The organism is Zunongwangia atlantica 22II14-10F7, assembly GCF_002094855.1.
GTDB classification, from domain to species: Bacteria; Bacteroidota; Bacteroidia; order Flavobacteriales; family Flavobacteriaceae; genus Zunongwangia; species Zunongwangia atlantica.
This window is the reverse complement of the sequence record NZ_ARYN01000008.1, coordinates 115,343-173,013: the sequence shown is the minus strand read 5'-3', so window position 1 is coordinate 173,013 and position 57,671 is coordinate 115,343. Positions and strand designations below refer to the sequence as shown.

At 35.8% G+C, this 57,671-nt stretch carries 43 protein-coding genes (2 of these 43 running past the window's edge); 29 read left to right on the top strand and 14 right to left on the bottom strand.

Translation table 11 applies throughout. The annotated features are described in order from the left end of the window. On the bottom strand, positions 1 to 118 hold the 5' portion of the coding sequence (locus tag IIF7_RS20835; protein ID WP_176218933.1) for a hypothetical protein. 56 nt of this gene lie to the left of the window's left edge; only the first 118 of its 174 coding nucleotides appear in the window; it begins with the start codon at positions 116 to 118; its stop codon lies off the left edge, out of view. Positions 119 to 678: 560 nt separating this feature from the next. Continuing rightward, entirely contained in the window at positions 679 to 1,281 is a 603-nt protein-coding gene (locus IIF7_RS10335) for a DUF4136 domain-containing protein (RefSeq protein WP_084841608.1), read from the bottom strand. A 237-nt stretch (positions 1,282 to 1,518) separates the two neighbouring features. Here IIF7_RS10335 and IIF7_RS10330 point away from each other — a divergent pair, with 237 nt between their 5' ends. The 6 genes from IIF7_RS10330 (at position 1,519) to IIF7_RS10305 (ending at position 9,960) form a co-directional block, all read left to right on the top strand. After that, the gene (locus tag IIF7_RS10330; protein WP_084841607.1) at positions 1,519 to 3,300 is read left to right on the top strand and encodes an AMP-dependent synthetase/ligase; all 1,782 of its coding nucleotides are present in this window, start codon (positions 1,519 to 1,521) and stop codon (positions 3,298 to 3,300) included. Between the two features lie 222 nt (positions 3,301 to 3,522). Then, positions 3,523 to 3,981 (top strand): MarR family winged helix-turn-helix transcriptional regulator, encoded by a 459-nt coding sequence (locus IIF7_RS10325; RefSeq protein WP_084841606.1) that lies wholly within the window; start codon positions 3,523 to 3,525, stop codon positions 3,979 to 3,981. 54 nt (positions 3,982 to 4,035) lie between these two features. Further along, on the top strand, positions 4,036 to 6,441 hold the full coding sequence (locus IIF7_RS10320; RefSeq protein WP_084841605.1) for a 3-hydroxyacyl-CoA dehydrogenase/enoyl-CoA hydratase family protein: 2,406 nt from the start codon (positions 4,036 to 4,038) through the stop codon (positions 6,439 to 6,441). Between the two features lie 71 nt (positions 6,442 to 6,512). Next, a complete protein-coding gene (locus IIF7_RS10315; protein ID WP_084841604.1) occupies positions 6,513 to 7,703 on the top strand; it encodes an acetyl-CoA C-acyltransferase in 1,191 nt (396 codons plus the stop codon). Between the two features lie 45 nt (positions 7,704 to 7,748). Further along, on the top strand, positions 7,749 to 8,099 hold the full coding sequence (locus IIF7_RS10310; RefSeq protein WP_027883689.1) for a four helix bundle protein: 351 nt from the start codon (positions 7,749 to 7,751) through the stop codon (positions 8,097 to 8,099). Positions 8,100 to 8,154: 55 nt separating this feature from the next. Further along, positions 8,155 to 9,960 (top strand): acyl-CoA dehydrogenase family protein, encoded by a 1,806-nt coding sequence (locus tag IIF7_RS10305; RefSeq protein ID WP_084841603.1) that lies wholly within the window; start codon positions 8,155 to 8,157, stop codon positions 9,958 to 9,960. A gap of 56 nt (positions 9,961 to 10,016) precedes the next feature. Here the strand turns inward: IIF7_RS10305 and IIF7_RS10300 are convergent, their stop codons facing one another. Beyond that, a complete protein-coding gene (locus tag IIF7_RS10300; RefSeq protein WP_084841602.1) occupies positions 10,017 to 10,925 on the bottom strand; it encodes an SMP-30/gluconolactonase/LRE family protein in 909 nt (302 codons plus the stop codon). Between the two features lie 267 nt (positions 10,926 to 11,192). On the opposite strand from IIF7_RS10300, the gene IIF7_RS10295 reads away from it, so the two are divergent. After that, positions 11,193 to 12,899: a mechanosensitive ion channel family protein gene (locus IIF7_RS10295; protein WP_245801612.1), complete on the top strand. Its 1,707-nt coding sequence runs from the start codon at positions 11,193 to 11,195 to the stop codon at positions 12,897 to 12,899. A gap of 122 nt (positions 12,900 to 13,021) precedes the next feature. After that, entirely contained in the window at positions 13,022 to 14,131 is a 1,110-nt protein-coding gene (locus IIF7_RS10290; protein WP_084841600.1) for a mechanosensitive ion channel family protein, read from the top strand. Positions 14,132 to 14,234: 103 nt separating this feature from the next. Here the strand turns inward: IIF7_RS10290 and IIF7_RS10285 are convergent, their stop codons facing one another. Then, a complete protein-coding gene (locus IIF7_RS10285) occupies positions 14,235 to 16,034 on the bottom strand; it encodes a glycoside hydrolase family 15 protein (RefSeq protein WP_084841599.1) in 1,800 nt (599 codons plus the stop codon). A gap of 95 nt (positions 16,035 to 16,129) precedes the next feature. Here IIF7_RS10285 and IIF7_RS10280 point away from each other — a divergent pair, with 95 nt between their 5' ends. From IIF7_RS10280 to IIF7_RS10255, 6 genes are all read left to right on the top strand, one after another. Then, the gene (locus IIF7_RS10280; protein WP_084841598.1) at positions 16,130 to 18,337 is read left to right on the top strand and encodes a bifunctional alpha,alpha-trehalose-phosphate synthase (UDP-forming)/trehalose-phosphatase; all 2,208 of its coding nucleotides are present in this window, start codon (positions 16,130 to 16,132) and stop codon (positions 18,335 to 18,337) included. A 168-nt stretch (positions 18,338 to 18,505) separates the two neighbouring features. Continuing rightward, the gene (locus IIF7_RS10275; protein WP_084841597.1) at positions 18,506 to 18,796 is read left to right on the top strand and encodes a YtxH domain-containing protein; all 291 of its coding nucleotides are present in this window, start codon (positions 18,506 to 18,508) and stop codon (positions 18,794 to 18,796) included. Positions 18,797 to 19,011: 215 nt separating this feature from the next. Continuing rightward, positions 19,012 to 19,566 (top strand): fasciclin domain-containing protein, encoded by a 555-nt coding sequence (locus IIF7_RS10270; protein WP_084841596.1) that lies wholly within the window; start codon positions 19,012 to 19,014, stop codon positions 19,564 to 19,566. A gap of 126 nt (positions 19,567 to 19,692) precedes the next feature. After that, positions 19,693 to 21,042, top strand: coding sequence for a M28 family metallopeptidase (locus IIF7_RS10265; RefSeq protein WP_084841595.1), 1,350 nt, complete (start codon positions 19,693 to 19,695; stop codon positions 21,040 to 21,042). 176 nt (positions 21,043 to 21,218) lie between these two features. Beyond that, the gene (locus tag IIF7_RS10260; protein ID WP_084841594.1) at positions 21,219 to 21,422 is read left to right on the top strand and encodes a hypothetical protein; all 204 of its coding nucleotides are present in this window, start codon (positions 21,219 to 21,221) and stop codon (positions 21,420 to 21,422) included. A 28-nt stretch (positions 21,423 to 21,450) separates the two neighbouring features. Continuing rightward, a complete protein-coding gene (locus tag IIF7_RS10255; RefSeq protein WP_084841593.1) occupies positions 21,451 to 22,311 on the top strand; it encodes a PRC-barrel domain-containing protein in 861 nt (286 codons plus the stop codon). Between the two features lie 45 nt (positions 22,312 to 22,356). On the opposite strand, the gene IIF7_RS10250 is transcribed toward IIF7_RS10255, so the two are convergent. Both IIF7_RS10250 and IIF7_RS10245 read right to left on the bottom strand, forming a co-directional pair. Beyond that, a complete protein-coding gene (locus IIF7_RS10250; protein WP_386275097.1) occupies positions 22,357 to 24,483 on the bottom strand; it encodes a Tex family protein in 2,127 nt (708 codons plus the stop codon). Between the two features lie 160 nt (positions 24,484 to 24,643). Then, complete coding sequence (locus IIF7_RS10245; RefSeq protein WP_084841592.1) at positions 24,644 to 25,612, bottom strand: App1 family protein; 969 nt, start codon at positions 25,610 to 25,612, stop codon at positions 24,644 to 24,646. A gap of 68 nt (positions 25,613 to 25,680) precedes the next feature. On the opposite strand from IIF7_RS10245, the gene IIF7_RS10240 reads away from it, so the two are divergent. From IIF7_RS10240 to IIF7_RS10210, 7 genes are all read left to right on the top strand, one after another. Further along, a complete protein-coding gene (locus tag IIF7_RS10240) occupies positions 25,681 to 26,556 on the top strand; it encodes a diacylglycerol/lipid kinase family protein (RefSeq protein WP_084841591.1) in 876 nt (291 codons plus the stop codon). Between the two features lie 287 nt (positions 26,557 to 26,843). Next, positions 26,844 to 29,927, top strand: a complete 3,084-nt coding sequence (locus tag IIF7_RS10235) for a SusC/RagA family TonB-linked outer membrane protein (protein ID WP_084841590.1) — start codon at positions 26,844 to 26,846, stop codon at positions 29,925 to 29,927. 9 nt (positions 29,928 to 29,936) lie between these two features. Further along, positions 29,937 to 31,478 carry a RagB/SusD family nutrient uptake outer membrane protein gene (locus IIF7_RS10230; RefSeq protein WP_084841589.1) on the top strand — a complete coding sequence of 514 codons (1,542 nt, stop codon included), beginning with the start codon at positions 29,937 to 29,939 and terminating at the stop codon, positions 31,476 to 31,478. A 109-nt stretch (positions 31,479 to 31,587) separates the two neighbouring features. Next, positions 31,588 to 34,932 (top strand): VCBS repeat-containing protein, encoded by a 3,345-nt coding sequence (locus IIF7_RS10225; RefSeq protein WP_084841588.1) that lies wholly within the window; start codon positions 31,588 to 31,590, stop codon positions 34,930 to 34,932. Beyond that, positions 34,932 to 38,201, top strand: coding sequence for a VCBS repeat-containing protein (locus tag IIF7_RS10220; RefSeq protein ID WP_084841587.1), 3,270 nt, complete (start codon positions 34,932 to 34,934; stop codon positions 38,199 to 38,201). Before IIF7_RS10225 ends, IIF7_RS10220 begins: the two co-directional genes overlap by 1 nt. 2 nt (positions 38,202 to 38,203) lie before the next feature. Continuing rightward, complete coding sequence (locus IIF7_RS10215; RefSeq protein ID WP_084841586.1) at positions 38,204 to 39,544, top strand: vanadium-dependent haloperoxidase; 1,341 nt, start codon at positions 38,204 to 38,206, stop codon at positions 39,542 to 39,544. A 3-nt stretch (positions 39,545 to 39,547) separates the two neighbouring features. Continuing rightward, positions 39,548 to 40,441, top strand: a complete 894-nt coding sequence (locus IIF7_RS10210; RefSeq protein ID WP_084841585.1) for a hypothetical protein — start codon at positions 39,548 to 39,550, stop codon at positions 40,439 to 40,441. 268 nt (positions 40,442 to 40,709) lie between these two features. Here IIF7_RS10210 and IIF7_RS10205 read toward each other — a convergent pair whose 3' ends face one another. Beyond that, the gene (locus IIF7_RS10205; protein WP_084841584.1) at positions 40,710 to 41,363 is read right to left on the bottom strand and encodes a gluconate 2-dehydrogenase subunit 3 family protein; all 654 of its coding nucleotides are present in this window, start codon (positions 41,361 to 41,363) and stop codon (positions 40,710 to 40,712) included. A gap of 9 nt (positions 41,364 to 41,372) precedes the next feature. Continuing rightward, positions 41,373 to 43,079 (bottom strand): GMC oxidoreductase, encoded by a 1,707-nt coding sequence (locus tag IIF7_RS10200; protein WP_084841583.1) that lies wholly within the window; start codon positions 43,077 to 43,079, stop codon positions 41,373 to 41,375. 148 nt (positions 43,080 to 43,227) lie between these two features. Between IIF7_RS10200 and IIF7_RS10195 the strand changes: the two genes are divergently transcribed. The 8 genes from IIF7_RS10195 to IIF7_RS10160 all read left to right on the top strand — a co-directional run bounded on the left by IIF7_RS10195 (position 43,228) and on the right by IIF7_RS10160 (position 50,991). Continuing rightward, positions 43,228 to 44,229: a sugar phosphate isomerase/epimerase family protein gene (locus IIF7_RS10195; RefSeq protein ID WP_084841582.1), complete on the top strand. Its 1,002-nt coding sequence runs from the start codon at positions 43,228 to 43,230 to the stop codon at positions 44,227 to 44,229. 15 nt (positions 44,230 to 44,244) lie between these two features. Then, positions 44,245 to 45,471, top strand: a complete 1,227-nt coding sequence (locus IIF7_RS10190; protein WP_084841581.1) for a nucleoside permease — start codon at positions 44,245 to 44,247, stop codon at positions 45,469 to 45,471. Between the two features lie 15 nt (positions 45,472 to 45,486). Continuing rightward, complete coding sequence (locus IIF7_RS10185; protein WP_084841580.1) at positions 45,487 to 46,626, top strand: Gfo/Idh/MocA family protein; 1,140 nt, start codon at positions 45,487 to 45,489, stop codon at positions 46,624 to 46,626. 19 nt (positions 46,627 to 46,645) lie between these two features. Further along, complete coding sequence (locus IIF7_RS10180; RefSeq protein WP_084841579.1) at positions 46,646 to 47,701, top strand: sugar phosphate isomerase/epimerase family protein; 1,056 nt, start codon at positions 46,646 to 46,648, stop codon at positions 47,699 to 47,701. Positions 47,702 to 47,861: 160 nt separating this feature from the next. Beyond that, positions 47,862 to 48,617 carry a 3-keto-disaccharide hydrolase gene (locus tag IIF7_RS10175; protein WP_084841578.1) on the top strand — a complete coding sequence of 252 codons (756 nt, stop codon included), beginning with the start codon at positions 47,862 to 47,864 and terminating at the stop codon, positions 48,615 to 48,617. Positions 48,618 to 48,947: 330 nt separating this feature from the next. Beyond that, the gene (locus IIF7_RS10170; protein WP_084841577.1) at positions 48,948 to 49,556 is read left to right on the top strand and encodes a superoxide dismutase family protein; all 609 of its coding nucleotides are present in this window, start codon (positions 48,948 to 48,950) and stop codon (positions 49,554 to 49,556) included. Between the two features lie 98 nt (positions 49,557 to 49,654). Next, positions 49,655 to 50,185, top strand: a complete 531-nt coding sequence (locus IIF7_RS10165) for an RNA polymerase sigma factor (protein WP_084841576.1) — start codon at positions 49,655 to 49,657, stop codon at positions 50,183 to 50,185. Further along, positions 50,185 to 50,991, top strand: coding sequence for an anti-sigma factor (locus IIF7_RS10160; protein ID WP_084841575.1), 807 nt, complete (start codon positions 50,185 to 50,187; stop codon positions 50,989 to 50,991). The genes IIF7_RS10165 and IIF7_RS10160 overlap by 1 nt, the downstream gene beginning before the upstream one ends. Before the next feature lie 283 nt (positions 50,992 to 51,274). Here IIF7_RS10160 and IIF7_RS10155 read toward each other — a convergent pair whose 3' ends face one another. The 6 genes from IIF7_RS10155 to IIF7_RS10130 form a co-directional block, all read right to left on the bottom strand. Continuing rightward, the gene (locus tag IIF7_RS10155; protein WP_084841574.1) at positions 51,275 to 52,027 is read right to left on the bottom strand and encodes a LytR/AlgR family response regulator transcription factor; all 753 of its coding nucleotides are present in this window, start codon (positions 52,025 to 52,027) and stop codon (positions 51,275 to 51,277) included. Between the two features lie 9 nt (positions 52,028 to 52,036). Beyond that, positions 52,037 to 52,339, bottom strand: a complete 303-nt coding sequence (locus IIF7_RS10150; RefSeq protein WP_084841573.1) for a 2TM domain-containing protein — start codon at positions 52,337 to 52,339, stop codon at positions 52,037 to 52,039. A gap of 10 nt (positions 52,340 to 52,349) precedes the next feature. Continuing rightward, positions 52,350 to 53,681 carry a 2TM domain-containing protein gene (locus IIF7_RS10145; RefSeq protein ID WP_084841572.1) on the bottom strand — a complete coding sequence of 444 codons (1,332 nt, stop codon included), beginning with the start codon at positions 53,679 to 53,681 and terminating at the stop codon, positions 52,350 to 52,352. A gap of 54 nt (positions 53,682 to 53,735) precedes the next feature. Further along, positions 53,736 to 54,356 carry a hypothetical protein gene (locus IIF7_RS10140; RefSeq protein WP_084841571.1) on the bottom strand — a complete coding sequence of 207 codons (621 nt, stop codon included), beginning with the start codon at positions 54,354 to 54,356 and terminating at the stop codon, positions 53,736 to 53,738. Positions 54,357 to 54,546: 190 nt separating this feature from the next. Further along, positions 54,547 to 56,709 (bottom strand): TonB-dependent receptor, encoded by a 2,163-nt coding sequence (locus IIF7_RS10135; RefSeq protein ID WP_084841570.1) that lies wholly within the window; start codon positions 56,707 to 56,709, stop codon positions 54,547 to 54,549. 159 nt (positions 56,710 to 56,868) lie between these two features. Continuing rightward, on the bottom strand, positions 56,869 to 57,671 hold the 3' portion of the coding sequence (locus tag IIF7_RS10130; protein WP_084841569.1) for an NAD(P)/FAD-dependent oxidoreductase. It continues 505 nt past the right edge of the window; the window shows 803 of its 1,308 coding nt (coding positions 506-1,308); its start codon lies beyond the right edge, outside the window; it ends in the stop codon at positions 56,869 to 56,871.

Here is a 57,671-nt window from a genome sequence, read left to right as displayed (position 1 = left end):
GTTCAGTATAAAACGCTATATCATCCGGACTGGTTTCCCATTCAAATTCGGTTAATCCTTTTTTCATTTCCCAAACGATCATCATATCGTAAGAGCCAGTAAATGATCTTAAGATCATTTTAGGCAATTGTCCACCATATGCCTTAGACGTTTTAAAATAATAATCATTCAAGATTTCTTTAGCCCGGTTATAATGGCCGCTTTTAAACTTGATTTTGGAAACTTAATACCATTCGGGATTATCCAATTTCTTAGGTTTCATTTCCTCAGATTCTTCTTGCGCTTGCAGCGAAAAACATAAAAAACTAAAAATAATGGCAAAAGTAATGCTGAGATTTCTCATATCTATATGGATTTTAATTGGTTACAAAAAGAAGATGATATGAGGCCTAATAAATGTAGGTTTAAAAGCAGCAAAAAACATTTAAAACATTGAAAATCAGTTATTTTTGTAGAATTTTAATCAGAAACATATAAAGTCTGGATAAAATTAAAGTAAAACGACTAAAAATTAAATTCTAGATAAATTTTTGGGCTACAATAAACATTTAAACACTGAAAATCAGTAATTTACAAATGTTATTATGAATAAAATGGTACATTTTCGATTGAATTTCAATGATTTATAATAAAAAAAGGGCTGAAAAAATCAGCCCCAATTTTATCGAATATTGATTTCTATTTTTTTGAATTTTCCTGAAATGCCGGAAATTCACTAAAAATTTGATTGATCAATTCCTCCTGCGCTTCAAGATTAGCCGCGTTCACTATCGCTCCTGAAGTTTGGCCACTCCAAACCAATTCTTTGGTTTTACCGTCCACAAGATTAATATCTACAGCTCCTTCTTGATACTGATAAGTATTTACGTCATATCCGGTTATTGGTCCAAAATTGGCAAAACCTGAATAAAAATAGTTACTGTAAAGCGGACTTACGGCCGTTACACCGGGATCATAAGGGTATGAAGCATATTCAGCTTCAGTTTTTTGATTTTCTTCAATATTTGTGGTCGAATTAATTAGAACCAGTAGATCTGGTTGCTCTGTATCTAAAGAATATCCTGCATTTTCCATATTCATATTAACGGTTTCCAGAACAATTTTGTTGATGTTCTGGTCGTTTTCCATCTTAGCTGTATTAAATCCTGAATTGGGTAAATAAGCGTAGGTTTGATAATTGTTTAGATCTTTGTCTTTACTGCTAGTAGTCTTAACCTGGCTTCCGCAGGAAATAAATAAAAGACTAAAAATAAATAAACTTAAAAATTGGTTGGTATTCATCGTTTTTTTAAGCAATCTAGTCAACTAACCAATCGCAAAGAAAAAATAGCAGTCTTTTAAATCGAATTTAACTGATTTTATAATTTATTAATATAAATTGTCGTTGAACACCAATATAAATTAACTAAAATTAAAAATTATATAATTTAACCCTTATTTTTAGTTTCTTTTTTATTAATTTCATTTGAAATACTCCGCTATTTTGCTATTTTGCAAGGTATGCTAATGTTTACATAGATGAACGAGATAAAACGTCTTTTTGATTTTCCATATTATCAGCAGAAAAACTTTCCGCTGAAAACTTCCCTTGCTACTAAGAAAAATGGCAAATGGGAAAAATTATCTACAAACGAATATTTGGATCAGGCCAATAAAATTAGTCGAGGTCTTTTAAGATTAGGAATTCAGCCAAATGATAAGATCGCTGTTATTTCCTCAAACAATAGAAACGAGTGGAACATTCTTGATATTGGAGTTTTACAAACTGGAGCTCAAAACGTTCCTGTGTATCCAACCATTTCTGAACAGGAGTACGAATACGTTATAAATCATAGTGAATCGATCTACTGTTTTGTTTCAGATAAAGAAGTGCTGGACAAAGTAAATGCGATAAAGGCAAATACACAGCTTAAAGAAGTATATAGCTTTGATGATATTGAAGGTTGTAAGAACTGGAAAGAAGTAATGGATCTTGGTGAAGATCTTAGCAACCAGGACGAAGTGCAGCAACGTATGGATGCCGTAACTTCTAAAGATCTGGCTACCTTAATTTATACTTCTGGAACTACAGGAAGACCTAAAGGTGTAATGCTTTCTCACGAAAATATTGTGAGCAATGTAATGGGAAGTGCTCCTCGTGTTCCTTTCGATTTTGGAACTTATACGGCATTAAGCTTCTTACCAATCTGCCATGTTTTTGAACGAATGATTTTGTATTTGTATCAATACTATGCAGTATCGATCTATTTTGCTGAATCTATAGATATGCTAAGTGAAAACCTGAAAGAGGTTAAACCAAATGTGATTACAGCAGTACCTAGATTACTTGAGAAGGTTTACGATAAGATCGTAGCAAAAGGATCTTCAGCTGGTGGGATTAAGACAGCTTTATTTAATTGGTCTTTAGGATTAGGACACCAATATGAACCATACGGAGCTAATGGATCATGGTATGAATTTAAATTAGGTTTAGCCAGAAAGATCGTTTTTTCTAAATGGAAAGAAGGTTTAGGCGGAAATATTGAGTTAATTGTTTCCGGTAGTGCCGCTTTACAACCGCGACTTGCCAGAGTTTTTGCCGCGGCAGGGATCCCAGTTATGGAAGGGTACGGACTTACAGAAACATCTCCGGTAATTGCCGTTAATGATGAACGTGATCATAATTTCAGAATTGGAACGGTAGGAAAACCTATTAAAAACTGTGAAGTTAAAATTGCAGAAGATGGTGAAATTTTGGCTAAAGGACCCAATGTAATGATGGGTTATTATAAGGATGAAGAAAAGACAAAATTAGCCATTACAGAAGATCATTATTTCCATACCGGAGATATTGGTGAGATCGATGCAGATGGTTTCTTAAAAATCACCGACAGGAAAAAAGAAATGTTTAAAACTTCAGGTGGTAAATACGTAGCTCCACAGATTTTAGAAAACACCATGAAACAATCTCAATTTATAGAGCAGATCATGGTTGTTGGTGAAGGAGAAAAAATGCCCGCTGCTTTAATCCAGCCTAATTTCGAGTTTGTAAAAGAATGGGCACTACGCAAGAATATCGATCTTGGAGATAAATCTGAAAAAGAGATTGCTAATAATCAATTGGTACAAGATCGCATACAGCAAGACATCGAATTTTATAATAAGAGTTTTGGAAATTGGGAAAAAGTAAAAACATTTAAATTAACCCCCGAAGCATGGACGGTAGAAGGTGGTCACCTTACTCCTACCATGAAAGTGAAAAGACGAAATGTAAAGGAAAAGTATATCGAACTTTATAATTTGATATACGAACATAAATAATTCAGAATAAACTTAAATTTATTGCATAAAACTCCTCAACTACGGGGAGTTTTTTGTTTTGTCTTAAAATTATAGCTTAAATAATATAATATTAACAAATTTTACGTTTATTTATTATGCATGCATAATATAATTTTATTACATTTGGAAGACTTGGTTTTAAATATTTAAAGGCTTAAAAACAATAGCTGAATCGAAAGTTCCCTATCAAAAGGGTTTAATATGAAAGAAAAAACAATAGACTATGTTTTAAGGGCTACCTGGATGGCTGTTTCCAAAATGTACAACGAAGAGGCTGGTAAAGCTGGCAGTACAATGGCGACAGGTTTTGCTCTGCTAAGTATAGACCCCGAAAAAGGAACTCCATCTACATCCTTAGGACCAAAAATGGGTATGGAAGCTACCAGCCTAAGTAGAATTTTAAAAGCAATGGAAGATAAAGGCTTAATTGTTCGTAAAAGAAACCCAGAAGATGGCCGTAGTGTCCTTATCTACCTCACAAAATATGGACTGGAAATGCGTAATTTCTCTAAAGGTGTTGTACTAAGATTTGATGATGCCGTAAAAGAAAATGTGAGTGAAGAAGATCTAAAAACCTTTATTGAAGTTGCTAATACCATTACAGAGCTTATAGCGAATAAGAAAATATATAAACAAGAAATAGACTTAAATAATGAATAATCAGGCTTCAATGCTACAGGGCATTGTAGCAATTCTAAAACCAGACCTAAAATAATGAAGCGAACAATCAATAAAGTTGCTGTTGTAGGTTCAGGAATTATGGGTAGCGGTATTGCCTGCCACTTCGCCAATATTGGCGTCGAGGTATTACTGCTCGATATCGTTCCAAGAGAACTCAATGAAAAAGAACAAAAAAAGGGGCTTACTTTAGAAGATAAAGAAGTGCGCAATCGTATCGTTAACGATTCATTGCAAAATTCTTTAAAATCGAAGCCCTCTCCTATTTACCATAAAGATTTTGCCAAGCGCATAAGCACCGGAAATTTAGAAGATGATATCACTAAAGTTTCTGAAGCAGATTGGATTATCGAAGTGGTAGTAGAAAGACTTGATATTAAAAAACAGGTTTTCGAAAAACTTGAAAAACATAGAAAACCGGGAACCTTAATTACTTCGAATACTTCCGGGATTCCTATTAAATTTATGAACGAAGGAAGAAGTGAAGATTTCCAGAAGCATTTCTGCGGAACGCACTTTTTCAATCCTCCAAGATATTTACGCCTATTCGAAATTATTCCGGGACCAGATACTTCAGATGAAGTATTGAATTTCCTGAATGACTACGGAAAAAAATTTCTGGGTAAAAAATCGGTTATCGCGAAAGATACACCGGCTTTTATTGGAAATCGCGTTGGGATCTTCAGTATAATGAGTTTGTTCCATATGGTAAAAGATATGGATATGACTATTGAAGAAGTCGATAAACTTACCGGTCCGGTGATTGGTCGTCAAAAGTCGGCTACCTTCCGTACCGTCGATGTGGTTGGTTTAGATACTCTGGTGCACGTTGCTAACGGCTTGTACGAAAACGTTCCCGAAGATGAAGCTCACGAGCTTTTTAAACTTCCAGATTTTATCCAAACAATGATGGATAATAAATGGTTGGGAAGCAAAACCGGACAAGGTTTTTATAAAAAAGAAAAAAAAGAAGACGGTTCTAGCGAGATCAAATCTTTAGATCTTGATAAAATGGAATTCCGTGATCGAAAAAGCGCGAAATTCGGAGTTTTAGAACAAACCAAAACTATCGATAAACTTAGCGATCGTTATAAGGTGCTTATTAAAGATGAAGGAAAAGCCGGTAAATTTTATCGCAAAAACTTCTCGGCACTTTTCGCTTATGCGTCAAACAGAATTCCTGAAATCACCGATGAGCTTTACAAAATCGACGATGCGATGCAAGCCGGTTTTGGATGGGAACACGGACCTTTTCAGGTCTGGGATGCTATTGGTGTAGAAAAAGGAATCGAAATGATGAAAGCTGAAGGTTACGAGCCTGCAGCTTGGGTTTCAGAAATGGTAAATGCCGGTATCACTTCATTTTATTCAGTAAAAGAAGGAAATACTTATTATTATGAGATTCCGAAGAAAGAACACGTAAAAGTTCCGGGACAAGATTCCTATATCATTTTAGACAATATTCGTGAATCTAAGGCTGTATTCCAAAACAGCGGAGTTGTGGTTGAAGATTTAGGCGATGGTATTTTGAATCTGGAATTCCGCAGTAAGATGAATTCAATTGGTGGTGATGTTCTCGACGGAATTAATAAAGCGATCGATCTTGCTGAAAAAGAATACCGCGGACTCGTAGTGTCTAACGACGGAAAAAACTTCTCTGTAGGCGCAAATATCGGGATGATCTTTATGATGGCGGTCGAGCAAGAATACGACGAGCTAAATATGGCGATCAAATATTTCCAGGATACAATGATGCGTATGCGCTACTCCTCTATTCCAACAATTGCCGCACCACATAATATGGCGCTTGGTGGTGGTTGCGAACTTTCACTTCACGCCGATAAGGTGGTGGCACACGCTGAAACTTATATTGGTTTAGTTGAATTTGGCGTTGGGGTAATTCCTGGCGGTGGTGGTTCTAAAGAATTGACATTAAGAGCAGCTGATACTTACCAAAAAGATGATGTAGAACTGAATCGTTTACGTGAAAACTTCCTAACAATAGGGATGGCAAAAGTATCTACTTCTGCTTACGAAGCTTACGATACCAATATTCTTCAGAAAGGAAAAGATATCGTAGTGGTGAATCGTGATAATCAATTAGCTATTGCAAAAAAACACGCAATGTTAATGGCAGATAATGGATACACAAAGCCTATTATGAGAAAAGACATTAAAGTTCTTGGAAAACAGGCTTTAGGTGCTTTTTACGTAGGAACCGACCAGATGAATGCCGGAAAATACATTAGCGATCACGATAAGAAAATCGCTAACAAACTGGCTTACGTAATGGCCGGTGGAGATCTTTCTGAAGCGTCTTACGTTAGCGAGCAATACTTATTAGACCTGGAACGTGAAGCTTTTTTAAGCCTTTGCGGAGAACGAAAAACATTAGAACGCCTTCAGCATATGTTACAGAAGGGGAAACCGCTTAGGAACTAAAATGTTGAATGATGAATGTTGAATTTTAAATTATTCGAAATTCAACATTCAAAATTTAAAATTCAAAACAAATGAATAAGACTGCATATATAGTAAAAGCATATAGAACCGCCGTGGGGAAAGCGCCTCGAGGTGTGTTCAGATTTAAAAGACCAGATGAACTGGCAGCGGAAACCATCGAATATATGATGGATAAACTTCCGGAATTCGACAAAACACGTATCGACGATGTGATCGTTGGTAATGCAATGCCAGAAGCTGAGCAAGGCTTGAACGTTGGACGTTTAATTTCCTTAATGGGATTAAAGACCGAAGACGTACCGGGGATGACGGTGAATCGCTATTGCGCTTCTGGATTGGAAACTATTGCTATCGCTTCAGCAAAAATCCAAAGTGGAATGGCAGATTGTATCATCGCCGGTGGTGCAGAAAGTATGAGCTACATCCCAATGGGTGGTTATAAACCGGTACCAGACTATAAATTAGCTAAGGAAGGTCACGAAGATTATTACTGGGGAATGGGGTTAACTGCGGAAGCGGTTGCCAATCAATATAAAGTCTCTCGTGAAGATCAGGATGAATTTGCTTACAATTCACATCAAAAGGCAATAAAAGCGCAGGCAGAGGATCGTTTTCAAGATCAAATCGTCCCGATCACGATCGACCAAACTTATGTGGATGCTGACGGAAAAAAGAAAACCAAAAGTTATACGGTGAATAAAGATGAAGGTCCGCGTAAAGATACTTCTGAATCAGTGCTAAATAAACTGCGCCCTGTATTTGCTGAAGGCGGAAGCGTAACTGCCGGAAACTCTTCACAAATGAGTGATGGTGCAGCTTTCGTGATGGTAATGAGCGAAGAAATGGTTAAAGAACTAAATCTAGAACCAATCGCCAGAATGGTAAGCTACACCGCTGTTGGTGTCGAACCAAGAATAATGGGAATCGGTCCGGTAAAAGCTATTCCGAAGGCAATAAAACAAGCCGGATTAAAACAAGATGATATTTCATTGATCGAACTAAACGAAGCCTTTGCTTCACAGTCGCTAGCCGTCATTCGTGAATTAGGATTAAATCAGGATCTGGTAAACGTAAACGGTGGAGCCATTTCAATGGGACATCCATTGGGTTGTACGGGAGCAAAATTATCGGTTCAGATCTTTGATGAAATGCGCAAACGAAACCTGAACAACAAATACGCAATGGTAACTATGTGCGTAGGGACCGGACAAGGTGCTGCAGGGGTTTATGAGGTGTTTTAGTTATGAATTTTGAATGCTGAATGTTGAATTAGAAATGGGAGAACTTTGAAAACAGAAAATATAATTATCGATAAAACTTTCAATTTCTCTCTGAGTATTATTTCCCTATTCAAAAAATTACAGGAAAACAAAGAGTTTATTATTTCAAAACAGCTTTTAAAATCAGCGACAAGTATTGGCGCCAATGTTGAAGAAGCCACGGCTGCTCAATCGAAAAGAGATTTTATAAATAAGATGTCTATTGCTTCAAAAGAAGCCAGAGAAACTAAATATTGGTTACGATTACTGAATGATTCTGAGCTCACAACTCTCGATGTTTTAGATGAAATAAAGGAAGTAAACCATATCATCAATATCATTACAAAAATCATAATTACAGCAAAAAATAATGTCTAACAATACTGAATTATAAGCATTCAACATTTATAATTCAAAATTCAAAATAAAAAAGATGGAAGCTAAAACAGATAAAGAAATATTACGCGGTGGTCAATTCTTAGTGAAAGAAACCAACTGCGAAGACATTTTTACTCCTGAAGATTTTAACGAGGAGCAAAAGATGATGCGTGATTCTGTACAGGAATTTGTAGATCGTGAGATCATTCCGCATAAAGAAAGATTCGAGAAAAAAGACTACGCGCTTACCGAAGAAATTATGCAGAAAGCCGGGGAACTTGGTTTTCTTGGTGTTGCTGTACCCGAAGAATATGACGGACTAGGAATGGGATTTGTTTCTACAATGCTGGTTTGTGATTATATTTCTGGTGCTACAGGATCGATCGCAACTGCTTTTGGAGCACATACCGGGATTGGAACGATGCCGATTACACTTTACGGAACTGAAGAACAAAAGAAAAAATATGTTCCGAAGTTAGCCACCGGAGAATGGTTTGGTGCGTATTGTTTGACTGAACCGGGTGCAGGTAGTGATGCAAATTCAGGAAAAACCAAAGCCGTACTTTCTGAAGATGGAAAACACTACAGCATTAGCGGACAAAAAATGTGGATCTCTAACGCCGGTTTTGCAAATGTATTCATCGTTTTTGCTCGTATTGAAGATGATAAGAATATCACCGGATTTATCGTAGAAAACGATAAAGAAAACGGAATTTCTTTCGGGGAAGAAGAAAAGAAATTAGGAATCCACTCCTCTTCTACCCGCCAGGTTTTCTTTAACGATACTAAAGTTCCGGTAGAAAATATGCTGGCTGGTCGTGGCGAAGGTTTTAAAATTGCAATGAATGCTTTAAACGTTGGTCGAATCAAATTAGCGGCTGCTTGTTTAGATGCTCAACGTCGCGTTACTGCAAATGCGGTTCAGTATGCTAATGAAAGAGTTCAGTTTAAAACGCCAATTGCACAATTTGGTGCGATTAAACAGAAATTAGCAGAAATGGCAACTTCAGCTTATGTTGGAGAGTCTGCTTCATATCGTGCAGCTAAAAATATCGAAGACCGAATTAATATTCGCTTAGAAAATGGAAATTCTCACTCTGAAGCCGAATTAAAAGGTGTTGAAGAATATGCGATAGAATGTTCTATTTTGAAAGTTGCCTGTTCAGAAGATATTCAGAATTGCTCTGATGAAGGTATTCAGGTGTTTGGCGGAATGGGCTTCTCTGCTGATACGCCAATGGAAGCAGCGTGGAGAGATGCTCGTATTTCCAGAATTTACGAAGGAACCAACGAAATTAACCGAATGCTTTCGGTAGGGATGTTGGTGAAAAAAGCGATGAAAGGTCACGTAGATCTTTTAGGACCTGCACAATCTGTAGCTAACGAATTAACCAGTATTCCGTCTTTCGATAAACCGGATTATTCTGAATTATTTGCGGAAGAAAAGGAAATGATCAAAAAGCTGAAAAAATTATTTTTGATGGTTGCCGGTAGCGCTGTTCAGAAATTCGGACCTCAGTTGGAGGAACATCAGCAATTATTATTAGCTGCTTCAGATATTCTAATCGAAGTGTATATGGCAGAATCGGCTATTTTAAGAACTGAAAAGAATGCGAAACGTTTTGGCGAAGATTCACAAAAAGAACAGATCGCAATGTCGCAACTTTATCTTTATAATGCCGTTGAAACAATTAACGCCAAAGCTAAAGAAGGAATAATTTCTTTCGCTGAAGGTGATGAATTGAGAATGATGTTAATGGGATTAAAGCGTTTTACGAAATACGACAATTTCCCGAATGTGGTAAAATTAAGAACCCAAATTGCCGATAAATTAATCGCTGAAAATAAGTATTGTTTTTAAGTATTTTGATGGTTTATGTTAAGTTGGAGGCCACTTTTAAGCAGGTGGCCTCTTTTTTATTTTCTAAACCAACGCATTCCGTGGGTTTTCATTTTTAGTTTGTATACCGCATCTGAAGCAGTAATGAATAAAATATCCTGATCTTTCCCTCCAAAAGTGACATTTGCCGTCCATTTTTTATCAATTTTTATATGATCGATCTTGTTGCCATTTTTATCGAAAATCGTCACTCCGTCTCCCGTTAGATAAACATTTCCTTCATTATCTGTAGTCATTCCGTCTGAACCCATTTCGGCAAAAAGTTCACGCTGACTTAATTCTCCGTTTTCTTCAATTTTGAACTTAAACGTCTTGTTTTTTGAGCGATCGGCTACATATAGAATTTCATCTTTAACTGAACCTATAATTCCGTTTGGAAGTACAAAGTTTTCCGCAGCGATTTTTACCATTTTATGATCTGGAGAGAGATAATACACCCTTCTTTCACTCATATCAGCTGAAGTCCGTTGCCAATAATCCCTTTGATAATAAGGATCGGTAAAATAGATTCCGCCTTTATCATCGATCCAAAGATCATTTGGGCCATTAAAATTTTTATTGCTGAAATTATCTAAAATCACCTCTATTTTTTTATTTGGACTAATCTTCCACAACTCAAAATTTTCGTCGGCACAAGCCCAAAGATTCTCGTTATCGTCAAAAAACAATCCATTAGAACGTCCTGCATCTTCCATAAATACAGAAATTAAGTCTGTTTCAGCATTCCATTTTAAAATTCGATTGTTTGGTTGATCTGTGAAATAAATATTTCCCATTTTATCTGAAGCGGGGCCTTCAGTAAACTCAAATTTATCTGAAATTAATTGTGGTTTGGCGCCATCTTCAATCGGGGAAAGGGTTTGACCGTACACACCTGATAAAATCAGAAAAAAGATTGAAAACTGGAATATCAATAGATTTTTCATTTTAAAAATTTAAAGTAAGATAAGTATTTTGACATTTATTTTTTAAAATATTTTTCAATAAGAAAAGTAAACAACTTCGAGTCCTGCCTCCGTGTACTTATGCGTTTGGCGTGCCAATAAAAATTGGGTTGCATTTAACTAAAATCAACAAAAATTCACAGTTTCTTTAATGTTCTTAACGCTTTACTAATAATTTACATCACTAAAACAGAGTACATTGGAAACATGCCTTACAAATACTTAATCAGCCTACTTCTCTCTGTATTTTTGTGTAATATTTCAGTTGCTCAAGATCCCTCAGATAGCACCGATAGTAGTCAAAACACTCAACTTCCTTCGAAAGAACCTATAACAAAAAATAAAGGTAAATTCAGGCCTAACGCTATAGATGAATATAACGAGGCATATTATATTATTAACAGACTGAATGAAAGTATAGGTTTACCGCCAAATAATGTCAATTTTCAGACTCCGCAGGCAACATTAGAACATTTCGTAATAAGCGCTCGAGAAAACGATTACATGAATGCCGCTTATGCCCTAAATTTGAATCTTTTACCATCTGACCTTTCTCATAAAGATGCTGCTTTACTGGCCGAAAAACTATATTTTGTAATTAACCAACGTGTGAAACTAAACTGGGATGATCTACCAGATAGGCCTGATGGGCAAATCGATATACAAACCAGCACCAATAAAGCTGTAGCCGGAAATCCACGTAGAAGTATCGTTTTTGGCGAAGTTGACCTTGATGGTAGAGATTATGTTTTTAGATTGCAAAGAGTTAAATACAAAGATTACGGTGCATTTTGGCTAATCTCACCCAACACTGTAGAAAATATTGATGAACTCTATAAGGTTTATGGCCCCAGGAAATTAGATCGAATGATGCCAGACTGGGCCAGGATAAAACTATGGTCTATGCCGGTATGGAAATTTGCAGGAGCCTTACTTCTTATTCTACTCTGCTATTACATAGGGAAATTATTTTCATTTTACCTGCGAAAATTCTTAATGAAATCGAAGAAACAATGGATGCAAAATATCGCCGGAAAACTAACAACTCCGGCTGGTGTTGCAATAGGTGTTTTATCATTTTATCTTTTACTGAATAACCTGATTTCATTCGCCGGTTCTTTCGCTACAACTTTATATGCCATTCTATTAATAGTAGTAATTGGTTCTATTACCTGGTTTTTTATGAGAATGGTAGATTACTTTATGCTCTATGTTGCTGAAAATAAAATTGGCGACACCAGTGTAGAAGAAAACTCTGAAGCTAGGAAAATGCTGACCTACATTTCTGTAGCAAGGCGAATAGTTACCTTTATCGTGATCATCTTTGGAATTTCTGTAGTTCTATCTCAATTTAGATCTTTAGAAAAATTAGGAATTTCATTGATGGCATCTGCAGGTGTTGCTACCGTGATTCTTGGTATTGCGGCGCAAAGTACACTGGGTAATATTATCGCCGGTGTCCAAATAGCGCTTACAAAACCAGCACGAATTGGAGACACCGTAATTATAGATGACGATTGGGGATACGTAGAAGATATTCGTTTTACCTACATGGTGGTTAGAACCTGGGATTGGCGCCGTATTGTTGTTCCATTAAGATACGTAATATCCAATACTTTTGAAAACTGGTCGATGACCTCGGCGCATCAAATACGACCAATTAGTATTTATGCAGATTATAGGATCGATGTAAAGAAAGTTAGAAAAAAATTCGAGGAGATCTTAAAAACTAAGGAAAGCTGGGATGAAAATAAACCACCTGTTGTTCAGGTAGTAGATACAACAGAAAAATCGATTCAAATAAGGTTTCTTTGTAGTTCTAAGGATGCGGTTGAAGCCTGGGACCTACATTGTGAATTGCGCGAAGAATTAATAAGTTATATAAGTAACTTAGAAGATGGATTATTTTTATCTACTTCACGTGTTAGAATTCAAGAATTCCCCGCAAGACAATAAGCTATTAAAATAAAATTTGGGAGATTTCTGTGGTTATCGCGAAAACCTTTTCAGTTAAAGTAATTTTAACTAGAAGACTGGTTTAATTGATTTTATATAAATTAAGATCAAAATCTACCAATATGGCCCAGGACATGCTAACCGATGAAGCATTAAATACTTCATACTTAATTATAGGAATTCTGGCAGTTGTAATTGTCTTTGCAATTGCTTTTTTCATCATAAAAAAAATAGGAAAAGATCCAAAAAATGTACTTCCGGTTAATTTGGCGGGTAGAATTAGGATTCCTCTATTAATCTTTTTAATCTCATTATTCCTTAAAGTTTGTCTTTTTCAGGACGTGTTTTCTAATACCGAATTAATTAATCTTATAAAACACGCCAGTACTATTGGAATCATCATAAGTTTTACCTGGTTTTTAATTGTTTTTCTAAAGGTATTTAAAGAACGTTTGCTTAAAAAGTATGATGTAAATACAGATAACAATCTTAAAGCCAGAAAGGTTTATACGCAATTTACGATTCTTGAAAATATTGTCATCTTTATTTTGATAATCCTGGCTATTGGGATTTCTCTTATGAGTTTTGAAAGCATTCGGGAAGTTGGTTTAAGTTTACTTACTTCTGCCGGTATTGCTGGTATTATTGTAGGTTTGGCTGCACAAAAAGCTATTGGAACATTGCTTGCGGGTATACAGATTGCCATTACTCAGCCTATTCGATTACAGGATGCCGTTATTGTTGAAGGCGAATGGGGATGGATCGAAGAAATTACACTTACTTATGTTGTGGTTAAGGTTTGGGATAAACGAAGATTAGTGGTTCCTTCTACTTATTTTATTGAAAATACCTTCCAGAACTGGACGCGAAAATCGGCAGATATCATGGGGACGGTTTTTCTTTATACCGATTATAATGTTTCTTTTGATGCTATTAGAGCTGAATTGACCCGACTTTTAGAAAGTTCTCCACTTTGGGATAAACAGGTAAATGTGCTTCAGGTAACCGATGCAACTGAAAAATCTGTACAAATAAGAATATTGGTAAGTGCTAAAGATTCGCCAACAGCCTGGGATCTTAGAGTTTATATTCGCGAAAAATTGATTGATTTTATTCACCAAAATTATCCTCAGAGTTTACCAAGAACCAGAGTTGAATTACCTCAGCAGGATCAAAATCCTTCAGAAAAGGTTAGTCCTAAAACTGAAGATCCATCAGCAAGAAAAGAATAGAACTATAAAAAAGAGCAATAAAAAATCCCCAACTCAATATTGGGGATTTTTTAGTTTATAATTCCGAAGTAATTTCTTCAAAATAAAATTTTATAGTTCAGAATTAAAAACCGCTAAACGCATTTTCTTCAGAAGCATGTCCTTTACTAAAGTTTGCAGCGGTTTCAATTAAGGCTAAATGTGAGTATGCCTGTGGGAAGTTCCCTAGCAATCTTTTAGTCTCAAAATCGATGTCTTCACTAAATAATCCTAAGTGGTTACTGTACGATAGCAATTGTTCAAACAAAGCTTTAGACTTTTCTTCTTCACCAATTTTATAAAGACTGTTGATTAACCAGAAGGTACAAATCGTAAAAGAGGAAGACGGTAAGCCAAAGTCATCTTTGTTTTTATAACGATACATTAATCCGTCGTTACACAATTCTTTTTCGGTTGCTTTTACAGTGCTTATAAAACGTGGATCTTTAGCATCAATAAAGCCGTAAGATTCCATTAATAGCGTACTTGCATCTAGATCTGGTGATCCATACGATTGTGTGTAAGCCTGTTTTTCTTCGTTCCAACCATTGTTATAGATATCGTCGTAAATTTCAGCTCTAAGTGTTTTCCAATGTGTATCATTAATACCCATTCTTAACACCTCACCAATCTTAATGGCACGATCTACAGCTACCCAACAAAGCAACTTAGAGAATACAAAATGACGATCTTCAGTTCGTAATTCCCAAATTCCTTTATCTGGTTTTTGCCAGTTTTCTTCAACAATCATCACGATACCACGAACTACCGTCCAAAGTTCCTCACTATTTTCTAACGAAGTTTCAAACTGTAGGAATTGCTGATAGATCACTTCCATCAAAATTCCGTAGATATCATTTTGTTTTTGAATATAAGCTGCATTTCCTGTTCTTACAGGATATGAATTTTTATAACCACTTAAATGATCTAAAATATGCTCGGTAAGTTCTTTTTGTCCGTCGATACCGTACATAATCTGAATCTTTTCATCCTTATCTGGTATAATATCAATAATGAATTGCAAAAATTCACGTGCCGATTTCACGTGACCAAGACCAGCCATAACTTTTATCACCATCGAAGCATCACGAATCCAACAGAAACGATAATCCCAGTTTCGCTCTTCTCCTATGGTTTCTGGTAACGAAGTAGTTGCCGCAGCAAGTACCGCTCCAGATTTTTTATAACTCAGTAATTTTAAAACCAAAGCACTACGCATAATCTCGTTACTGTAATGAGAATAACGTGTTGTTTTCTCACTCCAGTTCATCCAATAGGTTTTTGTCCTTTGGAATTTAAGATACGAGCGATCTAATGACTGTGTAATTAATTTTTCATGATAACCTACTAAACAATATGCATTACCGGTAAGCGTGATCTCTCTTTGCTGAAGAATATCATCTAAATCCAGGTTAGAGTAGAAAAATAAGGAGTCGTATTTCCCTTTAACGGTATAACTTTTTATATAGTTTCCTTTATTTTCGTTTTGAGTTTCTTCTCTTGCAAAATCTAATCTAGGATTATAGATCACCTTAAATTTAGGCTTCCCTTTTAATAACCTTAAAAAACGTATAATATCTGGCGGAGAATAATAAGAACCATCTTCTCTTGGATAGCGTGGCATAAAATCTATAAGCTGAAAAGCATCTTCACCATTATCAAAAACAGTAGATAGAATATTGGTTTCCCAGAGATATTCTTGCGAGATATTGTAATCATCACTCACTTTAAACTCAAAACTACCGCCTTTTTCTTCGTCTAGAATTTTGGCAAAAACAGCAGCCGAATCAAATGCTGGTAAACAGCACCAATCTAAAGATCCTGTTTTGGAAACTAGCGCACAACTTTTACAATTCCCGATTATTCCGTAATCTAAATTGTCCATATATCTTAAATTTCTTTTAAAAGAATGGTATTCTAAAATGAATTCCCGAAATTTAGTAAAATTCAAATTGGCAACAACAGCATTAGCATATAATTATGAGTAAAACTATTATTATTTCTAACCGTCTACCCCTGAAAATCGCTTTAGAAGACGATAAACTTCGAGTCACCCCAAGTGTTGGTGGTTTAGCCACCGGCCTAAAATCTTTTCACAAAGATGGAGACAGTATCTGGATTGGTTGGAGTGGTTTAACCGAGGAAGAAATACCAGATCATCTGGAAGAAGAAGTAAAGGAAAAAGCGAAAGCTGAAGATTGTATAGCCGTGAACTTAACTGAAGAAGAAGTTGACGGCTTTTATTATGGTTTTAGCAATCGAACCATCTGGCCTCTTTTCCATTATTTTATGGAATTCACTGAAGCAGAACATGCATCATGGGAAATTTACAAGCAAGTAAATATTAAATATGCGAAAGAAGTTCTTAAGCATTACGAAGCTGGTGACAGGGTTTGGGTTCACGATTACCAATTGCTATTGGTACCTAAATTAATAAGAGACGAAGAACCAGAAGCCATTATTGGTTTCTTTAATCATATACCTTTTCCTTCTTACGAGGTTTTTAGAACATTGCCCTGGCGTGAATCTGTTCTAGAAGGAATGTTGGGAGCAGATCTTATAGGATTTCATACCTACGATTACGAAAGGCACTTTTTAAGTTCAGTCACTCGAATTTTACGCCATAAAGTTGATTTCAACGAAGTGACACTACCAGAAAGAATTGTAAAGGTTGATTCCTTTCCTATGGGAATAGATTATAAGAAATTTGAAGATGCTGCACTTAATCATTTTAGAGGTACCGAGGATGAACAATCTGAATTACAACGCAGGCTGGACCTTCACCTGGAAGCTACTCCAGATGCCAAATTGATCCTTAGTATCGACAGGTTAGATTATACTAAAGGAATCGCCAATAGAATTAGAGCTTTTGAATATTTCTTAGATAAATACCCAGAATTTATTGAAAAGGTGAGATTGGTCATGCTGGCAGTACCTTCTCGATCTAATGTACCGCAATATCAAAGATTGAAGCGTGAAATCGATGAATTGGTCGGTCGCATAAACGGTAAATTCTCTACGGTAAGTTGGACGCCAATCTGGTACTTTTACCGCTCTATGCCTTTTGATAATTTAATTGACCTGTATACTTCCTGCGATGTTGCATTACTAACACCAATTCGCGATGGGATGAATTTGGTTGCTAAAGAATATATCGCTACAAGAACAGATCATACCGGAGTTTTAATTTTGAGCGAAATGGCAGGTGCCGCTCACGAGATGAACGAAGCTCTAATTATTAATCCAAATAACTTTGAGCAAATAGCTTTAACTTTAAAACAAGCTATTGAAATGCCAAAAGAGGAGCAGATTGAACGAAATAAAACACTTCAGAAAAGATTAAAAAGATACAATGTAGAAAAATGGGCTAAGGACTTTATGCAAGCCCTTAAAAATACTGAAGATAATCGTCGATCTTTTGAATCAATTAGGATCACTCCTAAGGTTTCAGAAAAATTAGTAGAAGATTATAAAACTTCAGAAAAAAGAATTCTGTTTTTAGATTACGACGGAACCTTAGTTGATTTTGTAGACAAGCCTGAAGATGCTCGCCCAGACCAGGAGCTTATCGATCTTGTTACTCAGCTTAATTCACAGGAGAATACCGATGTAGTAATTATAAGTGGTCGCGATAAAGAAACACTTGGCGATTGGTGGAAAGGAACCTCTATAGAATTAATTTCTGAACACGGCGCATGGATGCGACAAAAGAATTGCGAATGGGAGTTGTCTGAAAATGTAAAAAATGAATGGATGGATGCCGTTCGTCCTGTGATCGAAAGCTTTGTAGATCGTACACCCGGTACGTTTTTGGAAGAGAAAAATTATTCTTTAGCATGGCATTATCGTAAAGCCGATCCAGAACTTGGCGAAATTAGAGCCAATGAACTTTCAAATACTTTAAAAGGACTGGTTTCAAATCGTGGTTTAAGTGTACTAGCAGGAAATAAAGTTTTAGAAATTAAAAGTAGTGGTGTAAACAAAGGAAAAGCTTCTTCTAAAAAATTGGTAGGCGAAAACTATGATTTCATCTTTGCGATAGGCGACGACTGGACAGATGAATATATGTTTGAAGAGTTACCAAGAAAGTCTTATACCGTTAAGGTTGGAATTAAGAAAACTAGCGCAAATTATTACGTAAATGATACAAAACGGGTGCGAGAAATTCTAACATCGTTTTTAGATTAAAATAAATCTGCTTTGAAACCTTATTAAAATGAGTGATTTCTAAAATTGTTAAAAATATTGAGAATTTTCAATAAAGTTTATATCAAGATTAACTCGAAAAATAAGGCTATAATACTGTATATAAGTAATTTTACAATACAATAATTTACGAACTATAAAAACTAATCTATGAAATCAGGAGGAAAAATTTTAATAGGACTATTATCTGGAGCTGCTGCAGGAGTTGCCGCAGGTTTATTATTCGCTCCTAAAAAAGGAAAAGACACTAGAAAAGCGATCGCTAAAACTAGTGATGACTATTATAAAGGAGCAAGAGGTAAAGTAACCGATTTTTCAGATTCGGTAGGTCATAAAATTGATGCTCTAAAAGCACGAACTAAAGCTAGTTTTACTACTTCTAAGTCTGAAGAAAAAATAAATGAAGCAAAAGCTGAAATTCACGAAATGAAAGCTAGCTAAATATTATAATTTTTAAATTATATAAGCCCCGAAACTAATGCGGGGCTTTTTTTATGCCTATTCTTTAAAATTACACCTTATGGAAATCTTCAAAAAAACCATTTAAAAACATCAATACTTTAAAAATCTATATATTTTAAGCATTTTTTATGATAATTTAAAAATCCAAACAAGAGCCTATTCTCGTTTATATGATATAACTAAAACTTATTATCATGAAAAAATTATCATTTTTATTCAGTTTCACATTTGTGCTTTTTGTTTGTACCAATTTAAGTGCTCAAAAAACTAAAATGGTTGGTGGTGCTGAAATGTATCCTTCTAAAACAATTGTAGAAAATGCTTCACAATCTAAAGATCATACTACTTTGGTTGCGGCTGTAAAAGCTGCAGATCTTTTAGCCACTTTAAGCAGCGATGGCCCTTTTACCGTTTTTGCTCCTACAAATAGTGCTTTTGAAAAACTTCCTGCCGGCACAGTAGAAACTTTACTTAAACCAGAGAACAAGTCCTCGTTGCAAGGAGTTTTAACTTATCACGTGATCGCAGGAAAATATGATGCTTCTAAAATCATGAAGGCTATTAAAAAAGGTAACGGAATGGCTTCTTTCGAAACTGTAAATGGTCAAAAAATCACAGCGATGATGGATGGCGATATGCTAAAAATAAAAGATGCAAGTGGCAATATTTCTACAGTGTCTATTGCAGATGTTTACCAATCTAACGGAGTTGTACATGTTGTAGATACAGTATTTTTACCAAAGATGTAATATTAGCTAAATATATAGTAAAGCTGCTTAGGATATCCTGAGCAGCTTTTTTAATTGTACTATATTCTAATTTGCAGGAACAGCGAAAGTTTACGTAAATTACCAAACCTAAAACCCCCTCAATTTATGTTCAAAAAATTACCAATTTCGCTTTTATTACTTTCTCTAGCCGTATTTTCTGGCAAGCAGGCAAAAGCGCAGGAAACAGATTCTAAAATTTATGACATAATTTCTACAATATCGGCAGATAGTATAGAAGCAGATATTCGAAAGCTGGTAAGCTTTGGCACTCGAAATACTTTTAGTGATACCCTTTCTGATACACGCGGAATTGGCGCTGCTCGTCGGTGGATAAAATCTGAATTCGACAATATAGCTTCAGATTGTAACTGCATGGATGTTTTTTACCAAAAGGACTTTGTAAAAAAAGAAGATGGTGGCAGAATCCCAAAAGATGCCTGGGTTGTAAATGTTGTTGCCATTCAGAAGGGAACAAAATATCCTAATCGCTATATCATTATGAGTGGTGATATCGATTCTCGCGCTAGCAATACAATGGATTTTAAAATTGATGCACCGGGAGCTAATGATAATGCAAGCGGAATGGCTGGCACGATGGAAGCTGCTCGTGTACTATCTAAGTACCAATTCGAAAACAGCATTGTTTATGTTGGTCTTAGTGGTGAAGAACAGGGACTTTTTGGCGGTAAAGGATTAGCCGAATACGCCAAAAAGAATAACTGGGATATCATTGGTATTTTAAATAACGATATGATCGGGAATATTGAAGGTGTAGACGGTGTGATTAGTAATCGTGATTTCAGAATATTTTCTGAACCAGTTCCTCCTACCGAAACTGAAAGAGAGCGTAATATGCGACGTTTTTACGGTGGCGAAGTAGATGGTATTTCAAGACAATTAGCGCGCTACATTCATAAAACCACAAAAACCTATATGCCAGAAATGAATCCTATGATGATCTATCGTTTAGACCGCTTTGGCCGTGGTGGACATCATCGTCCCTTTAACGATCTTGGTTTCGCCGGAGTTCGTATTATGGAAGCGCACGAAAACTATAATCGCCAGCACCAGGATATTAGAACTGAAAACGGAATCGAGTATGGCGATGTGATCGAAGGCGTTAATTTTGATTATGCAAAGAAACTGACTTCTGTAAATGCTATAAACCTGGCAAGCCTGGCCTGGGCTCCACCAGCTCCAGAGAAAGTTGAAATTGGCGGAATCGTAGAAGCCGATACCAAATTAAGATGGAAAGCTGTACAAGGTGCTGCCGGCTATAAAATTTACTGGCGTGATACTACCGCTCCACAATGGCAACATTCCCGCTTTGTAAAAGATGTTACCGAGTTTACTTTAGATGGTGTGGTAATCGATAATTTCTTCTTTGGCGTGTCTGCCGTTGGAGAAAATGGTCACGAAAGTGTAGTGGTATTTCCATCGGGTACTTTTAGATAAAAACAGACTACTTTTTATATAAAGCGAAATTGGTATTCCCGGTTTCGCTTTTTTTATGACTTTTTTGCAACTGCTCTATATACTTCGTTAATTAACAATAGTTTACTTTTTCCTTAATGCTATTTAGCAAGCTACCTGTCTAATTTTATAAAGCAATTAACCAAATAAAATCTATTATGGCAGAAATAAGAATTGAGAAAAAGAAACAAATATGGCCATGGATCATTGTTATTATCGTTGTTGGCGTATTGGCTTTCTTATATTTCTACGGAAGTGCGCAAAGCGATAATACCGAGGATAATAGCTCCCTTGAAGAAATTGGCCAAAGTGAAACACAAACATCTTCGGCATCCTCAAACAAAGTAATCTTCGAGTTTTAAACCAGTTAACCTACTAAATCAAAAAGTTATGAAAACCAAAGAGAAACATTTATATAGTTTAAATGAATTAGGCGATTATAAAATAGCCAAGAACGATCATGATATTCGCGGTTGGGAAGTAAGAGATCGTGATGCAAAAAGTATTGGGAGAGTAGATAATTTACTTGCCAATAAAGATCTAGGAAAAGTGGTTTATGTTGATGTTGAAGTACACCAATCGATAATCGATAAAAATCACGATCCTTTTTCAGCAAATAACGATTCGGGATTTAAAGAATTTATAAATAAAGATGGTGAAAATCATATTATAATTCCAATTGGTTTAATCTATATTCATCCAGAAGAAAAATATGTTCATACTAATTCTTTAGATTACAATACGTTTGCAGAAACCAAGCGATACCGCACCGGCGAACCTATCTCAAGAAACTACGAAGAACAAATTTTATCTTCTTATAAAGCAAATTATCGCCCTAACGAAATTAAAGGAAAACATGATTCTTTGAAGGAGGACGAATATATTGAAAGTGAATATAGTGCTAGAAAATCTTCGCCTTCACCAGCTTATACTTCATATCCTGAAAGAGAAACCACCCAAGATCGTATAGAGCGTGAAAGAGCAAATCTCAAATACAAGTCTGAAGTTCGTCACGATCGTGAAGAAACAACTGAAGAGCGCATGGAAAGAGAACGAGCGCACTTAAGAGCAACTTCAGGACATCCAGATCCTGCTTTTAAACCAGCCAGAACTTACGACGACGATAAAAACTGGGTTAGAGAAAAAGAGTATTTATCTGACGCTGAAATCGAAGCCAGACGAAAAGGCCGAATTAGAAATGATGAAGATTTTTATAATCAGGAAGAATTTAGGCCAAGAAGAAGATACTAAAAACGCCTAACAAAAAAATCCCTGCAAATTGCAGGGATTTTTATTTTAATCTACCATAGAAAGCTGAATCCTTTTTCGATCCAAATCTACATCTAAGACGGTAACTTCTACTTCCTGATTTAATCGCACAATTTGGGTCACATCGCTAACATAAGTATTAGATAATTTAGAGATATGTACCAAACCGCTTTGTTTTAAACCAATATCTACAAAACAACCAAAATTGGTGATATTATTTACCAATCCCGGTAATTTCATTCCCTTCTTAAGATCGGTAATTTCACGTATATTTTCATCGAAAGAGAACATACTAATTTTCTCTCTAGGATCTACACCCGGCTTTTCCAATTCTGCCAAGATATCTTGCAAAGTTGGTAATCCCGTATTCTCAGTGATATAATTCTCTAATTTTAATTCCTGAAGTTTCTTTTTATTTCCTACCAATGCTGAAATTTCTACGGAAAGATCTTTTGCCATTTTTTCAACGATCTTATAACTTTCTGGATGTACGGCAGAATTATCTAAAGGATTTTTAGCGTTTCTAATTCTTAAAAATCCAGCCGACTGTTCAAAAGCTTTGGCTCCTAAACGTGGTACTTTAAGTAATTCTTTTCTAGATTGAAAACCACCATTTTCGGTACGTAATTTTATGATATTTTCAGCTAAAGAAGGTCCTAAACCACTCACATAAGCAAGTAATTCTTTACTCGCGGTATTCAGATTGATCCCAATTTTATTTACAGTGCTCATTACTGCGGTATCCAAACGCTGTTTCAGGAGATTTTGATCTACTTCGTGCTGATACTGCCCTACTCCAATAGATTTTGGATCTATTTTCACCAATTCTGCCAAAGGATCACTTAATCTTCTACCAATAGAAACAGCTCCACGAACCGTAATATCGTAATTAGGAAACTCTTCCCGTGCTACTTTTGAAGCAGAATATACCGAAGCTCCTGCCTCGTTCACCACATAAACTTCGAGATCACGATCAAAAGGAATCGATTCTACAAACTGCTCGGTTTCCCGGCTTGCCGTACCATTTCCTATAGAAATCGCTTCGATTTTATGAGCATTAACCAGCGACTTTATTTTCTTAGCTGCAAGACTACGCTCTTTTTGTGGCGGATGCGGATAAATATTTTCATTATGCTCTAATTTCCCGTTTTCATCTAAACACACCACTTTACAACCCGATTTAAATCCAGGATCGATCGCTAAAATTCGTTTTTCACCTAGAGGCGGTGCCATTAGCAACTGCTCTAAATTCAGCGAAAAAACTTTTATTGCTTCTTCATCTGCTTTTAGTTTGGTTTCATTTAAAAATTCAGTAAAAAACGAAGGTTTTAATAATCTGGTATACGCATCGCTCACTGCTTCTTCAATTAAAGTTGCAGATGATGAATGTCGATTTTTGATAATTGCATCAGTAATTATTTTTAAAGCATCCGCTTTATCGACTTCGATCTTCAATTTTAAAATTCCTTCTTTATCTCCGCGATAAATGGCTAAGAATCGATGACTCGGAATCCTTTTTAAAGGTTCGTCCCAATCGAAATATTGTTGAAATTTTTGCGCTTCTTCTTCAGCAGATTTTGCTTTTACAAATTTAGAAGAAATCTCAGCTCTTCTTGAATATAACTGTCTGATTCGTTTTCTTACAAATTGATTTTCGTTAATCCATTCAGCAATTATATGTTTTGCTCCTTCCAGCGCTTCATCTTCAGAATTGATGTCATTTTTAACGAAATTCGATGCTGCGGAATAAATATCTGGCGAGTTTTGTGCCATGATCATTTTCGCCAAAGGTTCTAAGCCATTTTCTCTGGCTGTATCAGCTTTGGTTTTGCGTTTTTTCTTAAATGGAAGGTATAAATCTTCAAGAATCGTAAGATTTTCAGCATTTTCGATCTTTGATTTTAATTGATCGGTAAGCGCATCCTGATTTTCAATGGCTTCAAGGATAGATTGCTTTCTTTTTTCAAGATTGTTGAAATATTGAAGCTCTTCTGATATTTGCTGAATTTGGGTTTCATCTAAATTCCCGGTTTGCTCCTTTCGATAGCGCGCAATAAAAGGCACAGTAGCATCTTCCTGAAGTAATTTGATGGTATTTTGAACGCTTTTAGCCGGTAGGCCAAGCTTTTTGATTACAAATTGATCTAAATTCACAATAAAAATTTTAGCGGAATGCGAAGATAGGATTCCGCTTCTAAAAAGTGATCTAAAAATCGATAATATCAACAATTACATGGATCTAAATTTTTGAATTCATCTAGGTAAGACTAACGAAACCTAAAAAAAATATATTCAAAAAACCACCAATTTCAGCTTAAATAATTTCTAGTTTTTTAGAATGCTTAATCGCCTGCTCGCTGTCTTTAAAATAGCAGGTGCTAACGTCTAAACTTTCAATATTGTTTAAAATTTCACTCACTTCTTCCTTTTGCTCCTTACCGGTTTGTCGAATATAAATAGATTTTACATTGGCTGGATAGGTTTTACAAATGCGCTCGTAAATGTGTACATCCTGCTGGGAATCATCGCCAAGTAAAACATACTCTAAATTTGGATAAAATGAGATAATATCTTTTACCTTCTGAAATTTATGATCATGATTTCCCCTACCCGTTTTTATAAAATCTGAAATTCCGGTTTTAATTTTCTTCAGCTTAATTACGGCTTTTGGCAGATCGTGCATATCGGCAAATTCAACTATAAAATCGTATAAATTCCACTCGCTGCTCGAAACAAAGAAAAAAGAATTAGAAGATTCCTCACTATCCTGCCCCGCTTTGCTTAATGCCTTATAATGATCTACCACATCATCAAAAACCTTTCGTCGGTTTACATTTTTAGACAACATCACATATAGCTTTTTAAAAAAGCTGTTGCTGTGAGAAATTAAAAAAGTATCGTCGATATCTGATATAATCCCAAGCTGACTATCATAAGGTTTTAGTAACTCTCCTTTTTCGATAATCCCAAATTTATCTTCCATTTTTGCGACTACCTCATATTGGTGCCAACCACTTTCTAATTCTTCTTCAAAAGGAACCGTAAACCTAAAATAACCATCTTCCATAGTTTTGGTTTTCCATTCTTTGCCTTTGAAACAAAGATGAAGCTCATAATTAGACAATGGTTTTATTCTGAATTTATGGATAATAGCCGAAGTATGTTTTATGCCTTTACGGTCTAAACGATATTTATCTGGCGCCCAACTTTTAAAAAGGTGACCAAAAACCACCAATTCCTGATCATTTACATAGCCACGATAAAGTTTTAAGTCAAGTTTCAAATTTTTTAATTTTTTATAAAGAATAGCCTAGCTCCAAATTAGTTAATTTTAGTCGCAATTATAATGATATGGCAGACTTTAGGAATATTTTAATGGTCGTAAACCCAATCTCGGGCGGCGAAGAAAAAGACGATCTTATCAAAGAAGTACGACGTGCAGTTGAACAAAATAACTGCAAATTTCATCTCTTTAAAACCAAAGGAGAAAATGATATTAAAAAAATTAAAGCTGAAATCGATAAAACTAGCCCTGAACGGGTTTTAGTTGTTGGTGGTGACGGCACTGTTAAGATTGTTGCTGAAGCTTTATTTGATAAAGACTTACCAATAGCCATTTTTCCTGCCGGATCTGCAAATGGATTAGCCTTAAACCTTGGTATTCCTGAAAAAAGAAAGCAACAAATTGAAGTTGCCCTGGGAGACAACTTTACCAGTTTAGACGTGCTACAAATTAATGACGAACTATGTCTTCATTTAAGCGATATTGGGTTAAATGCCGAATTAATAAAGAATTATGAGTCGGCCTCTATACGAGGTAAGTTTGGTTATTTAATGCAATCTATCCCAACTTTAATAAAAAGTAAATATCCTTACGAATACGAAGTTGAAGTGAATGGAGAAACCTTTTATCATAAAGGTATAATGTTAGCTATTGCCAATTGTACCAAATATGGCACTGGTGCAAAGATTAATCCTGAAGGCAAACATGATGATGGTAAGTTTGAAATCGTCATTTTTAAAAACCTAGATATTACTGAAATTTTAGGCACATTAAGAGAAGATGTAAAATTTGATCCCGCCTTTGCTGAAACCATTTCTACAGAACAGGCCATCATAAAATGTAAAAAGCCTATTGCTTTCCAAATTGATGGAGAATTTATCGAAAACACTCAAAAAATAGCGGTTAAAATTGCCGAAAAAGACCTTAAAATAGCCGTCAAATAGGAATTTTCAATATTTTTTTACATAGTTTTCAACAATTTTAATCATAAACGTTACGATTACGCTTATTTTGTGTTAAAATCTGCTGATGCCGCACCAATATTGAGATCCTTCAAATAAGTGTTAAAAACACACAATTATCATATTGTAAAAATTAAGCATTGATTTTTAATTTTTCCTTAAGCGATAACCTTTTCAAATTAATAATTATTGATTTTTAGTGTGAAATTTTATTAAATTTACACCTGGAAATTATAAGGTTTAGTTAATCAAACTGTAAAATTATTTTTATGAAACAAGGATTATTAAGGATCAGTTTGTTTCTGCTTGCCGTATTTAGCTTTTCATTTGCAAAAGCGCAAACGGTTTCGGGAACAGTAACAGATGGCTCTATGCCTATTCCAGGGGTTAACATTCTGGTAAAAGGTACTTCTAATGGTACTACCACAGATTTTGATGGTAATTTTACTTTAAACGATGTTGCAAGTGATGCAACACTTGTTTTTAGTTTTGTTGGTTTTGCCCAACAAGAAGTTAAAGTTAATGGTAGATCTACCATTAACGTAACAATGTCTGAGGACGCAGCTGCACTTAGTGAAGTTGTTGTAATTGGATATGGTTCTACTACCGTTAAAGATGCTACAGGAGCAGTAGCAACCGTTTCTGCTGAAGATTTTAACCAGGGAGTTATTTCTTCACCTGAAGAATTAATCCAGGGTAAAACTGCAGGTTTACAGATCACTACAACTAGTGGTGAGCCAGGAGGCGGTGTAAACATAAGGATTCGTGGTACATCTTCTGTAAGAGGTGGTAACAATCCATTATTTGTTGTAGATGGTGTTCCATTAGCAGGAAACGAGGTTTCTTCTGGTGGAGACGATGTTGGATTTGGATCAAGTTCAGCAAAAAACCCACTTAACTTCCTAAACCCTGCAGATATCGAAAGCATGAGTGTTTTAAAAGATGCTTCTGCAACTGCAATTTATGGGTCTCGTGGTGCGAACGGCGTAGTAATTATTACTACAAAATCTGGTAGAGGAAGTAAAGGTAGACTGGATTATGGTACTACTTTAAGCTTAGCTTCTCCAGCTAACGAGTATGATTTATTAGATAGAGACGAATACTTGGCTGCAGTTTCAGATCTTGGTGGAGATCTTGCTGTTTTAGATCAGGGTGGTAACACAGATTTTCAGGATGAAATCACAAGAACTGCATTCTCGCAAATTCACAACCTATCGTATGCAGATTCATACAATTCTGGTAACTATAGGGCTTCTTTAAGCTATGCAGACCAGGAAGGTATTGTAGAAAACTCTGCCTTAGAGCGTCTTTCAGGGAGATTTAATATTACTCAGCGTTTATTCAATGATAAATTAAAACTGAACTTACAGTCTACTTTATCCAGAGTAAACGATACCAGAGCGCCTATTTCTAATAATGCAGGTTTCCAGGGAGATTTATTAGGATCTGCTTATCAGGCAAATCCAACATTCCCTGCAGATCCAGACTTTCAGCCATTGGGAAGTATTATTAATCCTTTGGCGTTACTGAAGTTTACCTCAGACGAATCTGAAACCGATCGTGTACTTTTAAACTTCTCTGTAGATTATGAGATTTTTGAAGGCTTAGATGCAAAATTAAACTTAGGTTACGATACGTCTGAATCTAATAGAGAAGCTGCCGTATCTGGAGGTTTAACAGGAATTCAATCTGGTGTACCAGGAAATGGTCGTGGAAATTTAAACCAGGTAGAAGCTACAAACCGATTAGTGGAATTCACTTTGAATTACCAAAAGATGTTTGAAAACTCGAAGTTTGAAGCATTGGTTGGTTACTCCTTCCAGGATTTTGAAAGAAAAGGATACAATGTTAGCGGTTTTGGCTTCCAGAGTGAAGATTTAGGTGCGATGACAAGTAGCTTAAGTGCTGCAAATAATATTTTAAGAAACAATATTTCTGGTTCTTATCAGCAATATGGATACGATCCTAATGGTTTCTTTGTAACCAGATTGTTCCCAAATATTGCTACTGAAGATTTAACTTCTCCATCTGGGATTGGGCCAACTTCTGTAGCTTATGATAGTTTTAATACTACAGATGAATTACAGTCTTATTTTGCTCGTGTAAATTATGAGCTTGCAGGAAAATACTTATTCACTGCAACAGTAAGAGCCGATGGTTCTACAAGATTTGGAGGAAACAATAAATATGGGGTATTCCCTTCTGGAGCTTTTGCATGGCAATTAGCAGAAGAAGATTTTATTCCAGACACCTTCTCTACTCTTAAACTTAGACTAGGTTATGGTATCACTGGTAACCAGGAAATTCCTTACAATCAGTATACGGTTAGAGAGCGATATGCAGGATTCGGAATTCAGGATAACGGCAATATTAACCGCCCAGGTGTGACTCAGGTTTCTTTTGCAAACCCAGATTTACAGTGGGAAGAAACAAGCCAAACCAACCTTGGTTTAGACTTTGGGTTTATGCAGGATAGATTAAGCGGATCTTTAGATTTCTACTATAAGAATACAACAGATCTTCTTATCCAAGTATTCTCGGCGCAACCATCGCCTCAACCTTTCGTGTATCAAAACTTAGATGCTCACGTAATTAACAAAGGGGTTGAATTTGCGATCGATTATAATATTGTAGATAACGACGATTGGTTCTGGAACTTTGGTTTCAACATCGCCTACAATGATAACATGGTTGAAGATTATGCCGGGCAAAATAGAACTGGTGAAATTAATGGACAAGGACTTACCGGTGCATTTGCCCAATTACTTGCTGGCGGACAACCTTTATTCTCCTACTATTTAAGAGAGTTTGGTGGATTTGATGCATCAGGCCAGAGTATTTATCCTGATGGAGATGTACAAAAATTTATAGGTAAAAGTGCATTACCAACTACTAACGTTGGTATCTCTACAAGAGCTGAATATAAAAACTGGGATCTATCCATTTTTATGGCGGGACAGTATGGTCACTACCTATATAATAATACTGAAAATGCCTTCTTCACAAAAGGTGCTTTAAATAATGGTCGTAATGTGACACGTGATGTAGTAAATAACGGTGAAGCAGCTTCTAACGCTCCAGATGTTTCTACAAGATTCCTTGAAAAAGGAGATTTCTTAAGAATGCAAAATGCCACTTTAGGATACAACTTCGATCTTAATGAAGGTAGTATGTTTAATACCTTAAGATTGTATTTAAATGGTCAGAATTTATTTGTAATCACAGATTATTCTGGTTTAGATCCTGAGGTTGATACTAACAAAGCATTAAATGGAATTCCATCTGCAGGTATCGATTACACGGCTTATCCTAAGCCAAGAACATTCACTTTTGGGTTGAACGTATCATTTTAAAAAATTATTATGAAAAATAGATTTATACAACTTTCAATACTCTTAGGTGCGCTGGGATCTTTTACAGCGTGTACAGACCTGGAGCTAGATGATACAGATTCTGTATCTCGTGTACAAACCACTGGAGATTTTACTGGGGTTTCAGATGTTGCGGGATCTTTAAGTAACGCATATAACAGTCTTAGAGGAAACATCGAAACTCACGAGAACTTATATGGTCTTAATGAAGGAACTTCAGATGAATTATTAATCCCAACCAGAGGAACAGACTGGGGTGATAATGGTGTTTGGAGAACCCTTCACCAGCATACCTGGGATGCAAACCATAACTTTGTATTAAATACCTGGAATGCATTAAACTCTACTATTTTTAATTTAACTGAAATCATAGCGCCAGAGAGTAATGCTAATGCTCAACAAATCGCAGAGGCCAAATTTCTAAGAGCTTTCAATATGTTTTGGGTTATGGATATGTACGGCCAGGTGCCATTTAGAGGTGTAGATGAAGGGCCAGACGTAAATCCTATGGTAATGACCAGAAGCGAAGCTTTTGATTATGTAATGCAAGATTTAAATGAAGCTATGCCAAATTTGCCAAGCATAGGTCCTGGTGATGGTACTGTACAGGCTTCTAAAGCTGCAGCTCATTATTTATTGGCCAAATTATATCTTAATAAGCATATTTATTTAGGAAGTGGTTCAGCCGCTGCTGCAGATATGACTGCTGTTGTAGAACATGTAGATGCAGTAATGGATGAAGGTTTTGAATTACAAGAAGGATTTTTCGAGATCTTTGAACCTTCTGCAGATTCAGAAACTATTCTTCATACAACTTCAAGTGCTGGAAATAGAATGTGGTCTACCTTACATTATGCACAGGGAACAGATGATAATGCAGCTGGTGGATGGAATGGATTCTCTACTTTAGCTGAATTCTACGATCTTTTTGAAGGTGATGCTAATGTAAATACACCAGGATCTGGACAGGAAGAAAGACGTGGTTATGTACCATTAAATGGAAGTTCTAGCGGAACTTTTATAGGAAAAGGTTTCCTTGTAGGACAACAATACGGAGCTGATGGTTCGCAGCTTACAGATAGAGCTGGTAATCCATTAGTATTTACAAGAGATTTCCCAGGCCTTTTAGGGAACAATGAAAGAAACGGTATTAGAGTTCTTAAATACCATCCATCAAATGGTGCTTATACTGGCCATGTAATCGTATTTCGATTTGCTGACGCCTATCTTATGAAAGCCGAAGCTATTATGCGCGGTGGTACAAGCACAGAAGATGCCTTAACAATGGTAAATAATTTACGTACTATTAGAGAAGCAACTCCGCTAGCTTCATTAAGCGAGCAGGATATGCTAGATGAGCGTGGACGTGAATTATATACTGAATATTGGAGAAGACAAGACCAGATTAGATTTGGAACATTCACTTCTACCTGGGAATTTAAAGACAATACAGAAGAATTTAGAGTACTATTCCCTATTCCTTCTGTGGCCCTTACTTCAAATCCGAATTTGACGCAGAATCCAGGATATTAGGATTAGTCATGCTTTTTAAGAGACTTAAGAGGCGGCCTTCCGTCACTTAGGTCTCTTTTATTTTAATTTTTTTTCTTTACTTGAAGTCATTAATCAGCGTACCCCAACAATGAAAAAATTATCATCAATTTCAGGTTTCTACAATTATTTTGGCTTAGCACTGGTATTTTCAATTTTATTCAGCTGTAATAAGAATAAACAGGAAAAACCAGAAGCACCTAAAGATTTCTTGTTTACAGCAATGCCTGCAGATTCTACCGGCATTTCTTTCATCAATCAGGTAAAAAACGAAAAAGAATTTAATATTTTCAGATATCGTAATTTCTACAACGGTGCCGGTGTTGGTATTGGCGATATTAACAACGATGGTCTTCCCGATGTTTATCTAACTTCAAACATGGGAAAAAACAAACTTTATCTTAATAAGGGAGACTTTAAATTTGAAGATATATCAGCAACTTCAGGAACTCAGGGAGACAGATCATGGTCTACCGGAGTTACTATGGTAGACATCAACAACGATGGTTTATTAGATATTTATGTTTCTAACGCTGGAAACATTGAAGGTGACGATCGAAGAAATGAACTTTTTATAAATAATGGTGATCTAACATTTACCGAGGCTGCTTCAGAATACAATTTAGATGAAGATGGTTTTACAACCCACGCTGCATTTTTTGACTACGATCTTGATGGCGATTTAGATGTATACATCCTGAATAACAGTTTTATCCCGGTTTCAAGCTTAGGTTACAATAATAAAAGAGAACTAAGAGGTAAAGATTGGGACTTGCCTGAAGTTTTTAAAGGTGGTGGCGATAAATTGTTACGAAACGACGATGGTAAATTTACCGATGTTAGCGAAGAAGCCGGTATTTTTGGTAGTCTTATTGGTTTTGGACTTGGAGTTACCCTGGGTGATGTAAACAATGATATGTTACCAGATATTTACGTTTCGAACGACTTTTACGAGCGTGACTATCTATACATTAATAATGGTGATGGGACTTTTAGTGAAGACATCAAAAATCAGGTGGCGCACCTTAGTATGTCTTCGATGGGAGCCGATATGGCCGATATTAACAACGATGGTTTACCAGAAATTTTCGTAACCGATATGCTTCCTGAAAGTGATGAACGTTTAAAAAACACCAGTGAATTTGAACGTTATGATCTACACAAATTAAAGGAAGATCGCGATTTCTTTCATCAGTACATGCAAAACAGTCTTCAGTTAAATAATGGAAACAATAGCTTTTCAGAAATTGCTTTTTATAGTGGTGTGGCACAAACAGATTGGAGTTGGGGCGCACTAATCTTCGATATGGATAACGATGGATTTAAAGATATTTATGTAAGTAACGGGATCTACCATGACCTTACCAACCAGGATTTTATGGATTTCTTTGCCAACGATATTCTTCAGGATATGGTGATTACCGGGCAAAAGAAGGAATTCGATTCTATATTGAACGAAATGCCCAGCACTCCTATTCCTAATTATGCTTTTAAAAATAATGCCGACCTAAGTTTTTCTGATGCGACTGAAGATTGGGGATTTGATACGCCAAGTTTTTCCAATGGTTCAGCTTATGGTGATTTGGATAATGATGGTGATTTAGATCTTATCGTGAATAATGTAAATATGGAATTATTTGTTTACCGTAACGAAACCAACATAAAACGAGATCATAATTATACGAAGATTCAGCTTAAAGGAAACGATAAAAACACCTTCGCCATTGGCAGTAAAGTAACGGTTTTTACAGAAGATAATCAATTAACACAGCAGCTTATTCCTACTCGTGGTTTTCAGTCTTCCGCAGATTACAATTTAACTTTTGGCTTGGGAACAACTAAAAAAATTGATTCCATTCGTGTAATCTGGCCAAATAAAACCGCTTCCTTAAAGACCAATATTAGCATTAATGAGCTTGTGGTTTTTAACCAAGATGAAGCTGAAGAATTTAATTTTCCAGAGCTGAAATCCAGCCAATATTTTAAAGAAATTGATACCGATTTTACCGCGCATCAAGAAGATAATTATATCGATTATGATTATGAAGGCCTTATAAATAAGATGCTCTCTCGGGAAGGTCCTGCAATCGCAGTTGATGATGTAAATAACGATGGAAATGATGATTTTTATATAGCCGGAGCACGAAACCAGTCGGGCGTAGTTTATATTCAGCAAGCTAACGGGAAATTTTCACAACGAATTTTAGACGAAACTGAAGAATCCAAGGTTTTTGAAGAAACCGGCGCGATTTTTACCGATATTAATAATGATGATTTTAAAGATCTAATCTTAATTTCTGGCGGAAATAATATTTATGCTGAAAAAGAGCAATACGAAACCAGAATTTATTTAAATGACGGAAAAGGAAATTTCAGCAAAACTGATTCTGCTTTACCCATAAATGATCAAAATGCGGCTGTTATCGCTGCAAATGATTTTGATAAAGATGGAAAAACCGATCTATTTATAGGTTATCGAAGCGTTCCGGGAGTTTATGGTGTAAATCCAACTCATCAATTATTAAGAAATGCTGGAAATGGGAAATTCAACGCTTTAGATACTTCTATTTTAGACGATATTGGCATGATTACCGATGCAAGTTGGGTAGATATCGACAATGATGGTACGACAGAACTTATCCTTACCGGCGATTGGATGGCTCCTAACATTTTTAAAATTCAGGATAAAAAATTAAACCCAAAAACCTCTAATCTTAGCGAATATGCTGGAGCGTGGAATAGCATGAAAGTTGCAGATCTTAATAAAGACGGGCTACCAGATCTAATTTTGGGTAATCGTGGCACTAATTCTTTTTACAACGCCAGTAAAGAAGATCCTGTAAAAGTTTACATCAGCGATTTTGATAATAACGGTACAACCGAGCAAATTTTTACCCGTACCATAAACGGAAAAGATGTGCCTATTCATTTACGAAGAGAACTTTCTGGCCAGATTTCTTCAGTAAAAAAACAAAACCTAAAATTCGCTGAATACGCGACAAAATCTATCGATCAGTTATTTTCTAAAGAGGTTTTAGACAAAGCCCTAGTTAAAGAAATTAGCAGTTTTAAAAGCATTATCGCGATAAATAAAGGTGATGGAAATTTTGAAATTCAGGAAATGCCGGCGCAGGCACAGTTTAGTTCTATCCACGCCATCGAAACCATGGATATTAATAATGACGGCAATCTAGATATTATTATTGCAGGAAATGATTACGATCTAAAACCTCAATTTTCAAGATTAGATGCAAATTATGGTCTTGTTTTAATCAACGATGGCTATGGTAGTTTTAAAGCTGAAACTTCAGAAAAAACAGGCTTATTCTTTAAAGGTCAGGTTCGGGATCTTAAAATAATTCAGAATAAAAAAGGCGAAAAGTGCTTATTGGTAGGAATTAACGACGAGAAACCGCAATTGTACAAACTTCAGTAATGAAAAAGCTTTGCTACATATTCATTTTTGCTGTTTTAGCGGCCTGTTCTAAGAACGGAAAAGAAGTTCAGGAACCTGCCACTCCTCCCCTTTTTAAAGAATTAGATGCTAAAATCACCAATCTTGATTTTAGCAACACCTTAAGCGAAACCGATAGTCTAAACATTTTAGATTACCTGTATTACTATAATGGTGGCGGCGTGGCGATTGGCGATATCAATAACGATAGCTTACCCGATATTTTTCTTACAGGAAACCAGGTTCCAAATAAATTATTTCTGAATAAAGGAAACCTGCGATTTGAAGACATTACTGAAACCGCCGGAGTTGCGGGAAATTCAGATTGGAATACCGGTACAGCGATTATCGATATTAATGGCGACGGACTTTTAGATATTTATGTTTGCGCCGTTGTGGGTATTAATGGATTAAAAGGAAAAAATGAGCTTTTTATCAATAATGGCGACGGAACTTTTACCGAAAAAGCGGCTGATTATGGTTTAGATTTTCAGAATTATAGTACCAATGTTGCTTTTTTTGATTACGATAACGACGGTGATCTGGATATGTATTTACTGAATCATGCCGTGCATACCGTAAACACCTACGGCCCTGCTGAAATTCGAGAAAAACGAAGCGACAAAAGTGGCGATAAACTGTTAAGGAACGATGGCGGTCACTTTACCGATGTTAGTGAAGAAGCCGGAATTTATGGTGGCCCGAACGGATACGGTCTTGGCATTGCTACAGCCGATTTTAATAACGATGGTTTTACTGATATTTATATAAGTAACGACTTTCATGAAGATGATTTTTATTACATGAATAATGGTGACGGTACATTTACTGAAAGCCTGAAATCTAAATTTGGGCATACCAGCAGGTTCTCGATGGGAAGCGATGCAGCCGATGTTAATAACGACGGCTTTTTGGATATTCTCACTTTAGATATGCTCCCTGATGATGAAAAAGTGATAAAAGCGAGCATGGGCGACGACTCGCCAGATATTCATAAAATGAAAAGTGAACGCCTACATTATCACGAGCAGTTTAGTCGAAATATGCTGCAAATAAATCAGGGTGGTGAGTACTTTCAGGATTTGGGATTAATTAGCGGACTTGCCGCTACAGATTGGAGCTGGAGCGCATTGTTTGCAGATTATGATCTGGATGGACATCAGGATGTTTTTATTTCTACCGGAATTCCAAAACGCCCTAATGATTACGATTATATAAAATATGTCTCGAATAATCAGATTCAAAAAGAACTAAGCCAGGGAAACAAAATCGATAAAAAAGCAATCGAAATGATGCCTTCTGGCGCGGTTACCAACCGAATTTTCAAAGGAAACGAAAACTTAAATTTTAAGGATCTTTCTGGTGCCTGGATTTCAAAAGATAGCATTATGAGTACTGGTTCTGCTTATGCTGATCTCGATAATGATGGTGATTTGGATATTGTGACCAATAATATCAATGCACCGGCAAGAATTTATGAAAACCGAATAGCTGAAAACAATCAAAATTACCTGAAAATAAAACTGGAATATAAAAACCCGAATATTCAGGCGATTGGTAGTAAAGCGATTGTTTATCAAAATAGTAAACGACAGGTAAAACAATTATTTACCACACGCGGATTTCAATCGGCTTCTGAAGCGATTTTACATTTTGGTTTTCCAGATGCTTCAAAAATCGATTCGCTTTTGGTGATCTGGCCAGATAATTCTATTCAGAAATTATCGAATATCGATTTAGGGCAAAGGCTTTACATAAAACTGGCAGAAGATCTTGAAAAAGTAAATTATGCAAATTTGTTTCCGAAGAAAAAAGCCTGGTTTACAAAGGTTGATTCTTTACCCGGTTTAGATTACGAGCACAGAGAAAATCGCTATCAGGATTTTGATCGCCAAAAACTAATTCCGTATCAAATTTCAGATCGTGGTCCCGCGGTGGTGGTAAAAGATATTAATGGCGATGGGAAAGATGATATTTTCTTCGGAAGTGCAAAATTCGCTAATTCTGCCACCTATTTTCAAACCAAAAATGGCTTCGAAAAACAAACAATTTCGGCTTTAGAGGAAGACATGCGTTCCGAAGATGTTTCTGCAGTTATTGAAGATTTTGACAATAATGGTGAAAACGATCTGTTGGTAGTCTCTGGCGGCGGCGAATATTATGGCGAGAACAAAGCTTTATTGGATCGTTTGTATCTTCAGAAGAAAAATAACTTCAGCAAAACTGATTTCCCAGAGTATTTTGAAAACGGAAGTGTTGTAAAAGCGGCCGATTATGATAATGACGGTTATTTAGATTTGTTTATTGGCGGTGCAGCGGTTTCTAACGATTTTGGGAAAATTCCGCAGTCATTTTTATTGAAAAATGAGAATGGAAATTTCAGTATTGATAAAGAAAATGAACTTGGTGAGATAGGAATGATTACCGATGCGATTTGGACAGATTTTAATAATGATGGCCAAATAGATCTTATTGTTGTTGGCGAATGGATGGCGCCAAAATTCTTCGAAAATCAAAACGGAAAGCTTAAACCTTACAAAATTGAAACTGGTTTAAAAGGTTTATGGCAAAGTATCGCTGAATTTGATATTGATGGCGATGGCGATAAAGATTACCTGTTAGGAAACTGGGGACTAAACACAAAACTGAATGCAAACAGGGAAAATCCGCTTAAAATATATTATCTTGATTTTGATAACAACGGAAGCACAGAAACCATTCTCGCCCAGGAGAAAAACGGCAAATATTATCCCGTAAATGGTTTAGATATGCTGGTAGGACAATTGTCTTATCTGCGCAAAAAGTTCCCCAATTATAAAAGTTTTGCTGGAAAAAGCATCGAAGAAATTTTCGATAAGGAACAGCTGGAAAAAGCTGAGATCTTGAAGGTTAAAACATTAGCTTCAGGATATCTTTTAAATAAAGATGGAAACTTCAGTTTTAAAGAGTTTAAAAATCCGTTGCAAATTTCGCCAATAACAGCATTTTTAGAGCATGACTTTAATGAAGACGGTAAAACCGAAATGCTAATTGGCGGTAATTATTTTGGAACCATACCATACCACGGCAAATTCGATCAACTCGCCGGCAGTATCCTGCAATCTGTCGACACTTATATCGAAGCCAAAGATCTTGGTATTAATTTTACACAAAAAGCAGTAATTAGTCTTGATATTTTAAATTTTGCAGATCAGGATTATTTGCTAGTAACCTATAACAACAACAAACCAGAAGTTTATAAACTTAACTAAGCATGAGAAAAGCTCTAATATTACTTTTAAGTATAGCAATTCTTAGTGGCTGTGCAGACGATAAAAATACTAATGCGGGAGCGGTAGTTATTAACGCTTCAGATTATCACGCCTCTCTAGACCAAATTACCAACATTATGGTGCACGACATTTTCTCGCCACCGGTAGCAAGCCGAATTTATTCGTATTCTAATCTTGCTGCTTACGAGATCGTAGCGCAGCATAATCCCGAATTCGAATCACTAACAAAAAAGATAAATGCAGATATTTCTATACCTGTATTAGATACAACCAAAGCTATCGATTACAGAATGGCGGCCTTAATCGCACAGTTGGAAATTGGTAAAACGCTTATTTTTTCTGAAGCTGAAATTACCAATTACAGGGATAGCTTATTTGTAAGCTGGAAAGAAAATAATGAAGAGATTTTTACAAATTCTGAAGCCTACGGAATGCAGGTTGCCGATGCTTTTAAGAAATGGATCGATAAAGACAATTACAAAGAAACGCGCACGATGCCTAAATTTTCGGTATATACTGAAGATGTTTCGCGATGGCAACCTACTCCCCCAACCTATATGGATGGAATAGAACCACATTGGATGAAAATTAGACCTTTCACTTTAGATTCAGCTTCACAATTTAAGCCAGAACCTCATCCTGAATTTTCTATGGAAGAAGGATCTGATTTTCACAAAGAATTGATGGAGGTTTACGAAGTGCGGAACCTAATGGATGAAACCGGAAACAAATCTGAAGAGATGTCTATCGCTAAATTTTGGGATTGTAATCCTTATGTTTCTACACAGCGCGGACATTTAATGTTTGCTACCAAAAAAATTACTCCGGGAGGCCACTGGATTGGTATTACAAAAATTGCCTGTAAAAAGGCTAATCTCGACTTTGATAAAACCGTTTATGCTTACACAACTACCAGTATGGGAATCGCCGACGCTTTTATAAGCTGCTGGGATGAGAAATACCGTAGTAATTTGGTTCGTCCAGAAACGCTTATCAATAAGTTTATCGACGACCTATGGAAGCCTGTTTTACAAACACCACCATTTCCAGAATACACTAGTGGACATTCTGTGGTAAGTGGTGCTTCTGCTGAAGTTTTAACCCAGCTATTTGGAGATCAATTTCAGTTTTTAGACGACACTGAAGTGCGTTATGGATTACCCGAAAGAGAATACACCTCTTTTAGAAACGCAGCTAAAGAAGCGGCTCTAAGCAGGCTTTATGGTGGTATTCATTATCGCTCGGCTATAGAAAATGGCTTAGATCAGGGAATACTATTGGGACAAAATGTGATTAAGACCTTAAATGTAAAAGCTTTGTAACTAATGAAGAAAGTACTTTTAGGACTATTTATAGTAGGCTTAGTTGGTATTTCTATTTGGTATTTTGCAGTGAAACCCTACGATTATAGCATTGCTTTTACCACTACTACCCCAAGCGGAATCATTTATGAAAAAATACAACATTGGAGATATTCTAGTTTTTCTAATGCTGAAATTATAGACGAAAACTTAAACAAACAGGTAAAGCATAAACTCAATTTTAACGATAAATCTTTAATTATCGATTGGGAAATTAACAGGCTAAATGATTCGGTTAACAAAATAAAAGCCGTTGTTAGCCATCCAGAAGATGTTATTTCCAGCCGATTTTCGTTGCTTATTGGTAAAATTAAAGAACAGGACAGCCTTAAAAAAGAGCTCGAAATTATTAGAAAATCGCTTGAAGAAGATAAGAGCAATTACAGTATCGAAATTATTGGCGAAGCAAAAGCTCCTAAAACAGATTGTGCATGCATTAGTTTAAAAGGACAGCTGCAACAAAAAGCAATGCTTATGATGACCAATATTGGTTATTTATCAGATTATATTTTAGAACATGATTTAGAAATGCCAGCCAAACCTAGAGTTTTGGTTAAAAATTGGGATAAAGAAACCAATGAAATTAAGTTTGATTTTTGCTTTCCTATCATTAAAAAAGAAGGATTACCAGAAAGCGACAAAATCAAGCTAAAAACACTACCATCATTTAATGCGATGCATGTAGTTTTTAACGGAAATTACCTTTTTACGCATTACGGCTGGTATAAGCTACAGGATTACGCCAAATCCAAAGGTTTACAACTTAGTGAGCAGGTTTTAGAGGTTTTTAATGACAATCCTGAAATGGGAGGAAATTCTATAGAATGGAAAACCGATATTTATACCTTAGTTAGATAAAATTTTCAGAAAAAATTATTGCTGAAAATATCGAATTTCAGCTAAGTGTTTATTTCTTTTTTTTTGCACTTTCCTGAAATTCTTAAACCGATTATTTTTCAGAAAAATAAAATACCAAGATTCAATAAAAAAAGCTGTCTTTTTTTAGAAGACAGCTTTTTTCCGGATAATTAGTAATTCTCAAGTCAATTTACTCAGATAAATTAACTTCTAACAATATACTCCAATTTTTGCTTATAAACAGTTTTAGATTGAAGTAATTTAGATTTTAAAGCGACATTGCTTTACCGCCACCAAATTCTTCAACACTGCCACAAGGAACATATTCTCCTGGAATTGGATCGTACCAAAGTACGTTTTCACCAATTTGTTCGCTTGTTTTCCAGGCCCAAATTCCCATATCTCTTACAGACTCTAAATATGCAAGAGCACCAGAATCATGGTTCATTTCTAATTCTTCTTCAGGAGATTGATCCTGGGGATCCTGGCTTTCAGTATTTCGTTTTGGTCTAAAGCTCTCTTTCTCTTCAGGAGTAGCTTTTAGATATTTAGCAATAATTTTATCAAATTCTTCCGGAGTACCGTTTCCTGGATCTTTATCGAATTCTTTTTCAAAAGCACCGGCAAATGCATCTGCAGATTTTTTAAAATCATTTTGCTGAGATTCTGGAGCTACTTCAGCCATATAAGAATCGATAAATTCAGCAATATTTAATTCACTTGCACCAGCAGTATCTGTTTTAGGAAGAATAATATCTAAAACTTCTTTCAGAATAAAACCATTTGATGCAGTTAAATATGTAGGCTGCCAATCGTAAGAAGGCTCGCTTTTACAACTTTGCAGTAAGCTTAAGGTACTTGGCCCAACGACCATCACTCCAGCTCCTAATCCTATATTTCTTAAGGCTTGTCTTCTATTCATGATTTTGGTTTATGCGTTAGACGAATTTTTAAAGTTTTTTGAAGCATGATCTGCTGCTCTGGCAGTCATCGCCATATATGTTAATGAAGGGTTTTGGCATCCAGAAGACGTCATAAAAGAACCATCTGTAACATATACGTTTTTCACTGTGTGAACCTGGTTATTACCATTTAAAACCGAAGTTTTAGGATCACGTCCCATTCTTGCAGTTCCCATTTCATGAATTCCAAGACCAGGAGCTCCAAGATTATCGTAAGAAGAAATGTCACGACAACCTGCTTTTTCTAGCATGGCGATTGCCTGTTCTTTCATATCCTTACGCATTTTAAGCTCGTTATCTTTAAACTCGGCATCAAAAGTAACTGTTGGTAATCCCCATTTATCTAACTTATCATAATCTAAAGTCATTTTATTTTCGTGGTAAGGAAGACATTCTCCAAAAGCTAAAAGTCCCATTGTCCAACCACCTGGCTTAACAATTGCTTCTTTTAGTTCTTTACCATAACCAAGCTCGGCAACGGCTTCTTGCCAGTCTCCACGGCTAGCACCACCCTGGTAACCATAACCTCTAATAAAATCCAGACCTTCATTATCTGTTAAGTTTCTAAAACGCGGAAGATAAATTCCGTTTGGTTTTCTTCCTTTATAATAAGAATCTTCAAATCCGTCAAATTTACCAGAAGCTCCTACCTGGAAGTGATGGTCCATAACATTATGTCCTAACTCACCACTATCATTTCCTAAACCATCAGGAAATCTATCAGATTTAGATTGCATTAAAATACTGGTTGAAGCAATGGCTGATGCACAAAGGAAAATTACATTGGCTTTAAATACCATTTCCTCTTTGGTTTCAGTATCGATTACTTTAACACCTGTAGCTTCTTTAGTATCTGGATCGTATAAAACCTCACTTACAATAGAAAATGGTCTTAACGTCATATTATTAGTCTTACTTGCAGCTGGCAAGGTAGACGAAGGGCTACTAAAGTATCCTCCATAAGGACAACCTCTTACACAACGGTTTCTAAATTGGCAGTTAGAACGTCCTTCAAATTTTTTATCTCCCGTAATATGTGCTACTCGTCCTGCCGTTAATACACGCCCATCAAAATTTTCTGCAATTCTTTCTCTTACATGTTCCTCTACACAGTTAAGATCCATTGGTGGAAGAAAATTTCCATCTGGTAATTGAGAAAGTCCTTCTTTACGCCCACTTACTCCAATAAAGGATTCTACATAATCATACCAGGGAGCGATATCTTTATAACGAATAGGCCAATCTACGGCTACACCATCTTTTTTATTTGCTCCAAAATCTAAATCACTTAAACGATAGCTATGGCGTCCCCACATAATCGAACGCCCACCAACATGATATCCACGCATCCAATCAAACCTTTTAGTCTCGTTATATGGATGATCTATATCATCTACAAACCAGTGTGCACTGGCTTTATTTGTGGTATATCCTGTACGTGCCTGTTTTTGCTGGCGCGCAGCTTCTTCACGGGTTTGCTGCCCTTTAAATTTATAATCCCATGGATCATCATTCATCGTAGGATAGTCTTTTACATGTTCTACCATACGACCTCTTTCTAATACTAGGGTTTTAAATCCCTTCTCACATAATTCTTTTGCGGCCCATCCCCCGCTAATACCTGTTCCTACCACAATGGCGTCATAGGTATCGTTTTCGTAATAACTTTTGCTCACGGTAATGTTATTGGTTAATAATTTGATAATCGAATCTTCTCAAATATATAAATTATTGCGTATAATTTCACATCTTTGAAAAAAACTATACATTTATGACGCTAAAAAAATTAATCTCACATTTTTTTTAAACATATTAACACATTCTATGAATAAAAAATTATCCCGATTTCGCATCTTAATTTTGGGGGTAATTGTCTTTAATTTATTACTGCTTTCCTGTAAAAACAAAGAAGCTGAAAATAAAGACGATAGCTCCGCAGCCATTGATTCTACTGAAAGCAATGAGCCTTTCTTTAAATTGAGTTTAGCCCAATGGTCTTTAGAGAAACCTATTCACGAAGGTGAATTAGATCCTGTAGATTTTGCTGAAAAAGCAAAAGAATTAGGATTTAATGGTATTGAATATGTAAATCAGCTTTATTTTGATAAATATCGAAATTCTGAAGATCCAGAAGCTGCTTTCTCTCAACTTTTAGACACTTTAAAAGCAAAAAGTGAAGAGTTTGATGTTAAAAATGTGCTTATCATGGTAGATGGTGAAGGTGATCTAGCCGCAAACGATGATACTGAAAGAGCAGATGCTGTAGAAAAACATAAACGTTGGGTTGATGCCGCAAAATTTTTAGGTTGTCATGCTATTAGGGTAAATTTATTTGGAAGTAATAACGAGGCTGAATGGAAAAGCAATGCGGTAAAAGGGCTTACAGAAATATCCAATTATGCTTCTACCCAAAAAATTAATGTCTTGGTTGAAAATCATGGTGGCTTATCCAGTAACGGAAAGTTAATAGCTGAAGTAATGGAAGAAGTAGATCTACCAAACTGTGGAACACTACCAGATTTTGGTAATTTCTGCCTAAAAAGAAAAGACGGTAAAATGTGGGGTACAGAATGTATCGAAGAATATCCGGTTTATCAGGGAGTCGAAGAAATGATTCCTTTTGCCAAAGCGGTAAGTGCAAAAACTTACGAGTTTGATGAAAATGGAAAAGAAACAACTTTGGATATTGGCAGAATTTTGAAAATTGTGAAAGATTCTGGCTACAAAGGTTGGATTGGTGTAGAATACGAAGGCACCGGTTTAGAACCTGAAGAAGGAATTTTAAAAACTAAGGAATTATTACTTAACGAAGCTAAGCAGCTTTAAACATTACTACACACTATGAAGAAACTGGTAAGATTTCAATTATCCCTAATGATGTTCTTAGAATTTTTCATTTGGGGTGGTTGGTTTGTAACTCTTGGAACCTTTTTAGCAGATAATCTGCAAGCCACAGGAGCAGAAACCGCAATGGCTTTTTCAACACAATCCTGGGGTGCCATTATCGCTCCGTTTATAATTGGGCTAATTGCCGATAGATTTTTTAATGCTGAACGAATTTTAGGAGTGCTTCATTTAATTGGTGCTGTTTTAATGTACATGATGTACAGCTCTGTAGACTTCGGAAGTTTTTATCCTTATGTGCTTAGTTATATGATCCTTTACATGCCAACACTGGCACTGGTTAATTCAATTTCTTTTGCACAAATGAAAGATCCTTCAAAAGAATTTTCTAATGTTAGGGTTTTTGGAACGATAGGTTGGATTATCTCTGGTTTAGTGATAAGTTTTGTTTTTGCATGGGATTCTGAAGCTGCAAGAGCTGAAGGTATGCTTAAAAACACGTTTTTAATGGTAGCAATCGCTTCAGCATTTTTAGGCTTATTTAGCTTTAGCTTACCTAAAACTCCGCCTTCAGGAAAAGGTGAAAAAATAACGATCAAAGATATTTTAGGATTAGAAGCTATAGGATTATTAAAGAACAGAAACTTTTTTATGTTCTTTTTATCTTCAATATTGATCTGTATTCCACTTGCCTTTTATTATCAAAATGCAAATCCATTTTTAGCTGAAGTTGGTATGGGCTCTCCTACCGCTAAAATGGCCATAGGACAGGTTTCAGAAGCTTTATTTTTATTGCTTATTCCTTTTTTCTTCAAAAGGTATGGATTTAAAATTACGCTTATTGCAGGAATGCTGGCATGGACCATACGATACCTATTATTCGCTTATGGAAATGCAGACGAATTAGTATTTATGCTTTACTTAGGAATTGCTTTACACGGTATCTGCTACGATTTCTTCTTTGTATCAGGGCAGATCTATACCGATTCTAAAGCAGGACCAAAAATTAAAAGTGCAGCGCAGGGATTAATCACACTAGCTACTTATGGAGTTGGAATGTTAATTGGTTTTTGGGTAGCAGGACAAATTAGTGATATGTATCTTAATGCAGATGGCACTCACAATTGGTCTAATATCTGGATCGTACCAGCTGGTTTTGCTTTTGTGGTGATGATTGTTTTTGCTATCTTTTTCCGCAATGAAAAGGTTGAATACTCAGAATAAAAATTAAAAAATAAAATGGGAAAGAAAATTAAACTGGGCATCCTTGGTGGTGGCGGTGATTCATTAATTGGTGTTTTACATCGTGTTGCATCTTCAATGTTCGATAAATTTGAAGTTGCCGGTGGGGTATTTAATACAGACATCAATGAAAGTTTAAAATTTGCTGAAGAACTTGGTATTGGTACAGATCGTATCTATGCCAATCTAGATGAATTTATAGAACAGGAAAATAAACTACCAGAAGAAGATAGGATTCAGGTAGTATCTGTACTTACCCCTAACTTTCTCCATTTTCCTATGGCGAAGCAACTTGTAGAAGGTGGCTTTCACGTGATTTGTGAAAAACCAATGACCACTACTCTAGAGGAAGCTAAAATTCTAAAAGAAGCTTCAGATAAAGCAGGAAAAGTTTTTGCGGTGACTTATACTTACACGGGATATCCAATGGTACGCCAAATGCGTGAAATGATCACTTCAGGAAAATTGGGTAAAATTCAAAAGATCGATGTTCAATATTATCAGGGATGGATAAATCCAATAATCCACGATAAAGAACAGCGAAATACCATTTGGCGTTTAGATCCAGAAAAATCTGGAATTAGCTGTTGTATTGGTGATATTGGTACACATGCCTACGATATGATTGAATATGTTACTGGTATGGAGGTGAAAAAGATCCTGGCAGACCTTAATTATCTTTACGATGATAACCAAATGGATATTGATGGTACTGTTTTACTAAGGTTTGAAGATAAGGTAAAAGGAGTACTTAGAGCAAGCCAGATCGCTACCGGTGAGGAAAACAACTTTACTGTAAAAGTTTATGGCGATAAAGCCGGAATAAAATGGGAGCAGGAAAATCCTAATTATCTTTATTTATTAGAAGAAAATAAACCTTTGCAGGTCTTAAAACCGGGACATGCTTATAATAGCGATTTTTCTTTAAGCGGAACAAAATTACCACCAGGACACCCTGAAGGTATTTTCGATTCTATGGGGAATATTTATCATGGCGTAGCAAAAGCGATATTAGGAGTAGATGCTTTTGATGGCGAATATCCAACAATTACAGATGGTTTACGCGGAATGAACTTTATCGAAAAGGCCGTAGAAAGCCATAAAAATGGTAATGTTTGGACAAGCATAGACGAATAATCTGAAAAAATACCAACTAATGAAAACAATAAAAGGACCTGCAGTTTATTTAGCTCAGTTTATGGATTCTAAAGCTCCATTTAATAGTTTGGACGGACTTTGCCAATGGGCTGCAGATTTAGGATATAAAGGAATACAGATCCCAACCTGGGAATCGGCTTTGATCGATCTGGAAAAAGCCGGAGAAAGTAAAACCTACTGCGATGAGCTTAAAGGAAAAGTTGAATCTTACGGATTAGAAATTACCGAACTTTGTACTCATTTACAGGGGCAATTAGTGGCTGTGCATCCAGCTTACGATATTATGTTTGATAATTTTGCTCCAGATGAATATAAAGGAAACCCAAAAGCCAGAACGCAATGGGCTGTACAACAACTAAAAAGTGCAGCTAAAGCCAGTAGAAATTTTGGTTTAGATGTACATGGAACATTTAGTGGTTCGCTTTTATGGCATACTGCTCACCCATGGCCGCAACGACCAGATGGTCTTGTAGAACTTGGTTTTAAAGAACTAGCAAATCGCTGGTTACCTATTTTAGATGTTTTTGATGAAAACGGAGTAGATCTTTGCTACGAAATTCATCCAGGTGAAGATTTACATGATGGTGATACATTTGAGCGTTTTTTAGCTGAAACCAATAATCATAAAAGAGTAAACCTTTTATACGATCCAAGTCATTTTGTGCTTCAACAATTAGATTATCTAACGTATATCGACCATTATTATGAATTCATTAAAATGTTTCATGTTAAAGATGCTGAATTTAATCCTACCGGAAAAAAAGGAAGTTTTGGTGGATATAACGATTGGGTAGACCGAGCCGGAAGATACCGCCATCCTGGCGACGGGCATGTAGATTTTAAAACTATTTTCTCTAAACTAACACAATATGGTTGTGATGTTTGGGCTGTGATGGAATGGGAATGTTGTATAAAATCACCAGAGCAGGGCGCTAAAGAAGGCGCGCCTTTTATCCAAAGTCATATCATTGAAGCCACCCAGAAAAAATTCGACGATTTTGCAGGATCCGAAATTAATGAAGATCGTCTTAAGAAAATCCTGGGATTAAAATAAGTATTCAAAATCAATAAAGCACCCTGGGGCAAACCCATAAGGCATTCATTAAAAATAAATCTTTATTTCGAAGCAAGCCTCGGGGTATTATACCCTTTGGCGGAGCCAATAAAATCGAGAACTATTTTCTCGAATAATTTTAACCTTAACCCAACCGCAAATGAAAAAATTAGGATTAGTTCTAATGGCAGCTGCCGTAACAACGATTAGCTGCAAAAATCAGGAATCTGAAACTTCAGAAAATAAAGCCGAAAACGAAGAAATAGTCGTTACCGGTAAACCAACCGCAAACAGTGATTGGAAAGACCTTACCAAAGGAGATATTAATGAAAACTGGAAAGGCTATAATCGTGATTCAATAACTCAATGGACTTTAAGTGATGGTACCTTGCATTTTGTTCCGAAGGAAGGAAGAAATCAAAGTGAAAACCTTATTACCAAAGAAGCCTATACTGATTTTGAACTTTCTATGGAATGGAAAATTTCTGAAGGAGGAAATAGCGGATTTATGTGGGCTGTTGTAGAAGATGCAGATTTAGGGGAACCTTATTTAACGGGACCTGAAATTCAGGTGTTGGATAATGAAAAACATCCTGATGGTAAAAATGGTCCTAACCGCCACTCTGGCGCATTATATGATATGGTTGAACCATCAGAAAATGTTACAAAACCAGTTGGAGAATGGAATAATGTAGTTCTAAAAATAGATCATAAAGCCAATGAAGGATCTGTAACTCAAAACGGAGTTACCATTGTAGAATTTCCAGTAGAAGGAGATGGATGGGAAGAACTAGTAAAAAATTCGAAATTTGCAGATTGGGAACGATTTGGCAAATCTAAATCGGGGCATATTGCTTTGCAGGATCACGGTCACGAGGTTTGGTTTCGTAATATAACAATCAAAGAATTAAACTAATTATGATTTTCGAGTCGTTTAGGTATTTAGAACCATAGAAATCCTATCAACATTCAACTCGATGATCAAATAAATTCTATTAAACCGCGCTTAATTGTGCGGTTTTTTTATACCTCGGGTATAGATTAGAAAATTCGATATAAAGCCAATATTCGTTAAAATTAACACCTGTTTTTTCAGCTAAAAAATTGCTTCTAAAATGACCAATATCAACCGTAAACTATTGTTTTTATTGGCCTGGCTAGTGTTAAGCTTGCCTTAAATGCTTGCATTCTGTTTATAATCGTAGTACATTCGCTCTAATTAATTGTAAAACCAATCACTAAATTTATGAAACGTATAAGCTTATCTCTACTTTTTTGTGCTACGCTTTTTATAACAAGTTGTAAGAACGAAAATAAAGAAAGTGAAGGTACAGAATTAGAAGAGCAGACTACAGAAATGAACGCTGAATCTAGCGAAATGGAGTCTGAATCTTCTGAAGTAAAAGAACTAAAAGTAATCCTGGAGCCTAAAAGTGACAGTAACCTTTCTGGAGAAGTAATCTTCACTCAGGAAAACGGTCAGGTAACTATGGAAGCTACTATTTTAGGTCTTTCTGAAGGACAACATGCCATCCACATTCACCAAAAAGCAGATTGTTCTGCTGCAGATGGTACATCTGCTGGTGGTCACTGGAATCCAACTAACGAGCCTCACGGTAAATGGGGAGCTGAAGAAGGTTACCACAAAGGAGATATAGGAAACTTTGAGGTTGATTCTTCTGGAAAAGGTTCTATCACTTTTACTACAGATGAATGGTGTATAGGATGTGGTGACGACGCAAAAGATATCGTTGGTAAAGCTATCATTATTCACGATGGTGTAGACGACTTTACTTCTCAACCTTCTGGTGCTGCAGGTACTCGCGTAGGATGTGGAGTTATAGAAATGAAATAATATTAGGCTAAAACCTCTAATATTCGAAATAAAAGCAGCTAATTATTTAGCTGCTTTTATTTTTTTATCTATTTTTAAAGAAACTAACCAATTAATTTATGCAGCAGGATGGCCTAATTCTGGAGCTACAAAAGGGAAATCAAAAAGCCTTTGAGCGTATCTACCAGCTTTATTCTGAAAGTACTTACGGTATTATATTTAGTATTATTGGCGAAAAGGATATCGCTGAAGAGGTTTTGCAAGACGTATTTATGAAAATTTGGGAAAATGCCGAATCCTACGATTCTACCAAAGGGCGTTTTTTTACCTGGATTCTTAATATTGCTAGAAACGCATCTATAGATAAAATTCGATCTAAAAGTTTTAAAAACAAAAAACAAAACCTTGCCGCAGATAATTTCGTAGATATATTAGAATCAAAAACTAATTTTAGTGCAACTGCAGACGCAATAGGATTAAAAAAATATATCGAAATTCTTAAGCCTGTTTGTAAAAAGTTAATCGACCTATTATTTTTCAAAGGATATACACAACAAGAAACCGCTGAAGAATTAGAAATGCCACTGGGCACGGTTAAAACCAGAAACAGGGCTTGTATTAACAAATTAAGAGAAATCGTAGGAAACTAATGGCTGAAATAGAAGATTACATATCATCTGGAATTTTAGAGCTTTATGTATATGGCGCCCTTAGCGAAACTGAAAGTCGCGAAGTTACTGCCATGCTTAAAGAGCATCCTGAAGTTGAAAAGGAAGTTGAAGAAATAGAAGATGCGCTGCAAAAGCTCGCAATTGGTGTTGCACCTTATAATCCCGAAGCATTATTAGCTTCATTAAAATCTAAATTAAGGCCGCGAACACCGGTAAGAAGTTTAAGCCCAGAAAGTACGCGACGTACAAAATGGGTGGCATATATTGGCTGGGCTGCAAGTTTAGTATTACTAATAGGCTTATTCTTCCTATTCCAACAAAATACTGCGCTTAGAAGGTCACTTACAGAAGCAGAAACTAAAAATAGTATCATAGAACAGCAAATTGCAGATATTAGAGCAGATGCTGAAAATGCTAAACAAATTCTGGCAGCAATTAGAGGTAATGATATTTCCAGAATCCCATTACAAGGCCAGGGCGTAGCACCTGATGCCTATGCAACTGTATACTGGAACGATTCAGATAATACAGCATATATCGATGCGCTTGGCTTACCAGAACCTCCAAGAGGAATGGTTTACCAGGTATGGTCTTTAACTATGCAGCCACTAACACCAACAAGCATAGGTCTTTTAGATGGCTTTGCTGAAGATGAAAACAAAATTTTCGCATTACAAAACGCCAACGAATCTGAAGCATTTGGTATTACTTTAGAGCCTGAAGGTGGTAGCGAATCTCCAACAATGGAGCAACTTTATGTATTAGGTACTGTAGCCGCACCATAAAGTTTAAATAATTAGTTAATTAAAAAGCCCTGCAAATGCAGGGCTTTTTTCATAGGTGTTAGTAGTAAACTCAGTAGTTTTGAGCAAACTGAAAGGCTTGTAAAAACAAGCCTTTCACTCTAACCAACCAAAAAAAATCAAAAACTCAAATCAGAAATTCGACCAAAAAAAACGATTCAAGTAAAAGGCTTTTTAGAAGCCTTTATACCATACTTACGAAAACAGGTTTTCTTTGGTTTTCTAAAATTTGAATTTTAACATTTTTTTTGTAATATCATAAGTTCTAGGAAATCCAGTTCTTGAAATCCTTTACACGTTCACGACTAACAATAACCTGAAATTCGTTGAAATTGAAGAGTTTTAATTCTAACCTGGAATTTGTATAGGAAATAATATCTTTAATTGCTTTTAGATGAACGATACACTTTCTATTAATTCTGAAGAACTTTTCTGGATCCAGTTCTTTTTCCAGTTGCTCTAAAGAAACATCCATCAAATATCCCCTACCTTCATTATTTTGAATATATGTTGCTTTATTTTCAGAATAAAAACATACAATATCATCTACATCAATAATCTTTAAATGTTGCCCAACCTGAATAGTAAATCGAGATTTGTAATTATTGGTAGCAGAAAAATTAAGCAGACTTCTAAAATCGTCTACATTTAATTTTACAGATTTTGACTGATAAGTTTCTTCAAACTTTTCAATAGCTTCATCCAATTCCTCGTCATCGATCGGTTTCAGTAAATAATCTACACTATTCAGCTTAAAGGCTTTTAAAGCATATTCATCATAAGCGGTAGTGAAAATGATAGCACTTTTCACCTTAACGCTCTCAAAAATCTCAAAAGATAACCCGTCACTAAGCTGAATATCTAAAAATATAAGATCTGGATGCTCATTTTCAGAAAACCACGCAATCCCCTCGGCTACCGAGTGAAGCATAATTTCTACCTCTAATCCTTTTTTATTTAATAAGCGGTTTAATCGCCTGGCGGCAGGCTTTTCGTCTTCAACAATTACTATTTTCATCACTACTTATTATTCCCAGCGTTGCTGATCCTGCTGCTGATCTTTATTCATATACTCATTTATCTTGCGCTCTTCCCAATCTTTATTAAACATTGGGTTTTTATCAAAAGCTTTTAAATAATCGAAAGCCAATCCTATTCCCCAGCCAAATAGAACCCATAAAAACCAGGGATATTGTAGATCGATAGTGTACCAGTTTATTCCGAATAAAAAGAGATTTACTACGATGAACACCATTAAGTGCGTATAAAAATCCTTCATTTTTTGCACTTTTTTACGTGCTTCTATATATTTTTCTTCTGAATTTTTCATGATCGATGATTTAGTCTTCTTTGTTCATTAGTTCTTTAATCTTGCGTTCTTCCCAATCTCTTCCTAAAAACGGACTATAATTGAAAGCTGCAAGACCGTGAAATAACAGTCCTATTCCCCAACCTAAAGCCGGGAAGATAACCCATAAGAAACCTGTTGTTAGATAATTAAAAACAGCTAATACTGGGATTACGATGCAATACGAAGTTAAGTTTCCATAAAACTCCTTTTCTTTTTTTACCTGTTCTTTTGCGTTTAGATAGCTTTTATTTTCGATGATTTCCATTTTTTCAATTTTTACAGGTTTTACCTGGTTAGTTTGTTTGGTTAATAATGGGAGACGTACCATAAATTCATCTTCAGTTTTAATGATTTCCATGGTTCGATTGGTAAGTAAACTGTATCGTTCTTTGATATTTACAAGTCCTACACCGCTTCCACTTTTCAAAATTTCTTTGGGCTGAAGGTTATTCTTCACTACCAAAACATTATCTGCCTCGTAAATAGTGATTACCAAGGGAGAAGCTGGTGTTATTTTATTGTGTTTTACCGTATTTTCTAATAATAACTGAAGCGAAAGCGGAACCACCTTAGCATCAGGATTCGTTAACTTTTCAGGAAAATTATAAATGATAGAATCCTCAAAACGCATTTTTAAAAGATTCATATACACTTTGGCAAATTTTAGCTCCTCCTCTACCGTTACCAGTTCTTTGCTTTTTTGTTCTAAAACATAGCGATAAACTTTAGAAAGTGAGCCGGTAAATTTTTGTGCCATATCTGGATCTTCATCTATCAGAGAGCTTAATACATTTAAACTATTAAAAAGAAAATGAGGATCTAATTGATTTTTAAGAGCGTCGAATCTTGATGTTGCTGTTCCTGCAATAATCTTTTGTTCTTTAACCTTTTCTTCCTGGGAAGCTTTAAAAAAGTAAACCAGATGAAAGAAAAGGGAAATACAGGTGCTAAAAAGCAATGGAAATAAATAATTACCAAGATCTTCATTAGCCAGAAATTCAGACACATTATAAACTGGATCCATTAAAGTTAAATGTGCCATTCGGCATAAAAAATAGGCGATTAAAGTAACCAATATCGACCCCCCGGTAGACAGCAATAATTTACGAACACCAGTATTTTTCCAGCCAACAAATTTTTCGAAAGCCATAGAAAATAAAACGTTCACTATGGTTAAGGCAAAGCAATAAAAAAGGTAAATTCCAATAGTACTAAAGCTCTTCATTTCTCTAATCTCGAAATTATTTGCGGCCGCATCTAAAAGAATCACTAGTAAAGAAACTATAAGACCTATTTTTAATACTTTTAAAATCGTTTTCATAAGAATATTATTGCTTTCTAAAAATACTACAATTCCATCTAAATCGAGACTAGCTTAGTTTTTACAACTTTTTAAAGCTTCTACTGCCTGATCTTTTCCCCAGTTTGGATAAAATGGCGTATCATTTTCAAACTCATCGAACAATACAATAGAGGCTTCAATTTCTTTACAAATTGGAGTTAGATCACTACCAAAAAACTTTGCTCCACCAAGCTCAAATTGTGCTTTTTCGAATTTCACTCTTGGGTTCTTTGGTTCCAGTTTTTCAGCTTTTGCGTAGATTTCGCTTACTTTCGGCATATATTTTTGTCCGTTTACCATAGGGTTTTGCGTAATCTTAACCGTATAAATTAAGGCTTCCAATACTAAAAGCTCAGCATTTTCTTCGGTTTTTAACAAAGCAGATTGTAATGCAGTTTCTGCTTTTTTAAGTTGAACTTCCAAAACTTTTTTATCTTTTGTGCTGAAAGCTGCAGTGGTATTTACCAAACCTAAATAATAATCTGGTAACCAGTTTTCCTGCTCAACCGCTGCAACACGTTCAAAAATAGCGCTGGCTGTTTCTACATTACCTTCCTGCCAGGTTTGCATTGCTTTTTGCATTGCTTCTTCATAATTCTGTGCTGAAATAACTTCAGAAACGGTAAGTAAAAATAAAATAATAATTGTTTTCATTTTTTGATTGTTTTAATCCCTCTTTGAGGGTTTGATTACCCGAGACGGATCTCGAAATTTTAAAATGTCCATTTTCATTTCTCGCGGACTTGACGAGCTTTTTGATTTATTGATGTAAAATTGAATAAATACTATCCGCTTTAAAATAATTGATTGCTGAATCGTCGAATTTCGATACCCAACTGTATTTTTAAAGCTGGTCTAATTGATTGCGGTTTTTATTATCGCTAATGGTCCAAAAGAATCCTACAAAGAAAAAGCGATCTGCCGCCGGCCTAATTGCTCTTGCGGTATAATTTCCTGCAGCATTTGGCGTATTCGAATACTCGTATCCAAATATATTTTGGGTGCCTAAAACATTAGAAACCGATACAAAAAGAATCTGCTGCTTATTTAACAAATAGGCCCAATTGAAGTTTAAACTGTGGTAAGATTTACTTTTTGATGCCATAAATTGTGAGGAATTAGGATTGTTATAAGGGCGACCTGAATTAAAATTATACGTAAGACCTGCCTGGCTGCGCAAAGACTGAATCCAATATTTACTTACTACAGATAAATTATGATTTGCAATAAAATTTGGGGTAACCTGCTCTGGATAATTTTGATATTTTCTTTCTGAATCTATAAACGAATACGAAATCCAATAATCTAAGTTTTTAAAATGTCCATCGCGCCAAAAAATATCGATTCCCTTTGCATAACCCGAGCCATTATTTGCAAAATTAGAATCATACGTAATTTCATCTCCCGTATAGGTTAATAAATCCCGATATTCTTTAAAATAAGCCTCGGCTTTTAGTGTGGTTGAAGCTTTTGAATATTGGTAATTAAGGATATAATGGGTAGCTTTTTGCTGAATTAAATCCTGATCGAATTTTAAATAATCCTGAGTTGGCTGCTGTCTAAAATTTCCAAAAGCAGTCGAAATTTGTTGATTTTCATCAATTTTATAAGCTAAGGATAAACGCGGACTCACAAAAACCTCATCCAGCAACGCATCCTGAGTGGCTCTTAACCCAACTTTTGCGGCAAGATTCTGGCTAAAGAAAATGTTTGTTTCTGTAAACACTGAAAATAATCCAGAAGTATAATTTGGTTTAAATTCTATTGCTTCAGATTGGTAAGATTGTTTAAAATTGGTATTAAAATATTCTGCTCCAAAATTCAGTTTTATCTTATCGGTAAATCTTTTGCTTAGTTTAGTCTTTAAATGAAAACTATTTTCAGTATCATCAATCATTTCTTCACCTTCTTCAGCAAATAAATTAATATCATTTTTGCTGTTTCCGTAGCTAATTCCGCCAAATAAATGCCATTTATTCCCTAAAGAATGAACGTAAGAAGAATTCATGTAAAAATTATTGTTTTTTAGATCTACCGTTTGGGTGCTTCCGTAGATAGGCTGCTCAACATTAAAAGAAGAATGATCGTAAGCAGTATATACCTTTAAAAGTCCGTTTTCGAATTGATTTCTAAAAACCGCTTCACCCGCTATAGACTGGAAAGGTTTATGGAATGTGATGTTTTGATCAATTAAGGATTGATACGGGCCAAGATTAGCGTAACTGGCATTAAGTGTAATCGAGCTTTTTTCCCAGTTTTTGGTTTTTCCAATCCCAAGCCCCAAACTCATAAAACTAAGTTCAGTATTATCTTCTTCAGCTTCATCCTGGGTATCCATTACTAAAACGCTAGATAAAGCATTACCGTATTCAGCACTGTAACCACCGGTAGAAAACGACATTCCTTTAAATAAATAAGGTGAAAATCGACCTCTGGAAGGGATATTTCTAACTGAAGCGTTGTAAGGCTGCCCTACTCGCAGTCCGTCTACAAAAGTTTGGGTTTCACTGGCATCACCGCCGCGAACAAATAAACGCCCATCTTCACCCACACTTTGCGTCCCGGGTAAAGTCTCTAAAGCAGTGATAATGTTTCCCACGCTCCCTGCTGTGGTCACGATATCCAAAGGTTTTAAAACTGAAGCTTCTGAAGTTGTTCCTGCTTCAAAATTCCCGGCATTAATTACCACGGCTTCCAAAGCATCAAATTTTTCGGAAAGCTGAATTTGGAGGTTTTTGAAGCTATTTATTTCTCCTGAAATCTCTTTGGTTTCGAAAGAAAGAAATGAAATAACTAGCGTTTGCGTTCCGGTTTTTTCTGAAGTGAAATTAAAATGACCATTTTCATCTGAAATGGCGCCATCGTAAGTTCCTTTTAGATAAATATTAGCACCGGAAATAGGCTGCTTTTTTTTATCGGTAACAAGACCAGAAATTTCCTGCTGTGCAAATGATGATTTTCCGATAAAAAGGACTACGAAAAATAAAAGAGAATAACTAAAGTTCATTTTTTGATTGATTTTATAGGTCAAAAATGCTTCAGGAATTCCTCCTCTTCTAAAAAATAAAACTGAACTGTAAATTTTTACCGACCAATTGAAAAAACAAAACCCGAATCCTGAGATTCGGGTTTTAAAATTTTCTTTATTCTGTCTTTATAAAAACTTTTAAATCTTTTTCTGGTCGGCTTCAAGATTTTCTCTATTCGACTTAAACGGTCTAATAATAAGACGTGCAGCACGATCAAAATTAATGTAATTGTAAACCCAATTACAAAAAGTTACAAGCCTGTTTCTAAAACCAATTAAAAACCAAAGGTGAACAAACATCCAGATAAACCAGGCAAAAAAGCCACCAAAGGTAGATTTTCCTATATCTACTACGGCTTTATTTCTACCTACTGTAGCCATACTACCTTTATCAAAATAACTAAATGGTTCTAAAGGCTCTCCTTTTAAAATTCTTTTAAGGTTTTTTGCCAGATGCCTTCCCTGTTGTATTGCGGGCTGCGCAACCATAGGATGACCTCTAGGAAAATCTTCACTTTGCATAACGGCAATATCGCCAATGGCAAATACATTTTCGTAACCATTTACCTGGTTAAACGCATTTACTTCGTAACGATTTGCTTTCTCTACCAAAGCTGAAGCATTTAAACCTTTAACGGGTGCACCGGTTACGCCGGCAGACCATACTAAAGTTTCTGTTTTTAAAGAAAGATCGGTATTGGTGGTTACCAAATGCCCATCATAACTTTGCACCATCGTGTTTAAGTGAATTTGCACCCCAAGATCTTCTAAAAACTTTTGTGCTTTTTGAGAAGATTTTTCACTCATTGGAGGCAATACACGATCTAATCCTTCCAGCAAATGAATATTCATTTCAGCTGGATTAAGATCTGGATAATCTTTTGGAACGATATTATTACGCAATTCGGCTATTGCTCCACTTAACTCTACTCCTGTTGGTC

What these genes read in the sequence shown, in the direction of transcription:
- IIF7_RS10315 (WP_084841604.1), top strand. Translation starts at nt 6,513, where the DNA reads ATGAATAAGACTGCATATATAGTAAAAGCATATAGAACCGCCGTGGGG.
- IIF7_RS10255 (WP_084841593.1), top strand. Translation starts at nt 21,451, where the DNA reads ATGAAAACCAAAGAGAAACATTTATATAGTTTAAATGAATTAGGCGAT.
- IIF7_RS10265 (WP_084841595.1), top strand. Translation starts at nt 19,693, where the DNA reads ATGTTCAAAAAATTACCAATTTCGCTTTTATTACTTTCTCTAGCCGTA.
- IIF7_RS10335 (WP_084841608.1), bottom strand. Translation starts at nt 1,281, where the DNA reads ATGAATACCAACCAATTTTTAAGTTTATTTATTTTTAGTCTTTTATTT.
- IIF7_RS10220 (WP_084841587.1), top strand. Translation starts at nt 34,932, where the DNA reads ATGAAAAAGCTTTGCTACATATTCATTTTTGCTGTTTTAGCGGCCTGT.
- IIF7_RS10180 (WP_084841579.1), top strand. Translation starts at nt 46,646, where the DNA reads ATGAAAACAATAAAAGGACCTGCAGTTTATTTAGCTCAGTTTATGGAT.
- IIF7_RS10205 (WP_084841584.1), bottom strand. Translation starts at nt 41,363, where the DNA reads ATGAATAGAAGACAAGCCTTAAGAAATATAGGATTAGGAGCTGGAGTG.
- IIF7_RS10210 (WP_084841585.1), top strand. Translation starts at nt 39,548, where the DNA reads ATGAAGAAAGTACTTTTAGGACTATTTATAGTAGGCTTAGTTGGTATT.
- IIF7_RS10165 (WP_084841576.1), top strand. Translation starts at nt 49,655, where the DNA reads ATGCAGCAGGATGGCCTAATTCTGGAGCTACAAAAGGGAAATCAAAAA.
- IIF7_RS10235 (WP_084841590.1), top strand. Translation starts at nt 26,844, where the DNA reads ATGAAACAAGGATTATTAAGGATCAGTTTGTTTCTGCTTGCCGTATTT.
- IIF7_RS10305 (WP_084841603.1), top strand. Translation starts at nt 8,155, where the DNA reads ATGGAAGCTAAAACAGATAAAGAAATATTACGCGGTGGTCAATTCTTA.
- IIF7_RS10230 (WP_084841589.1), top strand. Translation starts at nt 29,937, where the DNA reads ATGAAAAATAGATTTATACAACTTTCAATACTCTTAGGTGCGCTGGGA.
- IIF7_RS10240 (WP_084841591.1), top strand. Translation starts at nt 25,681, where the DNA reads ATGGCAGACTTTAGGAATATTTTAATGGTCGTAAACCCAATCTCGGGC.
- IIF7_RS10290 (WP_084841600.1), top strand. Translation starts at nt 13,022, where the DNA reads ATGGCCCAGGACATGCTAACCGATGAAGCATTAAATACTTCATACTTA.
- IIF7_RS10300 (WP_084841602.1), bottom strand. Translation starts at nt 10,925, where the DNA reads ATGAAAAATCTATTGATATTCCAGTTTTCAATCTTTTTTCTGATTTTA.
- IIF7_RS10140 (WP_084841571.1), bottom strand. Translation starts at nt 54,356, where the DNA reads ATGAAAACAATTATTATTTTATTTTTACTTACCGTTTCTGAAGTTATT.
- IIF7_RS10145 (WP_084841572.1), bottom strand. Translation starts at nt 53,681, where the DNA reads ATGAAAACGATTTTAAAAGTATTAAAAATAGGTCTTATAGTTTCTTTA.
- IIF7_RS10195 (WP_084841582.1), top strand. Translation starts at nt 43,228, where the DNA reads ATGAATAAAAAATTATCCCGATTTCGCATCTTAATTTTGGGGGTAATT.
- IIF7_RS10155 (WP_084841574.1), bottom strand. Translation starts at nt 52,027, where the DNA reads ATGAAAATAGTAATTGTTGAAGACGAAAAGCCTGCCGCCAGGCGATTA.
- IIF7_RS10280 (WP_084841598.1), top strand. Translation starts at nt 16,130, where the DNA reads ATGAGTAAAACTATTATTATTTCTAACCGTCTACCCCTGAAAATCGCT.
- IIF7_RS10185 (WP_084841580.1), top strand. Translation starts at nt 45,487, where the DNA reads ATGGGAAAGAAAATTAAACTGGGCATCCTTGGTGGTGGCGGTGATTCA.
- IIF7_RS10270 (WP_084841596.1), top strand. Translation starts at nt 19,012, where the DNA reads ATGAAAAAATTATCATTTTTATTCAGTTTCACATTTGTGCTTTTTGTT.
- IIF7_RS10285 (WP_084841599.1), bottom strand. Translation starts at nt 16,034, where the DNA reads ATGGACAATTTAGATTACGGAATAATCGGGAATTGTAAAAGTTGTGCG.
- IIF7_RS10150 (WP_084841573.1), bottom strand. Translation starts at nt 52,339, where the DNA reads ATGAAAAATTCAGAAGAAAAATATATAGAAGCACGTAAAAAAGTGCAA.
- IIF7_RS10320 (WP_084841605.1), top strand. Translation starts at nt 4,036, where the DNA reads ATGAAGCGAACAATCAATAAAGTTGCTGTTGTAGGTTCAGGAATTATG.
- IIF7_RS10330 (WP_084841607.1), top strand. Translation starts at nt 1,519, where the DNA reads ATGAACGAGATAAAACGTCTTTTTGATTTTCCATATTATCAGCAGAAA.
- IIF7_RS10225 (WP_084841588.1), top strand. Translation starts at nt 31,588, where the DNA reads ATGAAAAAATTATCATCAATTTCAGGTTTCTACAATTATTTTGGCTTA.
- IIF7_RS10215 (WP_084841586.1), top strand. Translation starts at nt 38,204, where the DNA reads ATGAGAAAAGCTCTAATATTACTTTTAAGTATAGCAATTCTTAGTGGC.
- IIF7_RS10190 (WP_084841581.1), top strand. Translation starts at nt 44,245, where the DNA reads ATGAAGAAACTGGTAAGATTTCAATTATCCCTAATGATGTTCTTAGAA.
- IIF7_RS10160 (WP_084841575.1), top strand. Translation starts at nt 50,185, where the DNA reads ATGGCTGAAATAGAAGATTACATATCATCTGGAATTTTAGAGCTTTAT.
- IIF7_RS10135 (WP_084841570.1), bottom strand. Translation starts at nt 56,709, where the DNA reads ATGAACTTTAGTTATTCTCTTTTATTTTTCGTAGTCCTTTTTATCGGA.
- IIF7_RS10175 (WP_084841578.1), top strand. Translation starts at nt 47,862, where the DNA reads ATGAAAAAATTAGGATTAGTTCTAATGGCAGCTGCCGTAACAACGATT.
- IIF7_RS10275 (WP_084841597.1), top strand. Translation starts at nt 18,506, where the DNA reads ATGAAATCAGGAGGAAAAATTTTAATAGGACTATTATCTGGAGCTGCT.
- IIF7_RS10260 (WP_084841594.1), top strand. Translation starts at nt 21,219, where the DNA reads ATGGCAGAAATAAGAATTGAGAAAAAGAAACAAATATGGCCATGGATC.
- IIF7_RS10325 (WP_084841606.1), top strand. Translation starts at nt 3,523, where the DNA reads ATGAAAGAAAAAACAATAGACTATGTTTTAAGGGCTACCTGGATGGCT.
- IIF7_RS10170 (WP_084841577.1), top strand. Translation starts at nt 48,948, where the DNA reads ATGAAACGTATAAGCTTATCTCTACTTTTTTGTGCTACGCTTTTTATA.